Origin of the sequence: Rhodococcus sp. ARP2 (assembly GCF_001029585.1) — a bacterium.
Taxonomy (GTDB): domain Bacteria; phylum Actinomycetota; class Actinomycetes; order Mycobacteriales; family Mycobacteriaceae; genus Rhodococcus_F; species Rhodococcus_F erythropolis.
This window is the reverse complement of sequence record NZ_LEKE01000117.1, coordinates 1-43,271: the sequence shown is the minus strand read 5'-3', so window position 1 is coordinate 43,271 and position 43,271 is coordinate 1. Positions and strand designations below refer to the sequence as shown.

The 43,271-nt window shown below is 62.2% G+C and carries 36 protein-coding genes; 22 read left to right on the top strand and 14 right to left on the bottom strand.

Annotation, left to right across the window (positions count from 1 at the left end; translation table 11 throughout):
- Positions 1-981 (bottom strand): chloride channel protein (locus tag ABX74_RS28355; RefSeq protein WP_047890245.1); only part of this gene is annotated, 981 nt, incomplete at its 3' end.
- Between the two features lie 115 nt (positions 982-1,096).
- Complete coding sequence (locus ABX74_RS28350) at positions 1,097-1,717, bottom strand: LysE/ArgO family amino acid transporter (protein WP_047890244.1); 621 nt, start codon at positions 1,715-1,717, stop codon at positions 1,097-1,099.
- A gap of 75 nt (positions 1,718-1,792) precedes the next feature.
- Between ABX74_RS28350 and ABX74_RS28345 the strand changes: the two genes are divergently transcribed.
- From ABX74_RS28345 to ABX74_RS28325, 5 genes are all read left to right on the top strand, one after another.
- Positions 1,793-2,686: a LysR family transcriptional regulator ArgP gene (locus ABX74_RS28345; RefSeq protein ID WP_020909504.1), complete on the top strand. Its 894-nt coding sequence runs from the start codon at positions 1,793-1,795 to the stop codon at positions 2,684-2,686.
- 132 nt (positions 2,687-2,818) lie between these two features.
- A complete protein-coding gene (locus ABX74_RS28340; protein WP_047890248.1) occupies positions 2,819-4,291 on the top strand; it encodes a class I adenylate-forming enzyme family protein in 1,473 nt (490 codons plus the stop codon).
- 85 nt (positions 4,292-4,376) lie between these two features.
- On the top strand, positions 4,377-6,224 hold the full coding sequence (locus tag ABX74_RS28335) for a DUF3556 domain-containing protein (protein ID WP_047890243.1): 1,848 nt from the start codon (positions 4,377-4,379) through the stop codon (positions 6,222-6,224).
- The gene (locus tag ABX74_RS28330; RefSeq protein WP_047890242.1) at positions 6,221-7,654 is read left to right on the top strand and encodes a phytoene desaturase family protein; all 1,434 of its coding nucleotides are present in this window, start codon (positions 6,221-6,223) and stop codon (positions 7,652-7,654) included. The genes ABX74_RS28335 and ABX74_RS28330 overlap by 4 nt, the downstream gene beginning before the upstream one ends.
- A gap of 35 nt (positions 7,655-7,689) precedes the next feature.
- Complete coding sequence (locus ABX74_RS28325) at positions 7,690-8,979, top strand: PucR family transcriptional regulator (protein WP_047890241.1); 1,290 nt, start codon at positions 7,690-7,692, stop codon at positions 8,977-8,979.
- 91 nt (positions 8,980-9,070) lie between these two features.
- On the opposite strand, the gene ABX74_RS28320 is transcribed toward ABX74_RS28325, so the two are convergent.
- The gene (locus ABX74_RS28320) at positions 9,071-10,378 is read right to left on the bottom strand and encodes an HNH endonuclease signature motif containing protein (RefSeq protein ID WP_047890240.1); all 1,308 of its coding nucleotides are present in this window, start codon (positions 10,376-10,378) and stop codon (positions 9,071-9,073) included.
- A gap of 116 nt (positions 10,379-10,494) precedes the next feature.
- On the opposite strand from ABX74_RS28320, the gene ABX74_RS28315 reads away from it, so the two are divergent.
- From ABX74_RS28315 to ABX74_RS28285, 7 genes are all read left to right on the top strand, one after another.
- Complete coding sequence (locus ABX74_RS28315; protein ID WP_047890239.1) at positions 10,495-11,793, top strand: SWIM zinc finger domain-containing protein; 1,299 nt, start codon at positions 10,495-10,497, stop codon at positions 11,791-11,793.
- The gene (locus ABX74_RS28310) at positions 11,790-13,274 is read left to right on the top strand and encodes a DUF5691 domain-containing protein (protein ID WP_047890238.1); all 1,485 of its coding nucleotides are present in this window, start codon (positions 11,790-11,792) and stop codon (positions 13,272-13,274) included. The genes ABX74_RS28315 and ABX74_RS28310 overlap by 4 nt, the downstream gene beginning before the upstream one ends.
- Positions 13,271-14,386 carry an ATP-binding protein gene (locus ABX74_RS28305; protein ID WP_047890237.1) on the top strand — a complete coding sequence of 372 codons (1,116 nt, stop codon included), beginning with the start codon at positions 13,271-13,273 and terminating at the stop codon, positions 14,384-14,386. The genes ABX74_RS28310 and ABX74_RS28305 overlap by 4 nt, the downstream gene beginning before the upstream one ends.
- On the top strand, positions 14,383-16,569 hold the full coding sequence (locus ABX74_RS28300) for a DUF5682 family protein (protein ID WP_047890236.1): 2,187 nt from the start codon (positions 14,383-14,385) through the stop codon (positions 16,567-16,569). The genes ABX74_RS28305 and ABX74_RS28300 overlap by 4 nt, the downstream gene beginning before the upstream one ends.
- Entirely contained in the window at positions 16,566-17,729 is a 1,164-nt protein-coding gene (locus ABX74_RS28295; RefSeq protein WP_046379481.1) for a VWA domain-containing protein, read from the top strand. The genes ABX74_RS28300 and ABX74_RS28295 overlap by 4 nt, the downstream gene beginning before the upstream one ends.
- Before the next feature lie 92 nt (positions 17,730-17,821).
- Positions 17,822-19,444 carry an MFS transporter gene (locus ABX74_RS28290; protein ID WP_020971136.1) on the top strand — a complete coding sequence of 541 codons (1,623 nt, stop codon included), beginning with the start codon at positions 17,822-17,824 and terminating at the stop codon, positions 19,442-19,444.
- A gap of 237 nt (positions 19,445-19,681) precedes the next feature.
- Positions 19,682-22,018, top strand: coding sequence for a putative bifunctional diguanylate cyclase/phosphodiesterase (locus ABX74_RS28285; protein ID WP_223258043.1), 2,337 nt, complete (start codon positions 19,682-19,684; stop codon positions 22,016-22,018).
- Position 22,019: 1 nt separating this feature from the next.
- Here the strand turns inward: ABX74_RS28285 and ABX74_RS28280 are convergent, their stop codons facing one another.
- The gene (locus ABX74_RS28280) at positions 22,020-23,144 is read right to left on the bottom strand and encodes a GGDEF domain-containing protein (protein WP_019745775.1); all 1,125 of its coding nucleotides are present in this window, start codon (positions 23,142-23,144) and stop codon (positions 22,020-22,022) included.
- 121 nt (positions 23,145-23,265) lie between these two features.
- Complete coding sequence (locus ABX74_RS28275) at positions 23,266-24,705, bottom strand: amino acid permease (protein WP_021345866.1); 1,440 nt, start codon at positions 24,703-24,705, stop codon at positions 23,266-23,268.
- Positions 24,706-24,853: 148 nt separating this feature from the next.
- Here ABX74_RS28275 and ABX74_RS28270 point away from each other — a divergent pair, with 148 nt between their 5' ends.
- Positions 24,854-26,386 carry a PucR family transcriptional regulator gene (locus ABX74_RS28270; protein ID WP_223258042.1) on the top strand — a complete coding sequence of 511 codons (1,533 nt, stop codon included), beginning with the start codon at positions 24,854-24,856 and terminating at the stop codon, positions 26,384-26,386.
- Here ABX74_RS28270 and ABX74_RS28265 read toward each other — a convergent pair.
- The 3 genes from ABX74_RS28265 to ABX74_RS28255 form a co-directional block, all read right to left on the bottom strand.
- Positions 26,362-27,801, bottom strand: coding sequence for an aldehyde dehydrogenase family protein (locus tag ABX74_RS28265; protein WP_021345864.1), 1,440 nt, complete (start codon positions 27,799-27,801; stop codon positions 26,362-26,364). The two genes, ABX74_RS28270 and ABX74_RS28265, sit on opposite strands and share 25 nt — an antisense overlap.
- On the bottom strand, positions 27,798-29,171 hold the full coding sequence (gene gabT, locus ABX74_RS28260) for a 4-aminobutyrate--2-oxoglutarate transaminase (protein ID WP_047890235.1): 1,374 nt from the start codon (positions 29,169-29,171) through the stop codon (positions 27,798-27,800). The genes ABX74_RS28265 and gabT overlap by 4 nt, the downstream gene beginning before the upstream one ends.
- A gap of 102 nt (positions 29,172-29,273) precedes the next feature.
- On the bottom strand, positions 29,274-30,083 hold the full coding sequence (locus ABX74_RS28255) for an alpha/beta fold hydrolase (protein ID WP_047890234.1): 810 nt from the start codon (positions 30,081-30,083) through the stop codon (positions 29,274-29,276).
- A 75-nt stretch (positions 30,084-30,158) separates the two neighbouring features.
- Between ABX74_RS28255 and ABX74_RS28250 the strand changes: the two genes are divergently transcribed.
- A complete protein-coding gene (locus ABX74_RS28250) occupies positions 30,159-30,920 on the top strand; it encodes a DUF2127 domain-containing protein (protein WP_031333849.1) in 762 nt (253 codons plus the stop codon).
- Here the strand turns inward: ABX74_RS28250 and ABX74_RS28245 are convergent.
- Entirely contained in the window at positions 30,904-32,043 is a 1,140-nt protein-coding gene (locus tag ABX74_RS28245; protein WP_047890233.1) for a cation:proton antiporter, read from the bottom strand. The two genes, ABX74_RS28250 and ABX74_RS28245, sit on opposite strands and share 17 nt — an antisense overlap.
- Before the next feature lie 7 nt (positions 32,044-32,050).
- On the bottom strand, positions 32,051-32,512 hold the full coding sequence (locus ABX74_RS28240) for a hypothetical protein (RefSeq protein WP_223258041.1): 462 nt from the start codon (positions 32,510-32,512) through the stop codon (positions 32,051-32,053).
- A gap of 149 nt (positions 32,513-32,661) precedes the next feature.
- Here ABX74_RS28240 and ABX74_RS28235 point away from each other — a divergent pair, with 149 nt between their 5' ends.
- Complete coding sequence (locus tag ABX74_RS28235) at positions 32,662-33,108, top strand: cupredoxin domain-containing protein (RefSeq protein WP_047890232.1); 447 nt, start codon at positions 32,662-32,664, stop codon at positions 33,106-33,108.
- Between the two features lie 82 nt (positions 33,109-33,190).
- Positions 33,191-34,981, top strand: coding sequence for a CocE/NonD family hydrolase (locus ABX74_RS28230; protein ID WP_047890231.1), 1,791 nt, complete (start codon positions 33,191-33,193; stop codon positions 34,979-34,981).
- Between the two features lie 18 nt (positions 34,982-34,999).
- Here the strand turns inward: ABX74_RS28230 and paaI are convergent, their stop codons facing one another.
- The 4 genes from paaI to ABX74_RS28210 form a co-directional block, all read right to left on the bottom strand.
- Complete coding sequence (gene paaI / locus ABX74_RS28225) at positions 35,000-35,368, bottom strand: hydroxyphenylacetyl-CoA thioesterase PaaI (protein ID WP_047890246.1); 369 nt, start codon at positions 35,366-35,368, stop codon at positions 35,000-35,002.
- A 66-nt stretch (positions 35,369-35,434) separates the two neighbouring features.
- Complete coding sequence (locus tag ABX74_RS28220; protein ID WP_003943191.1) at positions 35,435-35,746, bottom strand: EthD family reductase; 312 nt, start codon at positions 35,744-35,746, stop codon at positions 35,435-35,437.
- A gap of 6 nt (positions 35,747-35,752) precedes the next feature.
- Positions 35,753-37,795, bottom strand: a complete 2,043-nt coding sequence (gene paaZ, locus ABX74_RS28215; protein ID WP_047890230.1) for a phenylacetic acid degradation bifunctional protein PaaZ — start codon at positions 37,793-37,795, stop codon at positions 35,753-35,755.
- Between the two features lie 88 nt (positions 37,796-37,883).
- On the bottom strand, positions 37,884-38,495 hold the full coding sequence (locus tag ABX74_RS28210) for a TetR/AcrR family transcriptional regulator (RefSeq protein ID WP_019745762.1): 612 nt from the start codon (positions 38,493-38,495) through the stop codon (positions 37,884-37,886).
- Positions 38,496-38,602: 107 nt separating this feature from the next.
- Between ABX74_RS28210 and ABX74_RS28205 the strand changes: the two genes are divergently transcribed.
- The 6 genes from ABX74_RS28205 to paaC form a co-directional block, all read left to right on the top strand.
- Positions 38,603-39,331, top strand: a complete 729-nt coding sequence (locus ABX74_RS28205) for an enoyl-CoA hydratase/isomerase family protein (protein WP_029537162.1) — start codon at positions 38,603-38,605, stop codon at positions 39,329-39,331.
- Entirely contained in the window at positions 39,328-40,185 is an 858-nt protein-coding gene (locus tag ABX74_RS28200; RefSeq protein WP_019745760.1) for a 3-hydroxyacyl-CoA dehydrogenase family protein, read from the top strand. Before ABX74_RS28205 ends, ABX74_RS28200 begins: the two co-directional genes overlap by 4 nt.
- A gap of 27 nt (positions 40,186-40,212) precedes the next feature.
- Positions 40,213-40,998: an enoyl-CoA hydratase/isomerase family protein gene (locus ABX74_RS28195; protein WP_047890229.1), complete on the top strand. Its 786-nt coding sequence runs from the start codon at positions 40,213-40,215 to the stop codon at positions 40,996-40,998.
- Positions 40,999-41,090: 92 nt separating this feature from the next.
- Positions 41,091-42,059 carry a 1,2-phenylacetyl-CoA epoxidase subunit PaaA gene (gene paaA / locus ABX74_RS28190; protein ID WP_047890228.1) on the top strand — a complete coding sequence of 323 codons (969 nt, stop codon included), beginning with the start codon at positions 41,091-41,093 and terminating at the stop codon, positions 42,057-42,059.
- Positions 42,056-42,373, top strand: coding sequence for a 1,2-phenylacetyl-CoA epoxidase subunit PaaB (gene paaB, locus ABX74_RS28185; protein ID WP_020909477.1), 318 nt, complete (start codon positions 42,056-42,058; stop codon positions 42,371-42,373). Before paaA ends, paaB begins: the two co-directional genes overlap by 4 nt.
- Before the next feature lie 28 nt (positions 42,374-42,401).
- A partial coding sequence (gene paaC / locus ABX74_RS28180; RefSeq protein ID WP_047890227.1) for a 1,2-phenylacetyl-CoA epoxidase subunit PaaC occupies positions 42,402-43,271 on the top strand: 870 nt, incomplete at its 3' end.

Genomic DNA, 43,271 nt, shown 5'->3' with positions numbered 1-43,271 from the left:
ATACGAGATCGGGCCAGTGAAGAACCGAACCGCCAAGTACAGCAGCAGGATCGGCAGTACGAAGGTCCTTCCGCCGACGATCATCTGTGCAAGAACGTCGCCGCCCCCACTGGCCAGCGGGTCGAGGAACAGCGTCAGGCCGATGGTGGCGCCGATCGTTGCGCCGATGACAGTCGGCGGGATCCTGTCGAGTCGTGCAACGGCGTCGAGTAGACCCAGAATCAAGCGGTTGTAGGCGATACCGAGTAGCCCCGTGAGGATTCCGAAGACGACAAACAGTGGCAAGAGTGCGAGTTGAGGCGTCGGGACGGTGCCGACCTCGAAATCGGGTTGGTCACCGATGACAAGTCGTGCACAGCCCACCGCGACCGAAACGCCGAAAAGTGTTGGCAGCACGGTGCGCAGCCGAAATGAGTGCGTCACCTCCTCGCAGACGAACAGTGCCCCGGCGATCGGCGCGTTGAACGCGACGGCGAGTCCTGCTCCGGCCGTGGATGTTTGCAGCATGGCGACGTCCGGTTCGGCAAGGCGGGCCCGCCGTCCCGCTTCTGCCCCGATCGCCGCACCCATGTGTACGGTGGGGCCCTCGCGGCCGAGAACCAGACCGGAGCCGATCGCCAAGAGGCCGCCGATGAATCTGGCAGGCACGAGATTGATTCCCGGCGGCTTCGCTTCGCCGCGGGACACCGCCTCGACGTGCTGGATGCCGCTTCCCTTTGCGAGGGGTACTCGTCTGACGATCAGTACGGCCAGTACGGTGCACAAGGCCACCAGGACGACCGGCACGAGCCACCCGACGTACGGAACGTGATGCGCCCAGTTCACGATCGTCCGACGGAGTTCGTCGGCCCTGATCAGACACCAGCGGAATGCGCCGCCGACAAATCCGACTCCGACGCCCGCGACCGCAGCGAGTAGACACAGCAAACTCAGTCCGCGGTTGGAGTCACGCGGTTCGGTGCCGCCGTCGTCCTCGGTCATTCGTGATCAGCCCTACCTGATGGTCACAACTCGCGACAGGTGAATTGAGCTTCCTCACCTTGGACGGTAACCCATTCCGATACCCGCAGTGTCGGATCGAGGTTGTGCAGCCGAGTCACAATTCGACAAGCAGGCTGATTCCGAGAACCGCCATCATCACGGCGATCAGAGCGTCGAGAATCCGCCAGGCGTTGGGTTTCGCAAAAAGCGGCGTCAGCAGACGTGCGCCGTAACCGAGGGCGCTGAACCAGACCACACTCGCGGTGATGGCACCGGCCGCAAACCACCAACGTCCGATTTCGCCGCGACCGTTGGCAATTGAACCCATGAGCACCACGGTGTCGAGGTAAACGTGTGGATTGAGCCAGGTGAGGGCCAATGCCATCGTGACGGCGGTCAGCCTCGAACCGTTGCCGTGCTGATCCGGTGCCAGCGTCTGGGGTCGAAGCGCCCGCTTGGCGGCGAAGATTGCATAGCTGAGGAGGAAGACCGCACCGGCGATACGAACGAACGTGATCAGCGACGGTGCGTGTTCGAGGAGGGTCCCGATTCCGCTGATGCCTGCAAGGATCAGAATTGCGTCTGACAACGCGCACACTGCGACGATCGGGAGTACGTGCGATCGCGTCAGACCTTGGCGAAGAACAAACGCATTCTGGGCGCCGATTGCGACGATCAATGACAGTCCGACTCCGAAACCGACGAGGGCCGACGCAGGGTCGTTGGTGCTGAGCATGTTGTCGAGCCTGCCGCTCAGATTTCATTCAGTCCAGCTAATGATTCTTAGGATGCATCAGAGTAGCTTCAGATTATGTTGGATTTCGAGCAACTGAGGGCATTGCACGCTGCGGTCGACGAGGGAACCTTCGAGGCGGCGGCGCGGAAGTTACACATCACGCCTTCGGCGGTCAGCCAACGAATCAAAGCTCTCGAGACCTCGGTTGGCCGGATCCTGGTGCAGCGCACCAAACCCATCCAGGTCACCGATTCCGGGAGAGAAGTCCTGCGTCTTGCCCGTCAGATAGACGCACTGTCGCGTGACACCGTGCGAGAACTCGGTTTGGAAAACGGTTCGAACACCTTCGCCCGCGTCTCGATCGCGGTCAATGCCGATTCGCTGTCCACTTGGGTTCTCGGGGCCCTCGCGGAGTTCACGCAGGAAGTCAGTTTCGATTTTCATCTCGACGATCAAGACCACACCACCGAACTGCTGCGCGACGGTTCGGTCATGGCTGCCGTCACGTCGGTTGCGTCACCGATTCAAGGGTGTACCTCCAGTCGGTTGGGCATCATGCGGTATCGGCCGATGGCGAGCGCAGAGTTCTGCCGTCGCTGGTTCGCAGATGGTGTCACGGCCGAATCCCTTTCGGAGGCACCGCTGGTGGTGTTCAATCGCAAGGATCTGCTGCAGGATCGGTACCTCGATCAAAAGGTCGGCCACCCGGCAGACCCGCCTCGCCATCTTGTTCCGTCATCGGCAGACTTCGCGGACGCCGTCAGACGGGGATACGGGTGGGGGTTGATACCGGACCTGCAGTGCGGCGAAGACGATCGCGGCGGAGTGCTGATCGGATTCGATCCGGACTTCGTGGATGACGTTCCGCTGTACTGGCAGCAGTGGAAACTGTCGTCACCCGTCTTGCGCCGGATCTCCGAAGTGGTGACCCGACGCGCTCACGAGGTGTTGCATCAGCCCTCGATCTGATGTTCGCCGCCCTTGCGGCGTTGTGCTCGGGGAACAAAGAACCTGGATAAGTTGATCCCCTGAGACCGTTTCTTCGGCCGCAGGACGCCGATAGTGTTTTGAGTCACACACGAATGAAAGGTGCTGACTCTCGTGGCGGACATCGGATATCTGGCTTGGGATCTTGCGGAGAAGTACGGGAAGAAGCCGTGCCTGCGGGACGACCACGTCGAACTCACGTATGAAGAGTTCGCAGAGCGTACGGAAGCTGTTGCCGCGCAATTGGCCGGACTCGGAATCGGACTCGGTGACGTTGTGGCGATCATGCTGCCCAATCGCGCCGAGTTGCTGATCGCGATCATGGCTGCCTGGCGCATCGGTGCTGCAGCTACGCCCATCAATCCGATGTTCACCGCGAACGAAGCGGATTACCAGATCGCGGACTCCGGGGCCGAGTTGGTCATCACCGCTACTGCCGATGCGCCCTCGGGTGGCCGTGCGGTGTTGGTCGTCGACGATCTGGCGACAGTGCCGCCCACCGATCCCCGACCCGGAATCGATGTTGCAGCAGACGATCTGGCGTTGCTCATCTACACCAGCGGCTCCACTGGACGGCCCAAGGGAGTGATGCTCACGCATTCCAACCTGCAGTTCATGGCTTCGTCGATGGGCAAGAACATCGGTGTTACCGGCGCGGATCACTGCCTGCTGATTCTGCCGTTGTTCCATGTCAACGCGATCTGCGTCAGCGTCCTGACGCCCTTGCTTGTCGGCGGACAGGTGAGTGTCACCGGGAAGTTCTCGGTTTCGAGATTCTTCGACGACGTTGCGCGGCTTCGCCCCACGTATTTCTCGGCGGTGCCGGCAATCTACGCGATGCTGACCTCGCAGCCGGAAGACGCCTCGATCAACACGTCGTCCTTGAGGTTTGCCGTGTGCGGTGCGGCGCCGATCAGCAAGGAACTCCTCGAACGCGCAGAGCAGCGTTTCGGTTTCGTGATCGTGGAGGGTTACGGACTCACCGAGGGGACCTGTGCGTCGGCCTGTAATCCTGTGGAGGGCCTGCGCAAACTCGGTACGGTCGGCCCGGCGTTGCCCGGCCAGCAGATTGCCATTCTTGCCGAGGACGGAACCTTTGCTCCCGTCGGAACTGCCGGAGAGGTGGTCGTCAAGGGCGGCAACGTGATGCGTGGCTATCTGGGCAAGCCGGAGGAGACCGCGAAGACCGTCAAGGATGGTTGGTTGCATACCGGCGACGTCGGGGTCCTCGACGAAGACGGCTACCTGACCCTGGTCGATCGCATCAAGGACATGATCATCCGTGGGGGCGAGAACATCTACCCCAAGGAGATCGAAAATTCGCTCGCCACACATCCTTCCGTGCTCGAGGCCGCCGTCATCGGCGCTCCGCACCAGGTCTACGGAGAGGTGCCAGTTGCCTATGTCGTTGCCTACCCCGACGCGCCCGTCACCGAAGGCGAACTGCTCGAACATGTCACGGCCTTGCTCACCCGAGTAAAGGTGCCAGTGGCGATCTACGTCGTCGATACGCTTCCCCGAAACCCGGTGGGCAAGATCGACAAACCCGGAATGAGACGAGCTCTGAGCGCAACTCCCACTCACTAGTCCCTTCCCCGTAATACCAGCACAACTCGACGACGTGCGTCGAGTCGATCCGTCATGCCCACATTCCGTATTTCAGGAGCACATCATGGGATTCAAAGAAGGAAACTTCCCTCCCGTCGATCCGGCAACCTTCATGGACAAGCCGTTTCTCGAGCGTCTGCGTGACATGTCCACGCACTGGGTGGATTACGGCTTCGGTACACCGAAGATGGTCCACACCGTCTACATCATGAAACTGTTGTTCCTCTACCTGGCAGCTGGAACAGCCTTTGCCACTTTGACTTCCGGCCTCTCGTGGTTCGACATCGGATCATGGTGGAACCAGCCGATCGTCTACCAGAAACTCATCATCTGGACGATGATGCTCGAAATCCTGGGCCTGGCAGGGTCTTGGGGTCCATTGGCCGGCCACTTCAAACCGATGACCGGTGGAGTTCTTTACTGGATCCGCCCCGGCACGATTCGCCTTCCACCGTGGCCGGGCAAGGTGCCGCTCACCTCGGGTGACACCCGCACGGTGTTCGACGTCTTCATCTACGTCGCCGTAGTCGCCAATCTTCTTGTTGCCGCGGTTCTTCCCGGCGTTCACACCGCAGGAATCGATTCGGCAATCGCCGACAATGCCGGACTGGTACGCCCGACGGTCTTGTACTCCTTCCTCGTGCTCATGGTGATTCTCGGGTTGCGGGACAAGGTGCCCTTCATCGCTGCCCGTAGTGAGCAGTACCTGCCGGCGATCTTCTTCTTCACGTTCCTGCCCTTCGTCGACATGATTCTGGCGCTCAAACTGCTGATCGTCATGGTGTGGATCGGTGCCGGTGTCTCGAAGTTCGGCCGTCACTTCTCGCTGGTGGTCCCCCCGATGCTCAGCAATACGCCGTGGATCCCGTCGAAGAAGATCAAGCGTGCGCACTACCGGAATTTCCCGGAGGATCTGCGGCCCTCGCACCTCGGCGGCGGGGTCGCACACGTGGCCGGAACGATGGTCGAAATCGTCACTCCGTTGATACTGCTGTTCTCGACGAACAAGACACTCACCATCCTCGCCGTGATCCTCATGGTCGGATTCCATCTCTTCATCGCGTCGACCTTCCCGCTGGCCGTTCCGCTGGAATGGAATCTTCTGTTCGCTTACGCCTCGGTCTTCCTGTTCCTGGGCTTCCCGGCGTGGGACGGCTACGGCCTCGGCGCCATGTCTTCACCCTGGATCACAGCGGGAATTATTGCAGCCCTTGCCTTCTTCCCCATTCTCGGAAACCTTCGACCCGATCTGGTGTCGTTCCTGCCGTCGATGCGTCAGTACGCCGGCAACTGGGCATCCGCGACGTGGGCATTCGCGCCAGGCGCCGAAGCAAAGATCGACCAGTACATCAAGCGTCCGTCGCCGGATACGCGTAATCAGTTGATGACGATGTACCCCGAAGATGTGTCCGATGTAGTTCTGCATCAGCTGTTGGGTTGGCGTTCCATGCACAGCCAGGGGCGTGCACTGTTCTCACTGATGATCAGGCACCTCGGCGACGACATCAACACGTACTCGCTGCGGGAAGCCGAGTTCATGTGCAACTCCATCGTCGCCTTCAACTTCGGTGACGGGCACCTGCACGACGCGAAGTTGATTGCCGCCATTCAGCGTCGCTGCAATTTCGCGCCCGGCGAGTTCCTGGTGACCTGGATCGAATCGCAGCCCATCCACAAGGGAACGCAGGAGTACCAGGTGATCGACGCAGCTCTCGGCGTCATCGAACGAGGTACTTTCAAGGTCGCCGACGCAGTTGCCGAACAACCGTGGTTGCCGAACGGGCCCATTCCGTTCGACGTTCAGTGGACACTGGACGTACGGGCCGACCGCGCGGCAACAGATCCGCAGGTTGTCTCCGAGCCGAAGATGCGTACGAGGGCCAGCGGTAGCGAGCAAGAGGTGAGTAAGTGACAAAGGCCGTAGTCGTCGGCAGCGGGCCCAATGGGCTCGCTGCCGCGGTACACCTCGCACGTAGCGGTGTGGACGTGCAGGTGCTCGAGGCTGCCGACCAGATCGGCGGAGGCACCCGCTCCGGTCCGATCGACGTGCCGGGGTTGATTCACGATCACTGCTCGGCGTTTCACCCGATGGGTATCGGCTCGCCGTACCTGTCCAAGCTGGACCTCGAGCGATACGGGCTGATCTGGAGATGGGCAGAGGTGGACTGCGCGCATCCGCTCGACAACGGGGACGCCGGTGTTCTGTACCGCTCGCTGGAGCAGACGGCGGCGGGACTCGGCGCGGACGGACCTCGATGGCAACGCATGTTCGGTGACTTGTCGACGGGATTCGATGCATTGGCGTCCGACCTGATGCGCCCGATCGTCAATGTCCCGCGGCATCCGCTGCGGCTCGCAGCTTTCGGTCCGCGAGCGCTGCTTCCGGCAACCGTGACCGCGAAGTTGTGGAAGACCGACAAAGGGAAGGCGCTGTTCGGCGGGGTTGCCGCGCACGCCTTCTATCCACTCAACCGTCCGGCCACCTCGGCGGTGGGATTGATGATCACTGCTGCTGGTCACCGCTACGGTTGGCCGGTTGCCGAGGGAGGTTCGCGTTCGATCACCGACGCCATGGCCGCGATGCTCCTCGATCACGGCGGCAAGATCGACACCGGCATTCGGGTTCGCACGGCCTCCGAGATTCCGGACGCCGATGTTGTTCTGCTGGATGTCAATCCGGGGGGTGCGCTCGAAATCCTGGGAGATCGACTCCCGGGCCGAGTGGCGAGGGCCTATCGAAAGTTCAAGCAGGCTCCCGGAGCGTTCAAGGTCGATTTTGCGATCGAAGGTCATGTGCCGTGGACCAATCCGGATTGCGCTCGAGCCGGAACTGTCCATCTGGCAGGTAGTTTCGACGAAATCGTGGCCGCTGAGCGTGAGACGAATTCAGGCCGCATGCCGGACCGGCCGTTCGTGCTCCTCGGTCAGCAATACCTGGCTGATCCCACCCGATCTGCCGGGAACGTTCATCCGCTGTACGCCTATGCGCACGTGCCACACGGATATGCCGGCGACGCTACGGAGGCGATCATTCGTCAGATCGAGAGGTTTGCGCCAGGATTCCGGGATCAGATCGTCGCGACATCGAGCAGTGGTACAGCTGACCTGGCACAAGACAATCCGAATCAGGTAGGCGGCGACATCATCGGAGGTGCCAACACCGAACTGCAGGTTGTCTTGCGTCCGCGCGTCGCAGTCGATCCGTACAGCACGGGGATCGCGGGCACTTACCTGTGCTCGGCCTCGACCCCGCCGGGTGCCGGAGCACATGGAATGTGCGGGTACAACGCGGCCGAATCGGCTCTGAAGTACCTGCGACGAAAGGGTGCGGAAGTTCTGTGAGTAGTCCATCGCACAAGGAGCGAGGCGCCGGCGCGATGCGGCGCCTCGCCCGAGTGCCTGCAGCCGCGGAGCCGGAAGTGCTTGCGGTGGTTGCCGAGTTGGCCCGACGACTCGACGAGCGCAGTGCCGACATCGCGCGTGAGATGGCCTTCATGATGGCTCACGAAATCGACCAATTGGATGCAGACGCCAAATTGCTCGAAATGCTCGAGGCCAGCGTGCAGGGAAACATCACCACGATCATCCACGTACTGGCCAACGACATTCCGATCGATCATCTCCAACCGACCACTGCCGCAGTGGAATACGCTCTGCGTTTGGCACAGCGGGACGTTCCGTCCAACTCTCTCGTTCGGGCCTACCACATGGGCCAAGGCGATCTGATGCGGATCTGTCACGACGAAATCAGCACACTGGATATTCCGGCGCGACTCACTTTGGCTGTCCTGAAACACACTTCGGATGTGGTCTACAGCTACATCGACTGGATCACGCTCTACGTCTTCGACGCGTACGAGCGGGAACGCAGTCGATGGATGGCAGCGCAGGGAAACCTCCATTCGGCCGCGATCCACGCCCTCCTGTCCGGCACCAACGCAGATACCGCTGCATTCGAAGCTGAGACCGGATACCGCCTCGGTCAGAACCACGTCGCCCTGGTGGTCTGGTCGACGTGGGATGCGGACGTCATGGGCATCAACACGCTCGATCGACTAGTACGTGATCTCGGCGCAGCGGCGGGAGCGGACAAGCCGCCGATCATCACCGCCATCGATCGACGCACGGTGTGGGCGTGGCTGCCGTTCGGTCGCCGGGTGCCCGCGCCGGATCCGGAGGTTCTCGCGGCGGCAGTGCCGTTGGACGGCGGGGCGCGGGTGGCAATCGGACTGCCAGGGGCCGGGGTCGAAGGTTTCAAGCGATCTCACGAACAGGCAATCGCCGCCTATTCGGTTGCTGCCGTGCCGGATACGCCGCAACGGCCGGTGGTGAGCTTCGGGGACCGCGGCGTCGCTGTGGTTTCACTTCTGTCCGAGAACATCGATTCTACGAAGTCATGGGTCTGGGAGGTGCTAGGCCCGTTGGCGGACGATACGCCTTCTGCTGCATCCTTGCGGACGACGTTGAGTGTGTACTTCGCCCACGGAGAAAGCCATCTGCACACTGCCAATCACATGAATCTGCACCGGAATACCGTGAAGTATCGCATCAACAAGGCGCTCGGGGATCCAGTCGCTGCCGGCCGAGACAAGTTGGATCTCGCTCTGGCCCTGCAGGTTTGTGAGTTGTTGGGTAGATCGGTCTTGCGCCCCGCCAAAACGTCGTGAGTTGTGGACGCGACACGGCCTGTGGGCTCCGTATCGGGGTTTGATGACCGATGCGGAGCCTGGCCGTGTTCTGTTGTGCCTGAGGTTCTTCTCAGGTTTTGAAGGTGGTGTTCGCGGGCCGTGGGTGCTGGCCGGGGTCGATCGAGGGTGGTGGGATGAACCACGGTTTGTTGTCGGTGCCTATTCGGATTTCCCATTTCCCGACGAATCCGGTTTTTCGGTGCATCAATCGATGATGCGAACGGCACAGCAGGACAAGGTTGTTCATCACCGTCGGGCCACCGTTGGCCCAGTGCCGGATATGGTGCGCATCCGTCCAGGCGGGCACGCATGTGCAGCCGGGGAACGCGCAGCCTTTGTCTCGGGCGATCAACGCCACTCGCTGCTCCGCGGTGACCAACCGTTTCCCGGGTTTCGCATCGAGCGGAGCGCCGTGGTCGTCGAGCAGTACGGTGGACAGGAAGCAGTCGCAGCCGAGGAGTCTGGTCTGCGACACGGACAGTGGCCCGAGCCACGGCATGTGCCCGACATCGAGATCCGACACAACCACTCCACCACCATCGGGCGAGGGTGCGGCGGCGCAGTCCCGATGCTCGGCGAGATCGCGGGCGTTGATGTGCACGTTCACGTGCGGGCGTTGGCCGCCGTCGGTGCCGGTTTTGGCGCAGTCGAGGTAGCGGCGGATCAGTTCGGTGAACCCGTCCGCCGTGCGTTTCGCTGCCGACCGGGCGTCGGGGGTTCCATCCGGTGCCGGGGTGGGCATCGTCAGATTCGACAACGCCGACAACAACATTTCGCCGGTGAGAGCGTCGAAATCCCCGCGCACCACCACCCGACCATTCAACGTCGACGCGATCCGGAGCTCGTTCCGATCCACATCCTCGGCGGGTGGAATCTCATCCGATTCGAACACTCGCTCCAAGGTCGCGATCACGTTCCGTACCTTCGTGGTCGTGGCCTCCACTCCGGAAGCAGCAGCCAACAACAAATCGATACAGCGAGGCAACGCGGCGTCCGGCATCCCCTTCGGTGGTGATTCGCAGAACGCCACGATCAACACGGCATGATCGAAGGAGCAGTCCCCGCCATCGAACCGGGCAGCCACCGCCGGAAACGGCCGTAGCGCGGCACCGAGGGCGGCGATCTTCTTCCCGTCCCGAACCTGCAGCATCGTGTTGGCCGCCAACCAGCAACCGACACCGCGGCTGGCAATCACCTGATCATCCGGGCGCAACGACAACTCGTCCACCACCGCCACACGAACAGCCTCGAGACGAAGAATCTCCGCACTCGCCTCGATAGCGGCAGCACGCAACTCAGAAGCAGACAGCTGCCACAGGCGTCCGCGCAACCCCACCGCAGAACCACAAACGACGTCAGATGATGTGTTGATACTCATTGAATCCCCCGATCCCCACCTCAAATCGTATTCGAATATGTGTTCGAGTCAAGAGCTAATTCACTAAAGAATCGGCCTGACTCTGCGATGTCAGCGGGTTGTCATACTGTGGTCGAGTGACTTCGCCGTGGACAGCTGGGCAGGTGGCGTCGGTAGCTCCCGACGCCGCATCGCTGGCGGCTGCGCGCAAGTTGGCTGGTTCGTGGAGCCATGCCGGCAGTAGCGGTCTCGCGCTCTGGGGGCTGTGTCAGGGCAGCGGCTCGAAGCCGTATCAAGCAGTGGTTGACCTGCGGGGCCCTGCATACAAGTGCTCGTGCCCCAGTCGAAAGTTTCCGTGCAAACATGCTCTGGGGCTGCTGGTGGAATGGTCGGAAGGGCGTGTGCCGACGGCGGACGAGCCGGCCGACTTCGCGGCAGAGTGGTTGTCGCGCCGCGAGGAGAAGACCGAGAACACCGGCGAAAGCGGCGACGAGGCGCCCAAGAAGTCTCCCGACCCGGCGACAGCGCAGAAGCGCGCCGACCGCGTTGCGAGCGGGCTCGTCGAATTGGACCTGTGGATCACCGATCAGATCCGCAGTGGTCTGGCAGCGATGGACACATCCTGGGCGGGCTTCGACGCGGTAGCCGCTCGAATGGTGGATGCTCAGGCGCCCGGTATTGCAGGCACGCTTCGAGCATTGGCGGGAATCGTTGCGTCTACGGAGAACTGGCCCGAGAAGGTCCTCGACGAGTTGGCTCGGTTGCACCTGCTGGTCGCTGCGCATCAGAAGCTGTCCGAGTTGCCGGAAGATCTTGCCTATTCGGTGAAAGCGCACGTCGGCTATCCCGTCTCAACCGAGAGTGTGATGGAATCGATTCCGGTGAAAGAGAACTGGATGATTCTCGGTTCCGGGATCACCGAGGAGAAGCGACTGTTCACCCGAACCGTGTGGATGCTCGGCAGGAATTCGAAACGGTGGGCCATCCTGCTCGACTTCTCCCACGGGTCACCCAACTTTGCCACCGAAACGCCGCCAGTCGGGTTTCTGCTCAATGCCGATGTTCATTTCTATCCCGGTGCCGCGGCATTGCGGGCGCGGATGGGGGCAACGCACGGTGAACCGGAGCCCTTCACAACCATGCCGTTCGGAAGCATCGACGCTGCGTTGCAGCAGTTTACCGATGCCCTCGCCGCAGATCCCTGGTTGCGCTCGTGGCCGGCAGTGATCAGTTCGGTGGTCCCGTCGTTCGTCGACGGTTCCTGGTTTCTCGTCGACGAATCGGGCACAGCGCTTCGGGCAGAAGGTGATTCGGATCTTCTGTGGAAGTTGCTCGGTATTTCCGGCGGTTACCCGGTCACGGTCTGCGGAACGTGGAATGCGCTGGCTCTTGCTCCGATCTCGGTTTTCACGGGAGGGCAGGTGATCGTGCTGTGAGCACTTTGATCTCGGCTGCTCTTCTCGGGACTGCCAGAACCTCAACAACATTCGAGGAGCTGCCGGCCGAAGTGCGGGGCCACGCCCGCGAACTCGACGGCGATCCTGCCGAGATGCTTCTCGCAGCAGCAGCGTTGGAGAGGGCGTACCGCCGTGGCGGTGCGGGCTCCACCACGGCGGCCGCGCCGACACCTGCTCCAGACGATGTGCGATTCACGCTGCCGGAATCCTCATCGGCGCACCTGCTGTCGATGCTTGCGGCCAAAGCGACCTTGCTCGACGAGTGGTTCGCAGTCGCGTTGGAGCGCAACTACCGTGCGCCTGATCATCTGGTCGCCGAGTTGCTTTCCTTTGCACGTGCGAGCGAAGCTCACCGGGAGAGCATCCTGCAGATCGTCGGCGAGCGTGGCCGATGGCTAGCCGCGCAAAACCCCGAGTGGAGCAAGCTCGTCCGAACCAGGGATGCAAATCCGGATGTCTGGCGTCACGGAAGTTCGTCCCAGCGCACGCAGTGGCTGATAGACACTCGCCGAACAGATCCCGCGCTGGCACTGGCCGAACTCAGAAAATCCTGGGGCACCGAGCGGGGCGAACAGAAGGCTGCATTTGTCTCGACTCTGGCAATCGGATCGAGCACCGACGATCAACCATTGTTGGAGGAAGCCCTCGACGACCGTCGCAAGGACGTGCGACGCGCAGCAGCGGAGGTGCTCGGACGTATTCCCGAATCGGAGTTCGGGGAGCGAATGGCTGCGCGGGTTCAGAAATGGGCGCGGGTGGAGCGGAAACTGCTTCGATCCACGTTGGTCATTCTGCCGCCTGAGGAAGTCGATGCGGCGTCGAGGCGAGACGGCATCGAAGATCGGCCGAATCCACACACCGACTATCGTGCCGAGTACGTGCGTCAGGCGATCAGTTCTGCACCGTTGTCTTTGTGGAACAACATGATCGGTGAACCCGGCAAGGTCATGGGGATGAGCGTTGACGAAGGCTGGGAGCCGATCCTTCACGACGCTTGGTCCACCGCTGCAGTCGCGCAGAACAATGCGGAATGGGCGCTGGAACTCTTTCGCACGCGCGGCACGGCCACCGATCGACGCCTACTCCCGTTGGTGTCGGCCAAGGCTCTGGCTGACCTGTTGAGGTCTGGAAACGGCGACGCCAACGTTCTGCACCCGGGCCGGGCAGCGATCTACGACGCTCTGCGAGGTCCATGGCCAGATGACATCACCCGGGCAGTCGTGGCCCAGTGGGAACGAGTTGCGGCCAGACGTGCCGATGGGGGCGCCAAGGCCGGCGAATTCTCGCGCTACAAATACAGCGCATCGCTACGCCTAGCCGAGAGTCGATTTCCCTACAGCGCAGTAACTTTGCTCGATCGGGCTGCGGAGCGTGCACGTGACCCGGACTGGCGGCAGACCTTCGCCAGAACTGCCAGCGCCATCACCCACCGCAAGACCCTGCTCGAGGAGCTCACATGACTGACAGCGCAACCGTGCCCACCACAGAACCGGCAAAGCTGATGCGGCCCCACGCAGAGCAGGAGTACGCACTCGAACTCGAAGCACTGGCCGCGCAGGACACCCGCCCGCGTCCACCGTCGTGGAACTTGTCGCCCTGGTCCGTGGTGACGTATCTGTTGGGTGGCACTCTCGACGACGGAACAGCCATTTCACCGAAGTACGTCGGTCCACGGCGGTTGATGGAAGTGGCCGTCGCAACTCTTGCCACCGACCGGGCACTACTGCTGTTGGGCGTGCCGGGTACAGCCAAGACCTGGGTCTCCGAACACCTTTCGGCTGCAATCTCGGGTGCGTCGACGCTCCTGGTTCAAGGCACGTCGGGTACACCCGAGGAAGCTATCCGCTACGGCTGGAACTACGCACGCCTTCTCTCGGAGGGGCCGACCGCCGGTGCGCTGGTGCCGTCACCTGTGATGACCGCGATGGAAACCGGGAAGATCGCCCGCGTCGAAGAGTTGACGCGTATTCCGGCCGACGTGCAGGACGCCCTCATCACCATTCTCTCCGAGAAGACGTTGCCGGTGCCGGAACTGGGCATCGAGGTGCAGGCAGCCAAGGGCTTCAATCTGATCGCTACCGCCAACGATCGCGATCGCGGTGTCAACGATCTGTCGTCCGCACTGCGTCGGCGGTTCAACACAGTTGTTCTCCCGTTGCCGGCCAGCGAGGAGGACGAGGTGGCTATCGTGGCACGCCGAGTCGAACAGTTGGGCGCAGCACTGGAATTGCCGACAACCCCCGCAGCAGCCGAGGAAATTCGCCGGGTCGTCACCGTGTTCCGGGAACTGCGATCAGGCACGACCACCGATGGCCGCACCAAGTTGAAGTCCCCGTCCGGAACTCTGTCGACGGCGGAGGCGATCTCGGTGGTCACCAACGGTTTGGCGTTGTCTGCGCATTTCGGGGACGGCGTACTGCGGGCATCCGACGTCGCTGCCGGAATCCTGGGTTCGGTGATCAAGGATCCGGTCGCAGACAAGGTTGTGTGGAACGAGTACCTCGAGGCAGTAGTGCGTGAACGCGGCGAGTGGTCCGACTTCTACCGGGCGTGCCGCGAGGTCACCGGGTGACCATCGTGATTCCGGACCTGCGTGTCCGGGTCTTCGGTATCCGTCACCACGGCCCGGGATCTGCTCGTTCGGTTCGGCAGGGCCTGGAAGAGTTTTCCCCCGACGTGGTCCTGATCGAAGGTCCTTCGGATGCAGACCCGTTGGTGATGCTGGCGGCGTCGGAGTCGATGGAACCGCCGATTGCGTTGCTCGCGTACGCCACTGGCGAACCGTCGAAGGCGGCCTTCTGGCCGTTTGCGGTGTTCTCACCTGAATGGCAAGCGCTGCAGTGGGCTGCGAAGAACGGTGTGCAGGCAAGGTTCTGCGATCTGCCTGCGTTCAACGTGTTGGCGGATCAGGGGATTCGTACTGTCCGCGAGGGCGATCCTCTGTCTGAACTGGCCGCGGCCGCGGGTTTCGACGACACCGAACGCTGGTGGGATTCGGTGATCGAATCAAGTTCGAGCGCAGATTCTTTCGATGCGATCACCGAGGCGATGGAGGCGCTGCGTGAGACGGTGCCGATCGACGAGGAGACAGCGCATCGCGAAGCGTATATGCGGCAGGTGCTGCGAAAGACGTTGAAGGATGGCGCCGAGCGGGTAGCGGTCGTCTGCGGTGCCTGGCACGCGCCGGCGTTGGTCGGAGCCCTGGGGCCTGCGGCACCCGACGCCCGCATTCTCAAGGGGATGTCCAAGGTCAAGACCTCGCTGACCTGGGTTCCCTGGACACATTCACGCCTGGCGTCGGCATCGGGTTACGGAGCCGGAATTACCTCGCCGGGCTGGTATCACCATCTGTTCACCGCGAACGACAAGACGATCACGCGGTGGCTCACCAAAGTTGCGAGGGTGCTCAGGGACGAGGACCTTCCGATCTCGAGTGCTCACGTCATCGAAGCTGTCCGATTGGCAGATACGTTGGCTGCACTGCGTTCTCGCCCGCTGGCCGGATTGTCGGAAGTTACCGAGGCTACGAGGTCGGTAATGTGCGACGGAAACGACGTTCTTCTGGATCTGATCACACGAAGACTCGTTGTGGGCGAAGCCCTGGGCGCGGTGCCCGAAGAAACTCCGACGGTTCCGCTCGAAGCAGACCTGCGAGCACGTTCGAAGACTTTGCGGCTCAAACAACAAGCGGGAGCCAAGAATCTCGATCTGGACCTGCGACGCGATATCGACGTCGAGCGTTCCCAGTTCCTACACCGACTGGGGATCCTCGAGATCGATTGGGGAACCCCGGCCGACAGTGAGGTCCGTTCCACCGGAACTTTCCGAGAGACTTGGGCGCTGCAATGGAAGCCCGAATTCTCGGTCTCGGTGATCGAGGCGTCGCTGTGGGGTACGACGGTGGCCGCAGCGGCGGCATCACGTGTCGTCTCGAAGATCAACGAGCCGGACATCACTCTCGCGTCACTGATCGGACTACTGGAGAACTCACTGCTCGCAAACCTCCCGGCAGCTTTGTCTGCGGTTTTGGAGAGTGTGAAAACAGTTGCGGCACTAGACCATGACGTGTCACATCTGATGGCGGCGCTACCGACGCTGACCCGAACGCTGCGATACGGCGATGTGCGCGGAACCGATGTGACGGCGTTGATCGACGTCGCCGACAGCTTGTTGATCCGGATCTGCACCGGCCTCGCAGTCGCCGTCACCGGACTGGACGATCCCAGCGCCGAGGAGTTTCGCGATCACCTCGACAAGGTTCACTCGGCAGTCATGGTCCGTGACGATCGCGATGCGAGCGCACGGTGGCTGCAGGCGATGGCCGGCGTGATCGACCGTGACGACGTCAACGGTTTACTCGTCGGACGGATGGTGCGGCTACTGCGCGACAGCGGTTCGATCACGGAAACCGCTGCAGCCCAGCGCTTGTCTCGGGCCCTGTCCGTGGGCAGCGCGCCGACCGCCAAAGCCGGGTGGGTCGACGGGTTTCTCGGCGGTGGAGGGCTTGTGCTCGTTCACGATCGAGCGTTGCTCACGCTGATCGACACGTGGGTCCGCCAACTTCGTGAGCAGGACTTCATCGACACGCTTCCGTTGCTTCGACGCACGTTCGGAGCCTTCGAGGCAGGGGAGCGTCGAGCGATCGGTCAGGCGGTCAGAGGTGGACGACGCGTCGAGACGACAGTGGAGACCGATACTCGACGCGGCCGAGCGGCAATGGCGGTCGTTGCCGAGATACTGGGAGCGCGCGTATGAGCGACGACGATCAGCGCCTTCGGCGCTGGAGATTGATGCTCGGGGAATCCGCCGAAGAATCGACGGGAGGGCTGGGCCAACCGGGCGACAGTCGAATGGATGCAGCTCTCGCAGCGCTCTACGACTCGTCCGGCCCGACCAAGGGGCGCCGCCGCTCAGCCGGATTGGGGGCGTCGGCGCCGTCCGTCGCCAGATGGCTCGGCGATATCCGGACGTACTTTCCCAGCACGGTGGTGCAGGTGATGCAGAAGGACGCAATCGACCGACTGGGTTTGGCGCAGTTGCTGCTCGAACCGGAACTGCTCGATGCCGTCGAGCCCGATGTACATCTGGTCGGGACGCTGCTGAGCCTCAACCAGGTCATGCCGGAGGCCAGCAAGGCCACTGCTCGAATGGTCGTCGGGAAGGTGGTTCGGGAAGTCGAAGAGCGAATCGCGCAGAAAACGAAGGCCGCGGTGACCGGGGCACTCAATCGTTCGGCCAGAACGTCGAATCCGAAGTTGCGTGACATCGACTGGGACCGAACCATCCGAGCAAATCTGTCGCACTACCTGCCGGAGTATCGAACCGTCGTCCCCGAGCGGCTCGTCGGATACGGCCGCAAGTCGAAATCTGTGCAGCGCGACGTGGTCCTGGCGATCGACCAATCGGGTTCGATGGCGTCCAGCGTCGTCTACGCGTCCGTGTTCGGCGCGGTGTTGGCGTCGATGCAAGCGCTGAAGACTTCGCTCGTGGTTTTCGACACCGCCGTCGTCGATCTGACGGACAAACTGTCCGACCCCGTAGACGTTCTTTTCGGGACCCAACTTGGTGGGGGCACGGACATCAACCGCGCAATCGCGTACAGCCAGTCGCTGATCTCGCGTCCTGCCGAGTCGATGTTTGTTCTGATCTCGGACCTCTACGAGGGCGGTATTCGGAACGAGATGCTGCGGCGCATGGCGGCCATGAAGAATGCCGGCGTTCAGGTTGTGGTTCTGCTGGCGCTCTCGGACGACGGCGCCCCATCGTTCGATCACGACAATGCAGCGGCGCTGAGTGCCCTCGGGATTCCGGCGTTTGCGTGCACGCCGGACAAGTTTCCGGAACTGCTCGCGGTCGCTCTGGAACGCGGCGACGTGTCGGCCTGGGCCGATCAACTTGCACTCGAACAGCGCTGACTCGAACGGCACTGACTCAAACAGCCTCGAACAGCCTCAAACAGCACTGACCGGTCTGCTTCGAAGACCTGAGCACCGGGTACACCCGCACGATGGGTGACGGACAGGTTGCTGGTTCGACTACGCAGGCGGGTTCGGGGCTGGTTCTCACGGTGTTGGCGAGCAGCCAGTTCCTGATGACCCTGGACAGCTCGGTCATGAATGTTTCGATGGCGACCGTCGCCGAGGACGTCGGCACGAGCATCACCGGCATTCAAACCGCGATCACGCTCTACACCCTGGTCATGGCGACTCTGATGATCACGGGTAGCAAAGTCGGTTCGATGATGGGCCGTCGCCGAGCCTTCGCACTCGGCTTGGTGATCTACGGCGCTGGTTCTCTGACGACTGCGCTCGCTCCGAATCTCGTGGTCCTGTTGATCGGTTGGTCGTTCCTCGAAGGCGTCGGCGCGGCGCTCATCATGCCCGCGATCGTTGCGCTCGTCGCCACCAACTTCCCGGCGGAGAAGCGTCCGGCGGCCTACGGCCTCGTCGCTGCAGCAGGCGCGATAGCCGTGGCAGTGGGGCCGCTGATCGGCGGCGCGGCGACGACATTTGCGTCGTGGCGTTACGTGTTCGTCGGCGAAGTCGTGATCGTTGTCCTGATCTTGCTGGTGCTCAGCAAGGTGGTCGACGTCCCACCGTCGAAGTCCCGCCTCGACTACTTCGGTTCGATCCTGTCCGTGGTGGGACTGGGAATGATCGTCTTCGGTGTTCTGCGTTCGAGCGAGTGGGGTTGGGTACAGGCCAAACCTGGCGGGCCGCAACTGGTGGGGTTGTCTCCGGTGGTGTGGCTGCTGATCGTCGGGCTCCTTGTCGTTTACGGATTCCTGCGATGGGAGGGTCGCCTGGCCGCTGCGGGGAAGGAGCCTCTGCTCGATCCGGCGATGCTGCGAAACCGCGAACTCAGTGGCGGGCTGTCGATGTTCTTCGCGCAGTTTCTGGTGCAGGCGGGCGTGTTCTTCGCGGTTCCTTTGTTCTTGTCCGTAGTTCTGGAGCTCAGCGCTCTCGAGACCGGAATTCGCATCCTGCCGTTGTCGGCGGCGCTCGTCGTGGCGGCGATCGGTATTCCGAAGCTACGGCCTACCGCGAACCCGCGACGCGTGGTCCGAGTCGGATTGTTGGTCATGGTCGTCGGCATTCTGATGCTCGTGGCAGGCATGGACCCCGGCGCCAATGCGGCGATCGTGATGATTCCCATGCTGTTCATGGGTTTCGGCTTGGGGTGCCTGTCTTCGCAGCTCGGAGCCGTCACGGTGTCCTCGGTCCCGGACGAGCGCAGTACCGAGGTCGGCGGGTTGCAGAACACCGCCACCAACCTCGGCGCATCCTTGGGAACTGCCCTGATCGGATCGGTTCTCATTGCCACACTCACGACGTCGGCGATCGCCGGAATCGAAGACAATCCGGCGGTTCCGACATCGGTGCAGCAGCAAGCGAGCACCGACATGGCCTCGGGCGTGCCGTTCCTGTCGACGACGCAACTCCGATCCGCTCTCAGTGACGCCGGCGTCGCCGAGTCCACGGCGGATGCGATCGTGGACGTGAACGAAGAAGCCAGGCTGGACGCGTTGCGTGTCGCCTTTGCCGTGGCAGCGCTGCTCGCAATCGCCGCGTTGTTCCCGACCGCTCGAATCCCCCGCGTCGCGGTCGGCGACAAACGTGGTTCGAGCTAAGAATCAGCAATCGCGGATCGACCTGGACGATCGACGGAACGACCTCTGGATATAGTGATCTGCGCACAATCGATTCGTCAGATGGCTACCGTTGTGAAGGAAACAAGCAGCGAGTCTGAAACACTGACGTTTCACCGGATAAGGGTTCGGTGGGGAGCCAGGGGAGGTTCGGATGGCCAGGCGAGCGGATTCGACGCCCGCTGATGGCGCCTGCGCTGGTGTCGGGATGCCTCACTGATGAACCGTCTGAGTCGATTGAGTCGATTGAGTCGGCAAGATCCTGCTTCGGAGACCGACTGCAACAGCCTGTTTCGCCGTCAGATCGACGAGGCTGCGGCCGTCGCGCCGTTCGCCAATCTTGCGTACATGGCGAGTTTGGTCGTGATTCTGACCTACACCGTCCCGCCTGGACGTCAGACGCTCAGGTGGTTGGGCGGCGCCCTCATCTTTCTTGTCCTCGCGAATTCGATTCGAGTATGGATACCGCTTCGCTGGCGACCGTCGAAGCACACACCGCGCTACGACTACGTGGGTCTGCTCGTCGAAGTGATCGTTGTCGCGACCCTAGACGTCGCACTTTTTGCCCTGCTCTTTCACGACATGGACGTCTTCCGCGACTTGGTTCTGATCGCGACGATGGCAGGAATCATGGGCGCCGGGACCGTGACGTTCTCCAGTCTGAGATCGGTGAGCCTGACCTGGATCTACATTCACGGCCTCGGCGTCTTCACTGTTCTCATCGTCCACGCCGAACCCCACTTTCGCGTACTTGCGATTCAGTTGTGCATCTACATGTTTGCGCTCACCGTAGGGGCGGTCTATCTGTCGGCCTCGTTCCAGAGACGTTGTCTCGCAGAGTTTCAGGCGGAATCCGAGCGTCAGACGGTGGCGTTGTTGCTCGACGGTTTCGAAGGCGGTTCCCGCGACTGGCTGTGGGAGTGCGACACCAACGGCCGGTTCTCCCACACCTCGGCACGTCTCGCCGAGGTCGCAGGTATGACGGTGGACGAGTTGCAGCAACTCACCTTCGGGCAACTCCTCACCAGACTCCAGATCGCGTCGAGTCCGGAGGGACGTGCGGCCGCGGCCCAGATGATCGACAAACTCGAATCGAGTGCCCCCTTCCGGGACACCGTCGTGCCGGTGCATGTCGACGGTAGGCGGCGCTGGTGGTCTCTTTCCGGTAATCCGCGGGTTCTCGAATCCGGTGTGATTCTGGGTTGGCGCGGTGTCGGTTCCGACATCACGGAGAGGTATGTCCACGAGCAGGAGATCCTTCGCCTTGCGGCCACCGACTCGTTGACCGGGTTGCCGAACCGTCGTGCGTTCGGTGTGGCGCTCGAGGAAGCGATCAATTCTCGGGCGCCGGACAAGCAGGTTCTCGTCGGGATTCTCGACCTCGACAATTTCAAATCGGTCAACGACACCCTTGGACATCCGATCGGGGACCAATTACTTCTCGAAGTCACGACACGCCTGCGCAAGGTCGTAGGTTCGGACATGTGCTCGCGGATGGGCGGCGACGAATTCGGGCTGATCGTCTGCACGTCGTCGCGCGACGATCCCGGAGTGATCTTCGATCGGTACCTGGAAGTGCTGCACGAACCATTCTTCGTCGAAGGCAATCGAATAGAAGTGCGGGCCACGATCGGTTACTCCAGCGCGCCCGAGGATTCAACAGACGCAGACGGATTGGTGATGCTGGCGGATCTGGCTCTGTACGAAGCGAAGTCGACGGGGCGCAATCGAGTAGGCAAGTTCTCACCGCTGCTGCGGGCGAGGGCATCGGCGCGGGCGACTGCGCTCCACGAGCTGGACAGAGGGATCGAGGAAGGGCAGTTCGATCTCCACTATCAGCCTCAGGTCGACACTCAGACCGGTGAAGTGGTGGCCTTCGAGGCTCTTCTACGGTGGAACCATCCCAGTCGCGGCCTCATCGGGCCCAGCCAGTTCATCTCGGTGGCGGAGGAAACCGGAATGATCATTCCCCTCGGCGCGCAGGCGATGGCGATGGCGACCGCGGCTGCTGCGGGGTGGCCGACCGGAATCGGTGTCTCGGTCAACGTTTCGCCAGTGCAGTTGGTGTCGCGAGAGTTCGGCGCGATGGTGAAGAAAGCTCTGACGGATTCGGGCTTGCCTCCGCATCTGCTGCAGCTCGAAATCACCGAGACAGGTGTTGTGGACGATCGCGCGATCCGGGATCTCTACAAGCTGCGTGAGCTCGGGGTTACCGTCGCGCTCGACGATTTCGGCACCGGCTATTCTTCCTTCGCCACGCTCCAGAGACTTCCAATCGACGTTCTCAAGATCGATCGCATGCTGGTCACCGACTCGGACGATCCGAAGATGTCCGTGGTGAAGTCCATTGTCGAATTGGCCGCGGCCCTTGGTATGAAATCGTTGGCCGAGGGCGTCGAGACCATCGAGCAGTTCCGCCGCGTTCAGTGGGTCGGGTGTGACCTGGTCCAGGGCTATCACATCAGCAAGGCTCTGACCGCTGAGCGCGTCGATGTGTATCTTGCCGCCACGGACACGGAAACCGGGCGCAGCGTCCACCCACTTACGTGGCTGTGAATCAGATCTGAGCCGAGCGGATCGTATTACCGCCTGCCGCTTTCGCTTGATACATCATCGAATCCGCGACGTTTGTCGCCGCCAGGATTGCGGAAGCACCGCCGCTCCACGCCTTCGATTCGGCGGTCATCATCACAGCTCCGACGCTCACCGTTGTGGGGATCGCGTCGGAACAATCCGACAGCGCCGCGTTTATCCCTTCGATCAACAGGGTTGTCGATTCGGGATCACCGGCAATGACAGCCAGATATTCTTCTCCGCCCGTACGAGCGATGATTCCGTGTTCGCCGAGATGTGTGCTCAATCGGTTCGCGGTTCTTCTGATGACATGATCGCCCTCGGCATGACCGTGAAGATCATTCACCGTCTTGAATTTGTCGATATCGACGACGACGAAAGCGAGAGACGAAGAATCGTCTCGGGTGCTCTCGAAGAGATCGCCGACTGCCCCCTCCAGTCCCCGACGGTTGAACAGGCCAGTGAGGGGATCCCGGTCCGAATACTGGGCATCGCGGTAGAGAGTGCGCCAGGTCAGGTGCGCAAAAATGGGAACGAGTGTGACAGCTCCGAAAAGAACGGTGCCACGGGCCAGAAGCGTCGTGATATCGACGTCGCCTTCTAGATAGGCAAGAACAAAAACGGTAGTCGTGATGGTCGTCGACCAAACGACATGAGCGACAAGCCACCTTGCGCTGACAAAAAGAGTCGCAAAGGTTCCGGTGACCGCGAAGACGGTGCAACCGAACGTCGCGGACGAGCGATCCGGCACCAGAAGGACTGCGGCCGCGATCCCGAGATCTGCGAATATCCCGAATGCAAGCAACCCCCGGCGTCCGGGAAATGGTTGTGTGAACCAGCATGCGGCGATTCCCACACACGTGCAGATCATGAAAATCGAAAGTGCTTTGCCGGGAGTGGTCGGCGGCGTATCCGGGCCGATCAATTTGTAGAACGCGGAGAGTCCGAAGATGATCGTCATCATTCCGAGCAAGGTTCGGAAGATCGGAATGATTGCTCGGCCGGATCTCTGGTGCTTTATCCACTCGTAGTCGTGTGGTTCGTTGAACCATTCGTGAAGTGTTTGCCAAGAACTGTGCCCTTCGGAGGCGATGACAGGGCTCGGCATGCTGTCTATTTTGCCTTGAATTTAGGTAAAGAGAAAATCTGTGTTCGACCGGTTCCACCGGTTCGATTTTTTTCGGGGAAGAGGTTCTCTTATCGAGTCGAGCGCTTACTCGATGCTTGTTTCAAGCCTTCTTCGAACTGCTGTGTGCGTTGTTCGAGGCGGTCGCGAACGATACGACTTTTCGCGTACGAGACCTTCTCACGCTGTAAGCGACGAGGATGACTCCCAGCGCGACCAGGCTTTGGACGAACTCCGCGCGCGTCGGTTCGTTGAGACCCATTCCCACCAGGATCACGAGAATCAGGCCGGTGACCACTATCGGTAGGCCGGGATACAACCAGACACGGAATTTCAGAATCTCGGGACTTTCGCGTTCCCATCGGCGTCGGAGGCGTAGTTCGGATACACAGATCAGGATGTAAACGAACAAACAGATTGCGCCGGACGAATTCACGAGGAACAGGAAGATCGTGTCTGGCCAGATGTAACCGGCCGCGATACAGAAATACCCGGCCACGGTGCAGGCGAGTACGCCCTTCACGGGCACGCCGCGACTGTTGGTCCGTGTCATCCATGCCGGCGCGTCGTTGTAGACGGAGAGTGCGAAGAGCATCCGTGACGCCGTGTACAGGCCGGAGTTGAGGCAGGACAGCACAGCGACCAGAACCACGAGATTGAGAATGTCGGCGGCGCCGGGAATTCCGAGCAGGTCGAGTGCGGAGATGAACGGAGAATCGCCGACGACGAACGAATCCCACGGCAGCATCGTCACGAGGAGGAAGGTGGCGACAACGAAGAACGCGAGAATGCGGAAGACGACGGTGTTCGTGGCTCGTCTGATCGCTCCGGCCGGTTCGGCGGATTCCGCTGCGGCGATTGTGACCAGCTCGGCTCCGGTCATGGAGAAGATCACGGCGACAACGCCCACCAGCACGGGGGTGAAGCCGTTCGGCAGAAATCCTCCGTGGCCGGTCAGATTACTGAAATCGACTTCACTGCCGGGCCAGATGCCGAAGACGAACAGACTGCCGAGCACGATGAAGCCGATGATGACGGCGACCTTGATACCTGCAAACCAGTATTCGGCCTCACCGAAGTTGCTGACGGAGAGAAGGTTGACCCCGGTCATCACCAACAGGAGTACTGCTGACATGAGCCAGAGCGGTACACCATGGATCCACCGGGAGAGCAGGGTAGCTCCGACGACGGATTCGATGCCGACGACGATCACCCAGAAATACCAGTAGAGCCAGCCCGTGGTGAAACCCGCCCAGTCGCCCAACGCCATTCGCGCGTACTCGGTGAATGATCCCGTACACGGCTTGGCGACGGCCATTTCACCGAGCATGCGCATCACCAGGAACACGATGATGCCGCAGATCGCGCAAGTGATGACTGCGCCGGGGCCGGCCTGGTTGATGATTCCGCTCAGCCCGACGAAGAAACCGGCGCCGATGACACCACCCATGGAAAGCATGGTGAGGTGGCGCTTCTTCAAGCCTGTCTTGAGCGTCGAATGAACGCTGGCGGCTTCGGCTGTTTCGGTGCTGCTGTCGGGCATCTGGGCTCAGCTCCTATTGCATGACGCGATCAGTTCTTTCGGAGAGACGCTAAGCTCGTCGTGTGATCCAGAACATGGACCTGATGTACAAATTGGAACTGAAGACTGTCAGTTCTGTCCACTGCCTTCGGAGGTTCCGGTAATGCCGATGACTGTCCGGCGCTTGGCGGCTACCAACTCTCTCGGTCTCTCGGTTGTTGCAGGTCATGGCCACGTCGATCTGCCGATCAGTTGGGCGCACGCAATCGAGTTGCAGGATCCGAGTCGATGGCTCGCCGGTGGAGAGCTTGTCATGACGACGGGGCTGCACCTTTCGCGATCGGCGACAAAGCAGTACGAGTACGTCGAGCGCATTGCGCGGACCGGCGCCGTGGCACTGGCATTCGACACCGGCACCGTGCACGAGAAGGTGCCGAACGCGATCATCAGGGCCGGCGACGAACTGGGTTTTGCCGTGCTTTCCGTCGCCAAGGAGACGCCGTTCATCGCCATCTCGCGGGCCGTGATCGACGAGCTGACCGCCGACCAGATACGAACGGTGCAGGCGGTGGTCGATGCCCAGGAGAAGTTGGCGCGTGCCCTGCTCGACGGAGTGCCGGCCCTGATCGCTGCACTGGGTCGAGCGGTTCACGCAGCAGTGTGCGTTCTCGATCGGGACGGAGCGGTGCTCGCTCTGACGGAAAGTGCGAGTTCGTCTCTGCCCGAACGCATCAGGGAGCGATCAGGCAAGGAGCGCAGCCGGGTCGTGGTGGACGACGACGGCCATCTGGCCATTCACAAGCTTGCCGTGAGCGGCACGCTGGCGGTGGCGTCCGATGCTGCCTTGGATCAGTCCGAACGACTGCTGGTCGGCCACGCGGTGTCGCTGTTGACCATCGAGCTCGCCAAGCCGTTGCGGGTTGTCGATGCCGAACAACGGCTGAGGTTGGCGGTCGCGACGATGGTGCGCCAGGCTGGCGGCGAAGTAGACGAAAGTCTGTTGCGGTACTTCGGATTCGAATCCGGATCCCCGGTGGTTGCAACTGCCTTGACCGATGTCGGGCCTTTGCTGGCGGCAACCGATATCACTTCAGCGGCCCTCGAAGAAGTGGCGGTGCCGTACCTGTTGGCTCCACTGAATGACGGCACCGGCGTGTGGTTCGTCGTGAAAAGTGAAGTTGCGGAGAAGGTCGCGCGCAGTGTGTATGCGAGAGTGCGGGAGAATTCACGCCGGAGTATCAACGGCGGAATCGGTAGCGTCCGGCCGATGAGCGGTGTAGCAGCGAGTCTGCGCGAGGCCGTCTCTGCTGCCAAAGTGGGGCAGGTCGATGGACACACGCTCGTTCCGTTCTCGGAACTCGGGACTTTCAGTCTCTTGTTGAGTGTGCAGTCGAACGATGTTCTGCAGTCGATCGCGGCCGGCGGCCTCGGTGTGCTGGAAGGCTACGATGCCGAGAACGGTTCCCGTCTGGTGGACTCGATCGAAGCGTTCCTGCACCACAATGGACAATGGGAGTCCGCTGCAACGCAGTTGGGTGTTCACCGGCACACGCTGCGTAACCGCATGGACAAGGCCGCCGAGTTGATCGGCCGAGATCTCGATTCCGCCCACACACGGTCCGAGTTGTGGATCGCACTCAAAGCTCGTGAACTGCTGCAGGCGGAATCGAATTCAGATCACGCTCGGCCGCCCCTGAGATAGACGGTGGTGGTGTGAGTGAAGAACTCCCGCGCCGCGTCGCCTTGTTCCTTGGGCCCGTATCCACTCTTCTTCGCACCGCCGAAAGGTACGTGAGGATCAGCGCCTGCCGATTCCGAGTTGACGTGCAGGATCCCCACGTCCAGGTCATCGATACCGGCAAGTGCGCTGGTCAGGTCCTGAGTGAACAGCGCTGCGGACAAACCGAATTCGCCCTCATTCGCCAAGCGGAATGCGTCTGCAGTTGTTGCTGCCCGCTGCACCGCAAGCACCGGGCCGAAAAGTTCCTCGAACCATAGTTCGGTGCTCGCCGACAGTTCCAGCACCGTCGGCCGGACGTAGTGGCCCGATTCCGGCGCTTCGGCGCTGGCCACAACTCTGGCGCCGCCGCCGCCGACGGCTCGATCGATTCCCTCGATGATCGTTTGCTGTGCGTATGCGCTGACCACAGGACCTGTAGTGACGTCGGGATCGAGTGGATCTCCGACTCTCAATTCTTCGACCTCGACGGTCAGCCTCGCCAAGAATTCCTCGGCGATGGATTCGTGGAGCACCAGACGCGAAGTGGCCGTGCATTTCTGGCCGGTTGACCGGAATGCTCCCAACATGACCTGCTCGACTGCAAGCCCGAGATCTGCGTCGGCAAGTACGATGGCTGCGTTCTTTCCACCCATTTCCGCCTGGGCCGGAACTCCGCGCGCTGCAGCAGATCCCGCGATTCTTCGGCCGACGCCGGTGGAACCGGTAAAGGTGACGGCGTCGAGGTCCGGGTGGTCGACCAGCGCTTCACCTGCCGCGCTGTCGGCAAGGATCATGTTCAGGACGCCATCGGGTAGGCCCGCTTCGGTCAATGCCTGCGCGAGACGGAAGGCCAGAAGGGGCACCGCGGCAGCCGGTTTCCAGACAACAGTGTTTCCGTATACCAAGGCGGGCGCAATCTTCCACGCCGGGATCGCGATCGGGAAGTTGAACGGCGTGACGACGCCTACCACGCCGAGAGGTTTGCGAGTGACAAGAATTTGCTCGCCGCTACGTGGGGAGGAATACACCGTCCCGGACTCGCGGTCTGCGGCGTTGCCGTAGTAACGCAGAATCTGCGCAGCCCGGCGCACTTCTCCGATACCCTCGGCCAGCGTTTTCCCCTCTTCGCGGGTGAGTTCTTCGCCCCAGGCATCGGCGTTGGTTTCGATGATTTCCGCTGCGCGAGTGAGGTATGCGCCGCGTGCGGACATCGGTAGGCGCGCCCAGTCGTTCGCGGCGATGCGGGCGACGCGAACACCGGTCGCCATTTCAGATGCGCCGGCGCGGCCTCCGGTGGCGACAACTTCGTCGGGGCGAGCCGGGTTGGTGTCCGTCAGTGTGCCTTCGCTACCCGTGACCCAAGCTCCGCCGATCAAGCTGTGAACAACGACGCTCATCGGACTGCTGTCACAGCGTCGCGAAGGATGCCGAGTCCTTCGGCCAGCAATTCGTCGGAGATGCTCAGCGGCGGGAGGAATCGAACGACGTTTCCGTAGGTGCCGGCAGCGAGGAGAAGTAGGCCGTGCGCGTGGGCGTAGCTGACGATCTGGGCGACGGCCTCGCGATTGGGAGCCTTGTCTTCGTCGTGGATCAGCTCGATTGCAATCATGGCGCCGCGTCCACGAATGTCGCCGATTATATTCGTGTCCGAAGCGATTTCGGACAGCCCTGTGGTCAGGATTTCGCCGATGTCCTTTGCGCGGTCGAGGAGGCCTTCCACCTCGATCGTCTCGAAAACTGCCAGGGCGGCCTCGCAGGCCACGGGATTGCCGCTGTACGTACCGCCGATACCACCGGGATGCGCGGCGTCCATGACTTCGGCACGGCCGGTCACGGCGGCGAGTGGCATTCCGCCGGCGAGACCTTTTGCAGTTGTGATGATGTCGGGGACGAAGTCCTCACTCTCGCTGGCGAACCAGGCTCCGGTTCGAGCGATACCGGTCTGGACCTCGTCCGCGACGACGAGAATGCCCCGCTCACGGCAGAATTCGGCGATGCGCTTCAGGAATCCCGGAGCGGGAACGATGAAACCTCCCTCACCCTGAATCGGTTCCACGACCACAGCGGCTACCGATTCGGCACCGATCTGAGTGTCGATCGCAAGACGGAATTGGGCGAATGCTTCGTCGGCAGCGTTTTCGGGGCCGCTCGGCCAACGGTAGGGGTAGGCCATCGGAACCCGGTAGACCTCTGGTGCGAACGGGCCGAATGTGGCCTTGTACGGCTGGTTCTTGGCCGTCATCGTCATGGTCATCAACGTGCGACCGTGGAATGCGTGGTCGAAGACGACAACTGCCGGGCGACCGGTCGCGGCACGTGCGTATTTCACGGCGTTCTCGAGCGCCTCGCTGCCGGTGTTGAACAGCGCTGTACGTTTCTCGTGATCTCCCGGGGTCAGGCGGTTGAGCGCTTCGCAGACCTCGACGTACCCCTCGTAGGGGTTTGCGAGGAAACACGTATGGGTGAACTGGCTGAGCTGGCGTGTGGTGCGTTCGACCACGCGCGGCGCGCTGTTTCCGACGGTGGTCACGGCGATGCCGCTGCCGAAGTCGATGAACGAGTTGCCGTCGACGTCGACGACAACTCCTCCGCCCGCTGCAGCTACGTAAATGCTGGATCCGCTGGTCAGTCCGGCCGGCAGTGCGGCGCTCCGGCGCTTCGCCAAAGTGCGCGAGTTGGGGCCAGGCACTTCGGTGACGAGGCGTCGTATCTGGGGAAGGGTCGGTCCACCGGTGCACGTTTCCGTGCCGTGCTCGAGAATGGTCATCGCAGTGCCTCCAGTTGTTTTCCGAACTGTAGGACGGCGATTAACAGACCGGACATGGCCGGATTGTCGAGTGGCTTCTACCTCATAGGACGCCGCGTCCAGCTAGTTATTCGCGAAACTGCCGAGGAACCGCTGCAACAGTGGGTTGTAGATCTCGGGTGCTTCCCAGAACGCTGCATGCCCGACTCCCGGGATCACGTGGTAGGTGCCCTCCCAGAGATTCGCGAAGGTCAACGACGCGACATACGAAGTGTTCACGAACGGGTCCTCGGCGCCGTCGATCACCGCGAGAGGCACAGACGCCGTTGCAACCAGGGCCTTCTGATCTGATTCGCGGCCCGCGCCGAATGCGTCGAACATGATCTTGCGAGCGCGCCCGTCCGTGCGTATCGCGGCGTCGAGGGCAGACTGCTCGAAGGGAACGGCGGTCATCCGTGCGTAGAGTTCGGCTTCCTGCGCGGTGATGACCTCGGTGCCGCCGATGGACAATCCGTCGCCGGCATTGAATGCGTCGCCGAGCGTCTCGGGATTTGCCGGTGGCGTACCGGTGATGACGATTCCGGTGAGCCCGGGGAATTTCGCGATCAACTCGAGGGCGATGTGTCCGCCGAGCGACCACCCGACGACAACCGCTCGTTCGACGCCGAGTTCGGCCAGAACATCGACGATGGCGTCGGCGTAACCGTTCTGCGTGTACGCGGCTTCGGGTTCGCTCGCGTCCTCGGAGTCGCCGTGGCCGAGCAGGTCCAGAGTGATCATGCGGTAGTCGCCCGCCCAGCCGGCGTCGACCTGATGACGGAAGATGGAGCGGCTGGCCGAGTTTCCGTGGATGAAGACAACCGGGAAACCATCGGTGGCACTGTCGTCGACTGCCATGACGCCATGCCGGGTTTCGATCTTGGTGGTTGTCATCGGAATCCTCATCGTTCGAAGTGCACGGTCAGCGGGTATCCACGCTACCGGGCATATGCGGCATAGAGTTCACCCGTGGACTTCGCATTGCGCTCGTGCAGTTGGCACGGTCACGAGACCTACGCTCCGGACGAACCTGAGCTGCGGGGGCGACTACATGTGGACACTGCGGTGGGCCAGGCATGGCGGTGCCTACGTTGCGGCAACTTCGTCCCGGGAGCGCCGCGAGCGTCCGGGCCGGCGGACGCCGCTCCCGAGGTTCCGCGGGGACGGCTGCTTCGCGACCGGTTGATCATGCGACTTCTTGCCACCGAGAGAATGTTCCGCGCTCTGGGGTTGGTTCTTCTGGCGATCGGGGTGTTCAAACTCAGATCGTCGAAGGGGCGCGTCGAGGACGCCTTCGAGAACGAATTGCCGTTGATCAGACCATTGGCCCGCCAGCTGGGTTGGAACATCGACGATTCCAAACTGGTTCATCACATCGAGCAGGCGTTTTCGTTGTCGGCGACGACGCTCACCTGGATCGCGGTCGGTCTGTTGGTCTACGCCGGCCTGCAAGTGATCGAGGCCGTCGGGCTGTGGATGGTCAAACGCTGGGGCGAGTACTTCGCAGTGGTGGCGACCAGCTTGTTCCTGCCCCTCGAAATCTACGAATTGACCGAGAAGATCACGTGGTTGAGGGCCGGGCTGCTGCTGGTGAACGTCGCCGCCGTCGTGTGGCTGATCTGGAGCAAGCGGCTATTCGGTGTCCGCGGCGGCGGCGCGGCGTATCACGCCGAACATTCGGAGGAGAGCCTGCTGACGGTGGAGCGGGCCGCGGTCAAACAGGCTTCGTGAGACCGGCTTTCGACGCGGCAGCACCAGCCAGTGTTGCTGCCCCGATCGTGATCATGGCGGCGAGGAGGATGGCTGCGGGTTCACCGTCGCCCATCACCCCCAATTGAGTGCCCACCGTCACTGCGGCAACCGGTACTCCCAGTTGTGCGGCGGACAGCACGCCGAGCGGGAGCGGAAGACCGAGGACGCGTATCGCGGCGTGAACCACGAGAGTTGCTCCACCCAAGACCAATCCGAGCCAGATGGCGGACGGATGGGTGACGAGGTCGCGCAGATTGATCGCCGCTCCCAACCAGACGAAGAAGAGAGGCGCGAAGAAGCCGTCGGTGATCGCGAAGAGTTGTTTGGCGAGGCGGCGGGGTTCACCGATTGCGGCCAGGACCAGTCCGAAGGCGAAGCCCGCGAGCATGATCGACACGTGAGTGCTGGAGGCCAGCGCTGCCAGAGAAAAGAGGATCACCAGATTGATCCGGAGTTCGAGTGCAAACTTTCGTTTCTCCGAGAATTTGTGGAGCTTTCGCCAATGGCCGGACCGGTGGAAGGCTCGCAGTACGAAGAACAAGGCAACCGCACACGCCGCCACCGCCAATGCGCCGACACCGGCACGAGGGGCATTGTCCGGATCGATCACCAGAGGCAGCGCGACAATGCAGACGGTGTCCGCGATCGCGACCTGGGCAGTCATCTGCAGAACCGAGGTTCCACCGAGCCCCAGCGAATCGACGATGGGGAGAATCAACGCCGCGGACGACGACGCGATCAGGACCGCGTACAGCGCGGCGTGACCGGTGCCGAATGCCGTCGCCGCACCGTAGCCGGCAACAACCGACAGGAGTCCGACGACAACCGAACGAACGGCACCCTTGCCGATTGCCGCACGAACTGCCGGATCGCGGACCGGGACGTGTGAGCCGGCCACCATCATCGCGAGCGCGAACCCGATATCGGCCAGGAACGTGAAAGTCTGGTCCGAAGAGTCGAGCAGCCCGAAACCTGTGACACCGAAGACGACGCCCGCGGCAAGTTCGCCGACCACCACGGGGACATGCCAGCTGACGCGAGCGCCGAGCAGCGGGCCGAGAATGCCGGCCAGCGCGACGAGGGCAAGGATGCCGAAGGTCATCGACGACCTACGACGTCACTGTCGAGGGAGCGATCTTTGCAGGGATGCCGGTGTTCTCGTCCACGTGGTAGCTCGCACAGACACGGTGGTAGCCGTCGGCGATCTGCGCCGGTACTCCGGCGCGGAAGTCTCCCTGCACCAGCAGGATCGGAGACAGCGCGATCCCCTTGCGGATCTTCAACAGGTCGGCAGCAACGTGCGGGTTGTCGACCGGGAGCAGGGGTAGCCCGGCGGCCCGCAGGATGTCCTTGGCCTTCTTCGAGACCAGCGTCGCCGTCTTGAGGGCGTACACGAGAGCTTGGACCTGAACCGGTGTCGCGCCCAACTGGAGGTAATCGCGGGCCGCCGGGTAGTCGTGCTCGTCCGGCAGGTCCTTCCAGAGAACGGCAGGAGCCTTCTCGGCTACCTTCGGCTCTGCTGTCTTGGGAGCCTTCGGCTGGGCTGCCTTCGACGTTTTGCTCTTGGCCATCTGTGCTGTTTCCTTCAGTGTCGGTCCGCGAGTGGAGCTGGTGCAGAAATCGTGCACTATCAGCGCCGCAGGCACCACATCGGAGCTGTTTGGCCCCCTAGGCGGCGGGTAATCAGCAGACTGCGGGGGAACGAGCAGGAGGCGAAGCAATGAAGCGGATTCTCGCAGTGCTCGCAGCGCTGATCCTGGCGGTGTTCGCACTGACCGCGTGCAGTGACAACAACGATTCGTCGGACAACGATTCGGCCGATCACGACGGCATGGCGATGACCAGCATGGCGATGACCAGCATGCCGACCAGTATGTCGATGCCGAGTATGCCTCTGGGTATGTCGACGCCGGGAGCGTCGTCGATGGGAATCGTGATCAGCGGTTTCGGATATTCGACGCCGGAGTCGGTGATGCCCGGACAGGTACTGACCATTCAGAACAACGACACCGTCGAGCACTCGGTCACGTCCGATACCGCAGGGTTGTTCAACGAGGACATCGAAGCGGGTGAGACGGAAACCATCACGGTGCCGAACGAGCCTGGAACGTACACGTTCCACTGCACCTACCACCCGAGTATGCGCGGCACCTTGACGGTCAAGTAGAGGTCGGCCCCGTCCGGCGTAGCTTTTGCTCCGGAAATTTCGGCGGCGCGCACCCGATCAGGCTGGTGGAGAACAGATCCGGGTGTACGGTTTTCAGGTGCGCCGGAGAATTGCGATCAGTGTCGTCACGCTCGTGGTTTGTGCCCTCGGCTTTTCGCCGCCGGCGCTCGCGGATTCACCGAACGGCTCGTATTCGTCACAGCTGCTGCACTTCTCGGTCGATGTCGGGCCTGAACTCTCGACTCCGTGCACCGTCGTCGGTGAACTTTTTGTTCCCGACGGCGTCGATGCGGACAACCCAGCGCCCGCGATCCTGACCACCAACGGGTTCGGTGGTTCGTACAAGGACCAGATTCCCGCGCTGCAGAACTTCGCCGAGAACGGGTATGTCGGACTGACGTATTCGGGATTGGGTTTCGGTGGCTCGAGTTGCAAGATCACACTCGACTCTCCCGCGTACGACGGCGTCGCCGCCTCCCAGTTGGTCAGCTTCCTCGGCGGCCAAGAAGGGATTGCCTTCACGGATCAGGCTCTGACGCAGCCCTATCCGGCGCTCACCGCGGTGGTACAGGACTCCGTCGATCACACCGGTGCACCGTCGACGAACGACCCGCGGGTCGGAATGACGGGTGGCTCCTACGGCGGCGGCATTCAATTCGCCGCCGCGAGTGTCGATCCCCGTATCGACACGATCATCCCCATGATCACCTGGAACGATCTCTCGTATTCTCTGGCGCCCAACAGCACGGGAATCATCTCCGGTGTGTCGACAGCGGAGCCGGGAGCAGCGAAGGTGCTCTTTGCATCGCTGCTCTTCGGCGCGGGCATCGCGAATCCCGGTGTGGACGGCTACATCGCAGATCCCGCACGGCTACCCGGCTGCCCGAACTACGTCCCTTACATGTGCAACGCGATCGCCGAGGCGGTGGTGACCGGCGACATCGGACCGCAGGTAGTGAGTGAGCTCCGAGCGTCGTCGGTCTCGTCGTTCGTCGACCGGATCAACATTCCAGTACTGCTTGCTCAGGGACAACAGGACACCCTGTTCGATCTGAACGAGGCAACCGCGACTTACGACGCGCTGAAGGATCGTGGCGTCGATGCCAAGATGATCTGGCATTCGTGGGGGCACAGCCACTTGGCCGCTGCGCCCGGCGAATTCAGCTTTTCCGCTCCCGACGAAGACGCGCAATACGAAACCGGTCGCTTCATGGACTGGTTCGATCACTACCTCAAGGACGAGAACACGGAGACGGGACCGGAATTCGCGTATTTCCGTAACTGGATCGACTACGAGGGAAACGCGGCGCCGGCATACGCGACGTCCGACACCGTCGATGTCGGGACCGCCCGCGCCTTCCATCTGTCCGCTGACGGGGGACTGCTGCCGGACGGCACGCCGGTGGTACCTGGTCCGAAGACGATCGTCACGGCACCGGGTGGGCTGCCGACAGGCGTCGAGCCGCTCAATATCAATCCGGCCGGAAACATTCCGAATGCACAGATTCCGGGAACCGAGGCGCTCTGGACCACTGCGCCGATGACCGAGGCGATGGACGTGGTGGGAGCCCCCACTCTGACGCTGCGTGTTGCGGCGCCCGGACAGCCGGTGGTGTTCGCGAAACTCTACGACGTGGCCCCGGACGGAACTTCCTCGCTGATCAACGGACTGATTGCGCCCATACGCATCAGTGATCCGTCCCAACCGGTACCGGTGACGATGCCGGCGATAGTGCATCGATTCGAGCCAGGGCATTCCGTGCGTCTCGCGATCACCGGTGGCGACATCAGTTTCCGTGGGGGACTGCAAGGTATGCCGGTGACGATCTTTGCCGACGGTTCCGGCCCCCTCGAACTTCCCGTCGTGAGCTGAAACACCGTGGGCTGAATTTCAGCGAGAAATGGTTCGACTGTCGCCGCGGAACTCGGCCACGACGGTGTCGCCGTTGCGAACGGTCACGTCGTAGATCCCACTTCGACCGCCTCGTGCCTTCTCGGTGGCGACCGCGGTCAAGGTGTCGCCCAGACGGGTCGGACGTAGAAATCGGATGTCCGCGCGCGCTGCAACGGCTGAATCCTCGTAGCCGTTGCAGGCGAGCGCAAACGCGGTGTCCGCGAGCAGGAAAACATAACCACCGTGTGTGATTCCGTGACCGTTCACCATGGTTTCGCCCACGGTGACGGTCACGGTTGCGCTACCGGGCGCCAGCTCGGAAATCTCGATACCGAGTGCCTGCGACGCCTGGTCCGCGTCGAACATCTCTCTGGCGGTGATGCTTCCTGTACTCACGAGACAACTCCTGTGGGATCGGAGAATTGCAGGGGTCTAGAGGACCGAGACAACTTCCTGGACGTACATGTCGACTGTGCCGGTGGCAAAGTTTGCGACATCTTTTCCAGCGGCGCCCATCTCCGGGGACTTCAGGCCGCTCTGCATCGTCTCGAGATCGGGAAACACCAGGTTGGCGACGGCGTAGAAGACTGGATCGGAGCCGTCAAGCGTCGAGCACTTGCTGAACGTGAAGTCCGAGAGTCCTGGCACTGCGCTGGCGAGCGGGACGTGGATCTCGTTGTAGTACTTGTCGAAAGCCTCCGGATCGGTGGGGCGTCCGTAACATACTGCTACTCGATAGGTCATGTGCTTTCAATTCCCTTCGGGGCGAGTCTTGGCTACCAGAGTCAGGACGTCGTATGTCGCGACCGGATCGTTGTCCTGGTTCGTCACCACGGCATCCCAACGAACCTCACCGTAGTCGGCGCTGCTGCGAGGTGTGATGGTCTTGGCTGTGAGGGTGACCGTCAGGCTGTCTTCGGCTTTCACCGGGGTCAGGAACCTGAGGCTGTCCACGCCGAAGTTCGCGAGAACCGGGCCGGGAGCCGGGTCGACGAACAGACCGGCAGCGAGTGAGACAACCAGATAGCCGTGTGCGACGATGCCGCCGAACAGCGGGTTCGCCGCTGCGGCCACCGGATCGGTGTGTGCGTAGAAGGTGTCACCGGTGAACTCTGCAAAATGATCGATGTCTGCGAGTGTGACCTGGCGCGGACCGCCGACAACGGTGTCGCCGATCTTCAACTCGGCGAGACTCTTTCGGAATGGATGTTCGGATCCGGTCGTGCGCGCTGACCCGGTGAACCAGCGCTCGCCGACCGCGGTGAGCACGTCGGGTGTGCCCTGCACGGCCGTCCGCTGCATGTGGTGTAGAACTCCGCGGATGCCACCCAGCTCCTCACCGCCGCCGGCACGGCCCGGACCGCCGTGTACGAGGACAGGAAGGGGAGAGCCGTGGCCGGTGGATTCGTTGGCGTCGTCGCGGTTCAGGACGAGCACTCTGCCGTGAAAAGCTGCGAGGCCCAGCACCAGTCGACGTGCGATGTCGGTGTCGGCAGTGACCACCGAGGCGACGAGGCTTCCCTCGCCACGGGCCGCGAGTTCGATCGCATGATCGATGCCGTCGTATCCGATGACGGTGCTGACGGGTCCGAAGGCCTCCAGCTCGTGTACCTCGTGCGCATTCTCTTCCGCCCGGAGAAGGACAGGGGAAAGGAAGGCCCCTGACTGGCCGTCGGCACCGATCACGTCGACGTTGTCCGGGTCTCCGAATACGATAGTTGCCGACTTCGTCAGACCGCGAATGGATTTCAAGACTTCATCGCGCTGCTCGATGCTGGCGAGCGCACCCATCGTGACGCCGTCGGCATCGGGGTGTCCCACGACCACTTTGTTCAGTCGCTCGGATGCGGCATCGACAACGGCGTCGACCAGCGAGACCGGCACCAGGGCGCGCCGGATCGCCGTGCACTTCTGACCCGCCTTGACTGTCATTTCGGTGACGAGTTGTTTGACGTACAAATCGAATTCGGGCGTTCCTGGTACGGCGTCCTCGCCAAGGATCGACGCGTTGAGTGAATCGGCCTCGGCATTGAAATGGACGCCCTTGCCGACGACGTTCGGGTGAGCACGCAGCGTTGCGGCGGTGTCGGCGGATCCGGTGAATGCCACTGAGTCCTGCCCGCCGAGGTGATCGAGGAGGCCCCGTGCACTACCGGAGAGCAGTTGGACGGAACCCTCCGGGAGCAAGCCTGATTCGATGATGCGCCGGAAGACGAGTTCGGTGAGATATGCCGTGGAACTGGCAGGTTTGACGATGGACGGCACACCCGCGATGAATGCCGGTGCCAGCTTCTCCAGGAACCCCCACACCGGGAAATTGAAGGCGTTGATCTGTACGGCGACGCCGCGGCGTGACGTATAGATGTGTTGCCCGAGGAAAGTTCCGCCCTTGCCCAGAGCTTCGACGTTTCCATCCAGAAAGACTGTGCTGTCGGGCAATTCGCGCCGAGCCTTGCTCGCGTAGCTCAGCAGGGTTCCGAATCCACCGTCGATGTCCACGCCGGAATCTCGCGTCGTCGCGCCGGTGGCAGTGGAGAGTGCGTAGAACTCGGCTTTTCCTGCCATCAACGTGAGGGCGAGAGCCTTGAGCGCGCCGGCACGTTCATGGAAGGTCATCGCAGACAGTGCAGGCCCGCCGACCTCGCGTGCGTACGTAACCATCTCGGCGAGGTCGACGCCGGTTGCGGAGATCCGGGCCACCTCCGATCCGTCCACTGCGCTCGGCAACGGGGTACCTGCGTCCGGTGCGGCGTACCAGCGACCGGCTACATAGCTTTCCAACAGTCTGCTCACGACAACTCCATCTCACCGTACGTTCGGTCGGTAATTACGATCGCCCGGTAACGCCGCGTTGTCAAGGATTCGGCAGAACTGCCTGGAATCAGGCCTTGCGAAGTCCGTCGAAAGTGACGGCGACGACCGCGTCGGCAATGTCGGAGACGGACTCGCCCGCTCGGGGTTTGTACCACTCGATCAGTGAGTTGACGGTGCCGAACATCAGCTTGCTGGCGAGGGCCGGTTCGATGTCCGGGCGCAGGTCTCCCTCCGCTGCGGCGGACGAGACGAGGCCTCCGACAAAGTTGTCGAATTCGCGTCGACGGGCGAGTGCGGCCCGCTCGACCGTCGTGTTGCCGCGGACGCGCAGGAGCAGGGTGACGTACGGAAGCTCTGCGACCAGCACCTCTACGCTGCGCCGGACCAGGTATTCGAGCCGGTCGATGTACGGACCGGTGGTGGCGCCTTCTTCGGTCGTGACCGCAAACAGGGCGTTGAGGGCACGCGAAAGTGCGAGTTCGAGAAGTTCCGACTTGCCGGACACGTGGTGGTAGATCGAGGACTTCGTGATGCCGAGCTTCTTGGCGAGCACCTCCATGCTGGCGCCGTCGTAGCCCTTGTCGTTGAACACCTTTACAGCCACGGCTAAGAGCGAATCGAGGTCGTAGCCGGGACGTCCGGGGAGGCCGGTGCGTCGAGTGGGGCGTGCCGTAGTCATGCCCCCATCTTCTCAGTTCGGGCAAAGCTGTGCACCAACCTCGTTTTCACCCTTGCCAAACGACCGAATGTTCGGTTATTAATGTAAGAGAGCGAGAAGGAGCGAATGTGAACACCCTGCACGTGGACGAGCGCGAGGATCGCGTCGTGGTCACCCTCGACAGGCCCGCGCAACGCAACGCGATCAACGCGGAAATGATCGACGAACTGCATCAGGTTTGTGGACGCCTCGAACGGGATCCGAAGCTGCTCCTGCTTGCCGGGCGCGGAGACCACTTCGCGGGCGGCGCTGACATCGCGGAGCTCCGAGCGCGCGGACGAGAGGAAGCGTTTGCGGGTATCAACCGGACCCTGTTCGACCGTATCGGAAAGCTCCCGCTGCCCACCGTGGCCGCCGTGAGCGGCTATGCGCTCGGCGGCGGGGCAGAGTTGACCTACGCCTGTGACATTCGCGTCGCGACAACGACGGCGGTCTTCGGTAATCCCGAGCCCAATCTCGGCATAATGGCAGCCGCCGGCGCCAGCTATCGGCTGCCGAAGCTCGTCGGAGTCTCGATCGCGAAGCAAGTGCTCCTCGGTGCCAGGAACCTCGACGCCGAGCAGGCGCTACGAGCGGGCCTGGTTGTCGAGGTGACCGAACCGAACTGCCATGTCGATGCAGCGCATCGGCTGCTCGACCGTATTTCCCGACTGTCCCCGCTGGCACTGCGATTGACGAAGATCATCGTCGACGCGCCGGGATCGCATCCGTTTGCCGACGACATCGCCCAAGCTGTCCTGTTCGAGAGTTCGGACAAGCACGATCGCATGACGGCCTTCCTGGAGAAGAAATCATGACTGAAGCAGTTGCACCGAAGACCGTCGGAGTCATCGGCGGTGGACGTATGGGTGCAGGTATCGCCCAGGTGTTCGCCGGTCTCGGCGGGGCGGTCACCATCGCGGAGAGCGGCGACGCCGAGGCAGCGTTACAGCGTGTTTCCACCGGCCTCGACCGCGCCCACGAGCGAGGGAAACTCGGCGACCAGGATCCCGCGACGGTCCTCGCGCGCGTGAGCGTCGTAGGCGCAGTGAGCTCCTTACCCCCGTCGCTCGACCTGATCGTCGAGGCGGTCCCGGAAATTGCGGCCCTCAAGGTCGAGGTGCTCGCCGCTGCGGAAACCGTTGCCGGAGAACGCACCGTGATCGCCAGCAACACCAGTTCCATGTCGATCGCCGAACTCGGCGCAGCGCTGACGGATCCGAGCCGGTTCATCGGTATGCACTTCTTCAATCCAGTCCCGGCGTCGCTGTTGGTCGAGATCGTCCGGGCGCCTCAGACCCGCCCCGAGGTTGTCGACTCGGTACGGGCATGGGTGTCGATGCTCGGCAAGGCCGAGGTGCTCGTCAACGACTCACCTGGTTTTGCAACCAGCCGGCTTGGCGTCGGTCTCGGGCTCGAAGCCATCCGCATGCTCGAAGAAGGTGTGGCGGACGCGGAATCGATCGACCGGGCCATGGAATTGGGGTACCGGCATCCGATGGGGCCGCTTCGTTCGACAGATCTGGTCGGGTTGGATGTGCGCCTGGCGATCGCCGAACACCTCGCGAGCACTCTCGGTGATCGATTTACTCCTCCAGCATTGCTGCGAGAGAAGGTGGCTCGCGGCGAGTTGGGGCGCAAGACGGGACAGGGTTTTCACACATGGAGCTGAACCGAACTGCCTGCGAAAGGAACATCGATGACTGACGTGATCCGCTTGGAGATCGAGCGAGGTTTGGCGACAATCACTCTCGACCGGCCTGAGGCAGCCAATGCCGTCAACGGCGAAATGAAGTCTCAGCTGCTCGAAGCGTTGCTGCAGGTCCGCGCGGACGCAGGCGTTCGAGCGGTGTTGATTCTCGCCGAAGGCAAGAACTTCTGCGTCGGTCAGGATCTGGGCGAGCACGCGGCAGCGTTGGATGCTGATCCGGCGCACGCGATGGACACCGTCGCCGCACACTACAACCCCATCGTCACGGCGCTGTCGACGCTCGCTGTCCCGGTAGTGGTGGGTATCGGAGGGGCCTGCGTCGGAGCCGGGTTGGGGATCGCGTTGGCCGGAGACATCCGTGTCGTGGGGGCTCGCGCGAGCTTTGCGACGGCATTCACCGGCATCGGTCTGGCCAGTGACTCCGGGCTCAGTCATGCGCTCGTGCACGCGCTCGGACCCAGCCGTGCCAGTGGCCTGATGTTGCTCGGCGACAAGTTCGACGCGCAGAGCGCACTGGAGTGGGGATTGGTTCATCGCGTGGTGGCCGACGAGGACGTCGCAGCTGAGGCTCGGGTACTTGCCCGTCGACTTGCCGACGGACCCACCGCGGCCTTCGCCCACGTGAAATCGCTGATCCGTGCCGTTGCTCCTGGGCTTTCCCAGGCGCTGGAGGCCGAGGCGAACGCGCAGGTGGAGCTGGGTTCCACGGCAGATCATCAAGGCGCGGTCACGGCTTTCCTGTCGAAGCAGAAGCCGGTTTTCGAGGGCCGCTGATTTCTGGTGCGTCGAAAGATTCTCTTGTGCGCTGGGACACCTCGGTGCATACTAGTTACCAACCGATCATTCGGTAATAAAAGGTAGGTACGATGACCAACGTGGAAGCTCCACAAGACCTGCAGAACCTGTTCGACGAGACGATCGCGGCAGACCAGCGCATCGAGCCTCGCGACTGGATGCCGGACGGCTACCGCAAGACTCTGATTCGTCAGGTTGCCCAGCATGCGCACTCCGAGATCATCGGAATGCAGCCCGAGGGAAACTGGCTCACCCGTGCGCCTTCGTTGCGACGCAAGGCGATCTTGATGGCGAAGGTCCAGGACGAGGCCGGGCACGGTCTGTATCTCTACTCCGCGGCCGAGACGCTCGGTGCCGATCGTGGCGATCTGACCACCAAACTGATCGAGGGAAAGCAGAAGTACTCCTCGATCTTCAACTATCCGACGCTTACCTACGCCGACGTGGGTGTGATCGGCTGGCTGGTCGACGGAGCCGCTATCTGCAATCAGGTTCCGCTGTGCCGCAGCTCCTTCGGTCCGTATGCGCGCGCGATGATCCGTGTGTGCAAGGAGGAATCGTTCCATCAGCGGCAAGGCTTCGAGTTGTTGGCGACAATGATGCGCGGTACGGAAGCTCAACGTGCGATGGTGCAGGAAGCCGTCGACCGATGGTGGTGGCCCGCTCTGATGATGTTCGGACCGCCGGACGACGAGTCGCCGAACACCGAGCAGTCGATGAAGTGGCGCATCAAGCGGCACACGAACGACGAACTGCGGCAGCGATTCGTGGACATGTCGATACCGCAGGCCGAGGTACTCGGTGTGACCTTCCCTGATCCCGACCTGCGCTGGAACCCCGAGCGTGGCGCACACGATTTCGGTGAGCCGGACTGGAGCGAATTCATGGATGTGGTCCGCGGCAACGGAGCGGCGAGCGTCGAGCGGATCACCAATCGGAAAGCCGCACACGACAACGGGGCCTGGGTTCGCGACGCCGCCTACGCCTTTGCACAGCGCGAAAGACTCGCGCACGATCGCACGACTGGGGAAACATCATGAGCGAGAACGATCAGGTACAGGGCGATCAGGTGCGGGGCGAATGGCCTTTGTACGAGGTATTTCTGAGGGGAAAGCGCGGACTGAACCACGTGCATGTCGGATCCCTGCGCGCGGCAGACGACCAGATGGCGCTACGCCACGCGCGCGACGTCTACACCAGACGTAACGAAGGCGTGAGTATCTGGGTCGTGCCATCCGCGAAAATCGTGGCTTCGAGTCCGGCAGAAAAGGATCCGTTCTTCGCGCCGAGCGGCGACAAGGTCTACCGGCACCCGACCTTCTACGACATCCCGGACTCCGTTCCCCACATGTGAGAATCACTTCGACTTCGAGGACCAACAGATGAACGATCACGACAGTGCCTACGACGGCCTGGTCGACGGTGACGGCCACGGTCAGTGGGCGTTCGGAACCAGCTTCGACGACCCCCTCGCCGGAGTCGACACCACGGTGCCCGGCGATGTCGATCTCGGTGCGCTGGCGCGCTACTGCCTCATGCTTGGCGACGACGCGCTCGTCAGTTCGCAACGACTCGCCGAATGGTCCACGCGAGCACCGGAACTCGAAGAAGAGGTAGCTCTCGCCAACGTCGGCCTGGACTTGATCGGGCAGGCCAGGCTGCTGCTGGCTCGCGCGGCAGCAGCTGATTCCACTGTGGTTCCGTTCATCTCGGATACGTCGCCGGTGCCGGCCGAAGATGCGCTCGCCTTCTTTCGTGATCAGTTCGGTTTCCGGAACGTGAGACTGGTGGAACTCGCCAACGGCGACTTCGCGCACACGGTCGTTCGGCTACTCGTGTTCTCGACCTGGCGGCTGGCGCTGTTCGATCGGCTGCGCACGTCGCGCGATCCGGTTCTCTCAGCTGTGGCGAACAAAGGTGTCAAGGAACTGACCTATCACCGCGACTACGCGGCAAGATGGGTCGTCACCTTGGGCGCCGGCACGGCAGAATCCAAGCGTCGGACGGCCGACGCCTTGCTCGAGATCTTCCCGTTCGTGGACGAACTCTTTGTTCCCACTCAGGACGAACTCGTTTTGGCAGAAGTTGGCGTCGGAGTGGATCCGCGTACTGTTCGGCCGGAGTTCGACGCTGTTCTTGCCCAGGTCCTCCATGCGGCCGAAATGGAAGAGCCGCCTTCACGTTTCTCCGGTTTCGTCGGCGGCCGCGGCGGACGTGCCGGACTGCACACCGGGGCGCTGGGACTTCTTCTT

Coding starts and splice junctions, on each gene's coding strand:
- ABX74_RS28240 (WP_223258041.1), bottom strand. CDS start 32,512: ATGGCCAAGAGCAAAACGTCGAAGGCAGCCCAGCCGAAGGCTCCCAAG.
- ABX74_RS28255 (WP_047890234.1), bottom strand. CDS start 30,083: ATGACAACCACCAAGATCGAAACCCGGCATGGCGTCATGGCAGTCGAC.
- ABX74_RS28305 (WP_047890237.1), top strand. CDS start 13,271: ATGACTGACAGCGCAACCGTGCCCACCACAGAACCGGCAAAGCTGATG.
- ABX74_RS28320 (WP_047890240.1), bottom strand. CDS start 10,378: ATGAGTATCAACACATCATCTGACGTCGTTTGTGGTTCTGCGGTGGGG.
- ABX74_RS28335 (WP_047890243.1), top strand. CDS start 4,377: ATGGGATTCAAAGAAGGAAACTTCCCTCCCGTCGATCCGGCAACCTTC.
- ABX74_RS28290 (WP_020971136.1), top strand. CDS start 17,822: ATGGGTGACGGACAGGTTGCTGGTTCGACTACGCAGGCGGGTTCGGGG.
- ABX74_RS28275 (WP_021345866.1), bottom strand. CDS start 24,705: ATGCCCGACAGCAGCACCGAAACAGCCGAAGCCGCCAGCGTTCATTCG.
- ABX74_RS28265 (WP_021345864.1), bottom strand. CDS start 27,801: ATGAGCGTCGTTGTTCACAGCTTGATCGGCGGAGCTTGGGTCACGGGT.
- paaB (WP_020909477.1), top strand. CDS start 42,056: ATGAGCGAGAACGATCAGGTACAGGGCGATCAGGTGCGGGGCGAATGG.
- ABX74_RS28345 (WP_020909504.1), top strand. CDS start 1,793: ATGTTGGATTTCGAGCAACTGAGGGCATTGCACGCTGCGGTCGACGAG.
- ABX74_RS28280 (WP_019745775.1), bottom strand. CDS start 23,144: ATGCCGAGCCCTGTCATCGCCTCCGAAGGGCACAGTTCTTGGCAAACA.
- ABX74_RS28295 (WP_046379481.1), top strand. CDS start 16,566: ATGAGCGACGACGATCAGCGCCTTCGGCGCTGGAGATTGATGCTCGGG.
- ABX74_RS28235 (WP_047890232.1), top strand. CDS start 32,662: ATGAAGCGGATTCTCGCAGTGCTCGCAGCGCTGATCCTGGCGGTGTTC.
- ABX74_RS28270 (WP_223258042.1), top strand. CDS start 24,854: ATGACTGTCCGGCGCTTGGCGGCTACCAACTCTCTCGGTCTCTCGGTT.
- ABX74_RS28245 (WP_047890233.1), bottom strand. CDS start 32,043: ATGACCTTCGGCATCCTTGCCCTCGTCGCGCTGGCCGGCATTCTCGGC.
- ABX74_RS28350 (WP_047890244.1), bottom strand. CDS start 1,717: ATGCTCAGCACCAACGACCCTGCGTCGGCCCTCGTCGGTTTCGGAGTC.
- ABX74_RS28325 (WP_047890241.1), top strand. CDS start 7,690: ATGCGGCGCCTCGCCCGAGTGCCTGCAGCCGCGGAGCCGGAAGTGCTT.
- paaA (WP_047890228.1), top strand. CDS start 41,091: ATGACCAACGTGGAAGCTCCACAAGACCTGCAGAACCTGTTCGACGAG.
- ABX74_RS28210 (WP_019745762.1), bottom strand. CDS start 38,495: ATGACTACGGCACGCCCCACTCGACGCACCGGCCTCCCCGGACGTCCC.
- ABX74_RS28200 (WP_019745760.1), top strand. CDS start 39,328: ATGACTGAAGCAGTTGCACCGAAGACCGTCGGAGTCATCGGCGGTGGA.
- ABX74_RS28285 (WP_223258043.1), top strand. CDS start 19,682: ATGAACCGTCTGAGTCGATTGAGTCGATTGAGTCGGCAAGATCCTGCT.
- ABX74_RS28195 (WP_047890229.1), top strand. CDS start 40,213: ATGACTGACGTGATCCGCTTGGAGATCGAGCGAGGTTTGGCGACAATC.
- paaI (WP_047890246.1), bottom strand. CDS start 35,368: ATGTTCGACGCGGACCAGGCGTCGCAGGCACTCGGTATCGAGATTTCC.
- ABX74_RS28220 (WP_003943191.1), bottom strand. CDS start 35,746: ATGACCTATCGAGTAGCAGTATGTTACGGACGCCCCACCGATCCGGAG.
- gabT (WP_047890235.1), bottom strand. CDS start 29,171: ATGACCATTCTCGAGCACGGCACGGAAACGTGCACCGGTGGACCGACC.